The 41,686-nt window shown below is 72.0% G+C and carries 36 protein-coding genes and 1 pseudogene; 14 read left to right on the top strand and 23 right to left on the bottom strand.

The features are described 5' to 3' along the window. Positions 1 to 102: 102 nt before the first annotated feature. Positions 103 to 534: a hypothetical protein gene (locus AB0C46_RS38420; RefSeq protein WP_362833755.1), complete on the bottom strand. Its 432-nt coding sequence runs from the start codon at positions 532 to 534 to the stop codon at positions 103 to 105. An 11-nt stretch (positions 535 to 545) separates the two neighbouring features. Continuing rightward, positions 546 to 1,664 carry a serine hydrolase domain-containing protein gene (locus tag AB0C46_RS38415; protein ID WP_362833754.1) on the bottom strand — a complete coding sequence of 373 codons (1,119 nt, stop codon included), beginning with the start codon at positions 1,662 to 1,664 and terminating at the stop codon, positions 546 to 548. Between the two features lie 185 nt (positions 1,665 to 1,849). Here AB0C46_RS38415 and AB0C46_RS38410 point away from each other — a divergent pair, with 185 nt between their 5' ends. After that, positions 1,850 to 2,509, top strand: coding sequence for a TetR/AcrR family transcriptional regulator (locus AB0C46_RS38410; RefSeq protein WP_362833753.1), 660 nt, complete (start codon positions 1,850 to 1,852; stop codon positions 2,507 to 2,509). A 191-nt stretch (positions 2,510 to 2,700) separates the two neighbouring features. Beyond that, entirely contained in the window at positions 2,701 to 3,453 is a 753-nt protein-coding gene (locus AB0C46_RS38405) for a PE-PGRS family protein (RefSeq protein ID WP_362833752.1), read from the top strand. Between the two features lie 215 nt (positions 3,454 to 3,668). Here the strand turns inward: AB0C46_RS38405 and AB0C46_RS38400 are convergent, their stop codons facing one another. Beyond that, complete coding sequence (locus tag AB0C46_RS38400) at positions 3,669 to 3,959, bottom strand: zf-HC2 domain-containing protein (protein ID WP_362833751.1); 291 nt, start codon at positions 3,957 to 3,959, stop codon at positions 3,669 to 3,671. A gap of 49 nt (positions 3,960 to 4,008) precedes the next feature. Between AB0C46_RS38400 and AB0C46_RS38395 the strand changes: the two genes are divergently transcribed. Beyond that, positions 4,009 to 4,602 carry a sigma-70 family RNA polymerase sigma factor gene (locus AB0C46_RS38395; RefSeq protein ID WP_362833750.1) on the top strand — a complete coding sequence of 198 codons (594 nt, stop codon included), beginning with the start codon at positions 4,009 to 4,011 and terminating at the stop codon, positions 4,600 to 4,602. Between the two features lie 86 nt (positions 4,603 to 4,688). Here AB0C46_RS38395 and AB0C46_RS38390 read toward each other — a convergent pair whose 3' ends face one another. From AB0C46_RS38390 to AB0C46_RS38380, 3 genes are all read right to left on the bottom strand, one after another. Beyond that, positions 4,689 to 5,162, bottom strand: coding sequence for a copper chaperone PCu(A)C (locus AB0C46_RS38390; RefSeq protein ID WP_362833749.1), 474 nt, complete (start codon positions 5,160 to 5,162; stop codon positions 4,689 to 4,691). Next, entirely contained in the window at positions 5,159 to 7,459 is a 2,301-nt protein-coding gene (locus AB0C46_RS38385; protein WP_362833758.1) for a heavy metal translocating P-type ATPase, read from the bottom strand. Before AB0C46_RS38385 ends, AB0C46_RS38390 begins: the two co-directional genes overlap by 4 nt. Before the next feature lie 80 nt (positions 7,460 to 7,539). Beyond that, positions 7,540 to 7,821, bottom strand: coding sequence for a hypothetical protein (locus AB0C46_RS38380; protein WP_362833748.1), 282 nt, complete (start codon positions 7,819 to 7,821; stop codon positions 7,540 to 7,542). Positions 7,822 to 8,090: 269 nt separating this feature from the next. Between AB0C46_RS38380 and AB0C46_RS38375 the strand changes: the two genes are divergently transcribed. Both AB0C46_RS38375 and AB0C46_RS38370 read left to right on the top strand, forming a co-directional pair. Continuing rightward, entirely contained in the window at positions 8,091 to 9,359 is a 1,269-nt protein-coding gene (locus tag AB0C46_RS38375; protein ID WP_362833747.1) for a cytochrome P450, read from the top strand. Then, entirely contained in the window at positions 9,353 to 10,306 is a 954-nt protein-coding gene (locus AB0C46_RS38370) for an isocyanide synthase family protein (protein ID WP_362833746.1), read from the top strand. The genes AB0C46_RS38375 and AB0C46_RS38370 overlap by 7 nt, the downstream gene beginning before the upstream one ends. 17 nt (positions 10,307 to 10,323) lie before the next feature. Here AB0C46_RS38370 and AB0C46_RS38365 read toward each other — a convergent pair whose 3' ends face one another. The 4 genes from AB0C46_RS38365 to AB0C46_RS38350 all read right to left on the bottom strand — a co-directional run bounded on the left by AB0C46_RS38365 (position 10,324) and on the right by AB0C46_RS38350 (position 14,375). Next, complete coding sequence (locus AB0C46_RS38365; RefSeq protein WP_362833745.1) at positions 10,324 to 11,112, bottom strand: ABC transporter ATP-binding protein; 789 nt, start codon at positions 11,110 to 11,112, stop codon at positions 10,324 to 10,326. Continuing rightward, on the bottom strand, positions 11,109 to 12,185 hold the full coding sequence (locus AB0C46_RS38360; RefSeq protein ID WP_362833757.1) for an iron ABC transporter permease: 1,077 nt from the start codon (positions 12,183 to 12,185) through the stop codon (positions 11,109 to 11,111). Before AB0C46_RS38360 ends, AB0C46_RS38365 begins: the two co-directional genes overlap by 4 nt. Positions 12,186 to 12,193: 8 nt before the next feature. Continuing rightward, on the bottom strand, positions 12,194 to 13,267 hold the full coding sequence (locus tag AB0C46_RS38355) for an ABC transporter substrate-binding protein (protein WP_362833744.1): 1,074 nt from the start codon (positions 13,265 to 13,267) through the stop codon (positions 12,194 to 12,196). Positions 13,268 to 13,550: 283 nt separating this feature from the next. Beyond that, positions 13,551 to 14,375: a sugar nucleotide-binding protein gene (locus AB0C46_RS38350; protein WP_362833743.1), complete on the bottom strand. Its 825-nt coding sequence runs from the start codon at positions 14,373 to 14,375 to the stop codon at positions 13,551 to 13,553. A 416-nt stretch (positions 14,376 to 14,791) separates the two neighbouring features. On the opposite strand from AB0C46_RS38350, the gene AB0C46_RS38345 reads away from it, so the two are divergent. Next, positions 14,792 to 15,931: an MFS transporter gene (locus tag AB0C46_RS38345; protein WP_362833756.1), complete on the top strand. Its 1,140-nt coding sequence runs from the start codon at positions 14,792 to 14,794 to the stop codon at positions 15,929 to 15,931. Positions 15,932 to 16,219: 288 nt separating this feature from the next. Here the strand turns inward: AB0C46_RS38345 and AB0C46_RS38340 are convergent, their stop codons facing one another. Then, positions 16,220 to 17,485, bottom strand: coding sequence for an MFS transporter (locus AB0C46_RS38340; protein WP_362833742.1), 1,266 nt, complete (start codon positions 17,483 to 17,485; stop codon positions 16,220 to 16,222). A 102-nt stretch (positions 17,486 to 17,587) separates the two neighbouring features. Here AB0C46_RS38340 and AB0C46_RS38335 point away from each other — a divergent pair, with 102 nt between their 5' ends. Continuing rightward, positions 17,588 to 18,040, top strand: a complete 453-nt coding sequence (locus AB0C46_RS38335; RefSeq protein ID WP_362833741.1) for a helix-turn-helix domain-containing protein — start codon at positions 17,588 to 17,590, stop codon at positions 18,038 to 18,040. A 45-nt stretch (positions 18,041 to 18,085) separates the two neighbouring features. On the opposite strand, the pseudogene AB0C46_RS38330 reads toward AB0C46_RS38335, so the two are convergent. From AB0C46_RS38330 to AB0C46_RS38305, 6 genes and pseudogenes are all read right to left on the bottom strand, one after another. Then, positions 18,086 to 18,196 (bottom strand): annotated as a pseudogene (locus AB0C46_RS38330) (ketosteroid isomerase); the annotation flags it as partial. 261 nt (positions 18,197 to 18,457) lie between these two features. Then, positions 18,458 to 18,916 carry a cyclic nucleotide-binding domain-containing protein gene (locus AB0C46_RS38325; protein WP_362833740.1) on the bottom strand — a complete coding sequence of 153 codons (459 nt, stop codon included), beginning with the start codon at positions 18,914 to 18,916 and terminating at the stop codon, positions 18,458 to 18,460. 99 nt (positions 18,917 to 19,015) lie between these two features. Further along, entirely contained in the window at positions 19,016 to 21,907 is a 2,892-nt protein-coding gene (locus AB0C46_RS38320; protein WP_362833739.1) for an NHLP bacteriocin export ABC transporter permease/ATPase subunit, read from the bottom strand. Position 21,908: 1 nt separating this feature from the next. After that, on the bottom strand, positions 21,909 to 24,194 hold the full coding sequence (locus AB0C46_RS38315) for an NHLP family bacteriocin export ABC transporter peptidase/permease/ATPase subunit (protein ID WP_362833738.1): 2,286 nt from the start codon (positions 24,192 to 24,194) through the stop codon (positions 21,909 to 21,911). Continuing rightward, on the bottom strand, positions 24,191 to 24,997 hold the full coding sequence (locus AB0C46_RS38310; RefSeq protein ID WP_362833737.1) for an HlyD family efflux transporter periplasmic adaptor subunit: 807 nt from the start codon (positions 24,995 to 24,997) through the stop codon (positions 24,191 to 24,193). Before AB0C46_RS38310 ends, AB0C46_RS38315 begins: the two co-directional genes overlap by 4 nt. Positions 24,998 to 25,177: 180 nt before the next feature. Continuing rightward, positions 25,178 to 25,405, bottom strand: coding sequence for a type A2 lantipeptide (locus AB0C46_RS38305; protein ID WP_262037402.1), 228 nt, complete (start codon positions 25,403 to 25,405; stop codon positions 25,178 to 25,180). A gap of 756 nt (positions 25,406 to 26,161) precedes the next feature. On the opposite strand from AB0C46_RS38305, the gene AB0C46_RS38300 reads away from it, so the two are divergent. Then, a complete protein-coding gene (locus tag AB0C46_RS38300) occupies positions 26,162 to 27,193 on the top strand; it encodes a PHP domain-containing protein (protein ID WP_362833736.1) in 1,032 nt (343 codons plus the stop codon). A 62-nt stretch (positions 27,194 to 27,255) separates the two neighbouring features. Further along, complete coding sequence (locus AB0C46_RS38295) at positions 27,256 to 27,924, top strand: SUMF1/EgtB/PvdO family nonheme iron enzyme (RefSeq protein ID WP_362833735.1); 669 nt, start codon at positions 27,256 to 27,258, stop codon at positions 27,922 to 27,924. A 30-nt stretch (positions 27,925 to 27,954) separates the two neighbouring features. On the opposite strand, the gene AB0C46_RS38290 is transcribed toward AB0C46_RS38295, so the two are convergent. The 4 genes from AB0C46_RS38290 to tdh form a co-directional block, all read right to left on the bottom strand. Then, the gene (locus AB0C46_RS38290; protein WP_362833734.1) at positions 27,955 to 29,313 is read right to left on the bottom strand and encodes a chloride channel protein; all 1,359 of its coding nucleotides are present in this window, start codon (positions 29,311 to 29,313) and stop codon (positions 27,955 to 27,957) included. Between the two features lie 173 nt (positions 29,314 to 29,486). Then, a complete protein-coding gene (locus AB0C46_RS38285) occupies positions 29,487 to 30,395 on the bottom strand; it encodes a LysR family transcriptional regulator (RefSeq protein ID WP_362833733.1) in 909 nt (302 codons plus the stop codon). A 36-nt stretch (positions 30,396 to 30,431) separates the two neighbouring features. Continuing rightward, positions 30,432 to 31,625 carry a glycine C-acetyltransferase gene (locus tag AB0C46_RS38280; protein WP_362833732.1) on the bottom strand — a complete coding sequence of 398 codons (1,194 nt, stop codon included), beginning with the start codon at positions 31,623 to 31,625 and terminating at the stop codon, positions 30,432 to 30,434. A gap of 153 nt (positions 31,626 to 31,778) precedes the next feature. Then, positions 31,779 to 32,807 (bottom strand): L-threonine 3-dehydrogenase, encoded by a 1,029-nt coding sequence (gene tdh, locus AB0C46_RS38275; RefSeq protein WP_362833731.1) that lies wholly within the window; start codon positions 32,805 to 32,807, stop codon positions 31,779 to 31,781. Between the two features lie 487 nt (positions 32,808 to 33,294). Here tdh and AB0C46_RS38270 point away from each other — a divergent pair, with 487 nt between their 5' ends. Then, a complete protein-coding gene (locus AB0C46_RS38270; protein WP_362833730.1) occupies positions 33,295 to 34,848 on the top strand; it encodes a S1 family peptidase in 1,554 nt (517 codons plus the stop codon). A gap of 161 nt (positions 34,849 to 35,009) precedes the next feature. Then, positions 35,010 to 35,354, top strand: coding sequence for a hypothetical protein (locus AB0C46_RS38265; protein WP_362833729.1), 345 nt, complete (start codon positions 35,010 to 35,012; stop codon positions 35,352 to 35,354). Between the two features lie 309 nt (positions 35,355 to 35,663). Here AB0C46_RS38265 and AB0C46_RS38260 read toward each other — a convergent pair whose 3' ends face one another. After that, complete coding sequence (locus AB0C46_RS38260) at positions 35,664 to 36,443, bottom strand: VOC family protein (RefSeq protein WP_362833728.1); 780 nt, start codon at positions 36,441 to 36,443, stop codon at positions 35,664 to 35,666. A 152-nt stretch (positions 36,444 to 36,595) separates the two neighbouring features. On the opposite strand from AB0C46_RS38260, the gene AB0C46_RS38255 reads away from it, so the two are divergent. The 3 genes from AB0C46_RS38255 (at position 36,596) to AB0C46_RS38245 (ending at position 40,346) form a co-directional block, all read left to right on the top strand. Beyond that, complete coding sequence (locus AB0C46_RS38255) at positions 36,596 to 39,007, top strand: SpoIIE family protein phosphatase (protein WP_362833727.1); 2,412 nt, start codon at positions 36,596 to 36,598, stop codon at positions 39,005 to 39,007. Between the two features lie 124 nt (positions 39,008 to 39,131). Next, complete coding sequence (locus AB0C46_RS38250) at positions 39,132 to 39,323, top strand: hypothetical protein (protein WP_018091729.1); 192 nt, start codon at positions 39,132 to 39,134, stop codon at positions 39,321 to 39,323. Between the two features lie 516 nt (positions 39,324 to 39,839). Beyond that, positions 39,840 to 40,346 carry a DinB family protein gene (locus AB0C46_RS38245; RefSeq protein ID WP_362833726.1) on the top strand — a complete coding sequence of 169 codons (507 nt, stop codon included), beginning with the start codon at positions 39,840 to 39,842 and terminating at the stop codon, positions 40,344 to 40,346. Between the two features lie 282 nt (positions 40,347 to 40,628). Here the strand turns inward: AB0C46_RS38245 and AB0C46_RS38240 are convergent, their stop codons facing one another. Beyond that, positions 40,629 to 41,513, bottom strand: a complete 885-nt coding sequence (locus tag AB0C46_RS38240) for a GNAT family N-acetyltransferase (protein WP_362833725.1) — start codon at positions 41,511 to 41,513, stop codon at positions 40,629 to 40,631. Positions 41,514 to 41,686: the final 173 nt, after the last annotated feature.

The following is a 41,686-nucleotide window of genomic DNA, read 5'->3' as shown; positions in this document are numbered from 1 at the left end:
TCTTCAGTGGCTGGTCGCCGTGCTGGCCGTGTTCAAGGCCGGCGGGGTCTATCTGCCGGTGGAGCCGCACTTCCCGGCCGACCGCCGTGACTGCCGGCGTGGCTATGTCAGGTCGGTGAGGAGCGCGTCAAGTGCACCGGTCAGGGCCTCGGAATTGGCCGGGTCGAACCAGGTGGTGCGGATGCGTTCGTTGTTTCCCTTCGGGGTCTCGTGGTCGGCTGCGAGTTGGCGCAGGGAACGGGTCTCGTCGCTCAGCGCGCGACCGACGCCCTGGAAGAGGCCGCGAACGTAGCGGTCCGCGTCCTCGGAGGCGATGCCGTGGCCGGCGGCCCACGACGTGAGTGTCGCGAGGTACCAGTAGTGGGTGGTCAGCGTCCCCGTCAGCGCGGAGAAGACGTTGAAGGCGGCCTCGTCCGCTACGGGGAGGACCCCGCCCAGGCGCTCGAAGAGGGAGTGTCGGTCCGGGTCTGTGTCAGTGGAGTCCGTGGCGCGGGCGCTGCGGTGCCCGCGGCCCCGCCCCGAACCCTTTCGCATGAGCTGCCCGGTCAGCCGTACATGGCCACTCGGTGGAGAGCCGCAAGCGCGTCGTCGAGGGGATGGGGCTGCGGCCTGCCCGAGGAGTCGAGCCTGTTCCACCTCTGCAGGTTCACCGCGACGGACATCTGGCGCTTGCCGTCGGCACTGGTCATGGCCAGTGCTCCGGCACCCCAGACCGTGCCGCCATGGCCCCAGAAGGTGCCCTGACCGGGCGCCTCCATCGGGTGCAGGCCGAGGCCGTAGTCGATCGTCTTTCCCTCCTGGGAGACGACGGGGACGGTGCGTTGCATCTGCGCCAGCGACGACGGGCTGACGATCTCGCCGGCGAGCAGCATGCCGAAGAAGCGGTTGAGGTCCGTGACGGTCGATATCAGCGAGGCCGCCGGCCCCACGAATGACATGTCGTAGTCGCTGTAGTCGCGCGGCGGGTCGATCATGCCGAACCACGCCTCGTAGATCTGCGAGTGCGGCCCGTTGACGTGCGGTGCGGCGGGGAGTTCGGTGTCCCGGAGTCCGGCGCGCTCGATGACGTTCCGGGTGATGTACCGCTCAGCCGGAGTGCCGGTCACCTGTTCCAGGAGTGCGCCGAGGAGCAGGTAGTTGGTGTTGGAGTACACCCCCGGAGTGCCGCCCGGGGTGCCGACGGCAGGTGCGGTGACGCCCATCTCGATCAGTTCGGTGGAGTGAAACCGCGTGAACCGGTTGTCGTCCAGGCTCTGGGGCCCGGTGTCCGCGAAGGCGGGGAACGCCTTGAGGGAGGGGTAGGCATAGGGGAGGTACTCGGCGAGGCCGCTGGTGTGGTTGATCAACATCCGGACCGTGATCGCGTCACCGCGTGCTCCGGGAACCAGCCTCGGAAGGTACCGGCCGATCGGCGTGTCGAGACCGATCTGACCGCTCTCGACCTGCTGCAGAACCGCGGCGGCGGTGAAGGTCTTGGTGATGCTGCCGACGCGGTGCCGCATATCGGCGGTGACGGGGCGGCCGGTGGCGACATCAGCGACCCCGGCGGCGCCGCGCCAGACCTGCTCGCCGTCACGCACCTCCGCGAACAGGCCCGGCATCCCGGCGCGGTGGACGTTTTCCAGGGCGGTGTTCAGCTCCGCGCTGTCCAGCGGGTTCCTCATGGCATGCGTCCTTTCGTATGTCCCGGATGAGGGCCACGTCGGCCGCCTGACCCGGGTAACAGGAACGCGTGGCACGCCGGCCCGCCTGCTGCCGGGCCGCTCGGCACGCTCATGTCCTCATTATGCACGCGGTGCGTGCAACACCAAGTGCATAGGTTAGGATGCGTCGCGGCGAGAGGGGTGAGATGGCAGGCCGACGGCGCTGGTCAACCGAGGAGATCCTGGATGCGGCGGCGGAGTTGCTGCGCACGAGCGACGCCGAGTCGTTCAGCGTGCGCAAGCTCGCCGCCGTGCTGGGGACCGATTCCTCCAGCCTCTACCGGCACTTCCGCAGCAAGACCGAACTGCTGCGCGCGGTCGCCGACCGGATCCTCCTGGCCGCCATGGACGGCTACCGCCCCGAGGGCGACTGGAAGCAGCGCATCACGGCCCTGGCCCTGCGCATGCGAGCGGCCTTCGGTGAGCACCCCCAGCTCGCCTCGGTCTGGGGACGCTACGCGTCAAGCGGCACCGGTTCCCGGCTGGTCATGGAAGAGATACTGCAGGCTCTGCGGGCGTCGGGACTTCCCGACGAGGAGATCCCCGCGCGCTACCACCGGATCGCGGTCCTCATCTCCGCGTTGATCGCCTCCGAGGCCGGATTCAGCACCATCACCCCCGGAGAGTACGAACAGGGCATGGAGCTGTTCCGCGTCGCGGTACTCGGCGCCGACCCCGAACGCTTCCCGGCCCTGGCCCACTTCGCCCGCGACGTCCGCCCCCTTGGGGTGGACCGCCGCGCTGCGTTCGACGAGATCCTCGCCGCCCACCTCGCCCATATCGAGGCCGCGATCTGCCCGAGCTAGCCGACCGGCTCGGGAGGGTCGGCAGACGACCGCGCCTGTCCGGGGCCGCGTCGGCGGGCGCCGGCCAAGAGCCGCTGACCGCAGGGCAACTGGCCGCGGCCCCCGTCGAAGGCACCCCGGCAGCACGGGAAACAGCAGGTCGGGGCCCCTCTCGTTCCCCCGTGAAGCCGGGGTGCGACGATGGGCCTGTCATGGATGCGGGGCAGGTTCTCAGGGGGCTGCGTGCCGCGGTGTTCGCGGCGGTCTGTGTGCTGCTCGCTGCGCTGGGCCACGTGGTGATGTCGGATGCCGCGATACCGGGTTGGATGCTGCTCGCGGCCGGTGTCGGCACCGCGACCGGTGCCTGGTGCTGTGCGGGTCGTGAACGTGGGCCGCTGCTGGTGGGGTTGCTGACCGTCGGTACCCAGGCCGCCCTGCACACTCTCTTCTCGTTCGGCCAGGCGGTCGCCGGTTCCGGTGGCGGCGGACGTTCGCTCGCGCGCCAGTGGGCGGAGAGCTGGCTGTGCGGCGCTCAAGGGATGCCGTCCGCCGGCCGTGACCACGCCGAGCAGCTGCGGCTGATGCATCAGCAGATGGCGGCCATGCCCTCGACAGGGCACGGGTCCTCCATGCAGGGCATGGACCACATGGGAGAGATGGCCGCCCCCGCGCACCAGATGCCGGGGATGCACGGCAGCGCGACCGGCATGCTCGCGGCCCACCTGCTGGTCGCCCTGCTCAGCGCCGGGTGGCTGTGGGGTGGCGAGCGGGCCGCGTTCCGGCTCGTCCGGTGCGTGTCGGCCTGGCTGTTCGCGCCGTTGGTGCTGGTCCTGCGGATCGCGCTGCCCGAGACGCGGCCCGCCGCGCGCACCGCCCGGCAGGAGCCGCGGCAGGCGGTGCGGCAGTTGTTGCTGGCGCATACGAGGTCGTTGCGGGGTCCGCCGCAGGAGCCGGCTGTCGTCTGACAGCACGGTCGAATTCCCGAGCCGGTGGACGGACGGGCGCCGATGGCACGCGCCCGGGTCCCGGCTCCGACTTCACCGGTCCCCGCCGGAGCGCGGTGACCGGATCATGCGAAGGACTCCAGATGATGAATCCTGTCCGGATGCCGGTGGCACCGCTGCCCGCATCCGTTGCCGACGCACCGGTCGGCGGGGGCGGGCGCCCCAGGGCCGCCGCGTCAACCGGCTCGTTTGCCACCGGTATCCGCCGTGCCGGGAGAAACCGGGCCCGGCAGTACGGAAGCCGACCGCAGCCGGGCGAGCAGCGCATCGGCGGCCGCCCGGTCACCTTCGGGGTGCGCGGTGGCGCGGTCGAGGCCGGCCGTCAGGGCGTGTGCCTGCGCGTTCCACCGCCGGCAGTCCTGGCAGCCGGCGAGATGGTCGTCGAGCCGGCGGGCGGTGAGTCCGGGGGGCAGTTCCTCGCCGTCGAGGCGGGCGGAGAGTGCCGTACGGATGCGCGAGCAGAGCATGTGTCCATCCTCCCCGAAGCCGCGCTGTGCGGCGAGGGGCGGTCGCGGGATGCGGGATGACGAGGCGGTGACGGGCTGGGCGCTGGCCGCCCGTACCGGTGACGAGCGGGCCGTCGAGCAGTTCGTCCGGGCCACTCAGCTCGATGTGCGGCGCTATGTGACGCACCTGAGCGGTGACCCGCAGGCGGCCGACGACCTGGTGCAGGACACCTACGTCCGGGCGCTGCGCAGTCTGCCGCGGTTCGAGGGCCGGTCCTCGGCGCGGACCTGGCTGCTGACGATCGCCCGGCGGGTCGTGGCGGACCGGATCCGGTCCCACGCGACCCGGCCCCGGCTGGCCGCCACGGACGACTGGCAGACGGCCGCGGAACGGGTACAGCCGCGTGGGGTGCCCGGGTTCGACGAGGGCGTCGCGCTGGCCGAACTGCTGGCCGCGCTGGTGCCGGAGCGGCGCGAGGCGTTTGTGCTCACCCAGCTGCTGGGGCTGCCGTACGCGGCGGCGGCCGGGGTGATGGGCTGTCCCATCGGGACCGTGCGGTCCCGGGTGGCGCGCGCCAGGGAGACGCTGGTCACGCTGCTGACGGAAGCGGAGCGGACCGAGCCCGCCGACGGGCCGCGGGTCTACGCGGACGCCGTGGCCTGACGGACCGCTCGTACGCCGGCGGCGGGGCTCATGGGCGGGCGGGAGCCCGGGCCATGAGCCCCGCCGTGGCCCCGGCTCCGCCTGATTCACCTGCTGCCGGGGCGTATTGCCCGCGCCCGTACGGTCTGCGGTGGGCTGTGGCGGAAGTGCAGGGTGAAGGTGAGCCGGTCGCCGGGCGCGAGCCGCGGCGGCGGGCTGACCATGACGTCCAGGCCGGTCGGCGTCATCCTCAGGGCGGCGCCGGCCGGGACGGTGGCGGTGCGGACCATCTCCATGCGCCGGGCGTTGTTCCCGATGTCGACGGTGCGGCTGAGCATCGCGCGATGGCCGGCCGGGCCGGTCACGCCCGTCAGCACGTCATCCGCGCCACCGGAGTTGCGGATGGTGAAGAACGCGGCGGTGGCCTCGGATCCGCCGGCGATCAGCACCCGGCCCTCGGGGACGCTCAGCTTCGCGGGGGCCCCCGCGTTGCCGGTGGCGGTCCAGAGGGCAAGGACATTGAGCGTCACCAGACAGGTGAGCAGTGGTACGGCGACGGCCGAGACGGGCAGCCGTTTCATCGGGTCTCCCAACGTGCCTGCGCCCGGGGGCGGCGGGCGGACGGGCCGGCACCGCGCGGCCGCCAGGCGCGCAGCCGGAGGCTGTTGCCCACGACGAGCAGTGAGCTGGCGGACATGGCGGCGGCCGCCAGCATCGGATTGAGCAGGCCGACGGCGGCGAGCGGCACGGTGACGAGGTTGTAGCCGAAGGCCCAGGCGAGGTTGCCGCGAATGGTGCCCAGGGTGCGCCGGGCCAGGTGCACGGCGTCGGCGATGGCCTGGAGGTCCTCGCGTACCAGGGTCACATCGGCGGCGCCGATCGCGGCGTCGGTGCCGCTGCCCATGGCGATCCCGAGGTCGGCGAGCGCCAGGGCCGCCGCGTCATTGACGCCGTCGCCGACGACGGCGACCCGGCCGCCCTGTTCCTTGAGGGTGGTGACGAGTGCGGCCTTGTCCTCGGGGCGGGCCTCGGCATGGATCTCGGTGATGGCGAGATGGCCGGCCACCGCGCGGGCCGTGGCGGCACGGTCACCGGTGGCCAGCACCGGCCGCAGTCCCAGGCGGCGCAGATGGTCGACGGCGCGATAGCTGTCGGGGCGGAGCGCATCGCCGACCGCGAGGACGGCCTCCGGGGTGCCGTCGACGGTGACCAGGGCGGCGGTGTGGCCGGCCGCCTCCGCGGTGTGCACCGCGTCCGGCAGCGGAGCCGGCAGACCCGTGAGGTCGCCGGGCCGGGTGACCTCCACCCGACGCCCGTCCGCGGTGCCGCGTACGCCGTACCCCGGCGTGGCGCTGAAGTCCGCGACGGGCGGCAGCGGTTGACCCGGCTGCCGTTCCTCGGCGTGGGCGGTGACCGCGCGCGCCAGCGGATGTTCGGAGCCCTGCTCGACGGTGGCGGCCAGCCGCAGTGCCGCCGCGGCGTCGAGGCCGCCGGTGCGCGGGGTGAGGGCGGTGACGCTCATCCGGCCGGTGGTGAGCGTGCCGGTCTTGTCGAGCACGACGGTGTCGATCCGGCGCAGGCGCTCCAGCGCCTCCGGCCCCCGGACCAGGATGCCCAGCTGGGCGCCCCGGCCGGTGGCGGCCAGCAGCGCAGTCGGGGTGGCCAGCCCCAGCGCGCAGGGACAGGCGACGACGAGGACGGCCACCGCGGCGGTGATCGCGGCCTGCGGCTCGGCTCCGGCGCCGAGCCAGAAGCCCAGCACGCTGACCGAGACGGTCAGTACGGCGGGCACGAAGACGGCCGCCACCGCGTCGGCGAGCCGCTGGACCTTGGTCTTGCCGGTCTGGGCGTCCTCGACGAGCCGGGTGATCCGGGCGAGTTGGGTGTCGGCGCCCACCGCGTCGGCCCGTACCTCCAGCAGACCACCGGAGTTGACCGCGCCGCCGACGGCCGCCGTGCCCGGACCGACCTCGACCGGGCGGCTCTCTCCGCTGATCAGGGACAGGTCCAGGGCGGAGCTGCCCTCGACCACGGTGCCGTCGGTGGCGACCCGTTCGCCGGGCCGGACCAGGAAGTGGTCGCCGACCCGCAGCCGGCTCACCGGGATGCGCTGCTCACCGTCCGGGGTGCGTACGGCGACGTCCTTCGCGGCGAGTTCGGCCAGGGCGCGGAGTGCGGCGCCGGTGCCGTGCCGGGCCCTGGCCTCCATCCGCCGACCGGCCAGCACGAACAGCGGTACGCCGACGGCGGCTTCGAGGTAGAGGTGGGCGGCCCCGTCACCGGCGGTGGGCAGCAGGCTGAACGGCATCGTCATACCCGGCGCACCGGCCCCGCCGAAGAACAGCGCATAGGCGGACCAGGTGAAGGAGGCGGCGACGCCCAGGGAGACCAGGGTGTCCATGGTGGCCGCGCCGTGCCGCAGACCGCGGAGCGCACGGGCGTGGAAGGGGGCGGCGCCCCAGACCGCTACGGGTGCGGCGAGCACGAAGCACAGCCACTGCCAGTCGCGGAACTGCCAGCCGGGCACCATCGACAGGACCAGGACGGGGAGCGAGAGCAGAGCGGTCACCAGCAGCCGGTGCCGCTCGGCGCGGGCACCGTCGTCCTGGGAACCCTGGGAGCCCTGGGTGTCCGGGGCGCCCTGGGCATCCGGGCGGCCGGTGGACGACAGCCGGTCCTCCGGATCCGGTTCCGGGGCGGGTGCGGGGAGCTGTGCGGTGAACCCGGCCGCCTCGACGGTGGTGATGAGGTCGGTGACGGAGACCGCCGCGGGGTGGCTGACCGTGGCCCGGCCGGTGGCGAGGTTCACCGTGGCGGCGACGCCGTCCAGCCGGCCGAGCTTCTTCTCGACCCGGCCCACACAGGCGGCGCAGGTCATCCCGCCGATCGTGAGGGTGGTACTGCGGGCCGGTGCGGGGGCGAGGTCCGGCGACGGGGTACCGGGCCGGGGCTCCGGCGTCATCGTGGTGCTCCCACCGGCACCGGGCGGGGGGCCGCGGCACCCATGCCGTGCATCCCGCCCATGTCCCCGTCGTCGGCGGGCGTGGACTCTCCCGTACGGACGCCGCCGGCCGGGCGCAGCCCCGGGGCCACCGGCCCGGCGGCGGTCCCGGCCGCATACGACAGCAAGCCGAGCACCACCAGCAGCGCAAGGAAACCGATGACCGACCGCGCGGGCAGCAACCGTGGGACGGCCTGGCGAAGAGGAGGCCGACTGCGGTCGGCCGAAGAGCTGGACATCGCGTCATCGTGGCAGCTGACGGCGGCACCGAGCGGGCGATCGGGGGCTTGTGGGCACGTGAGGTTTGTCCCGTTCCGCCGCCGGAACTCACCGGCCGCCGGGCCCGACTAACTGGGTTTGAGCGGTGTCCCCCGCTCCCGCCGCGCCTCGCCCGGCCGCCCGCCCGGCCGAAATCACCTTCCCCGGCGGGAACTCGGCGCCCCCGTTGCCCGACCTCTCCAACGCCGCGCCAACCGGGCGCCGCGACCATGCCGTTGAGGAGGCCGACGTGTCCCCATCGTCCAAACCCGTCGAACTTTACGGGCCGGAGTACAAACGCAACCCCTATCCCCTGTACGCCGAGCTGCGGGAGCGCGGCCCGGTCCATCGGGTGCGCTTCCCCAGCGGGGTGTGCGCCTGGCTCGTCACCGGATACGAGGCCGCTCATCAGGCGCTCACCGACCCCCGGCTGGGCAAGCACCACTCGCGGGGCAACGCGGCCTGGCGGGCCCGCGCCTCGATCATGCCCGAGCCCCAGCACTCCCAGCTCCAGGTGCATCTGCTCCATCAGGACCCGCCACGGCACACCGCGCTGCGCCGGCTGATCACCGATGCCTTCGCACCGCAGCGCGTCGAGGCGCTGCGCCCCCGCTTCCAGGCGACCGCCGATGCCCTGCTCGACGGGCTCCCGGACAGCGGCGGCACCGACCTGGTCGAGGTCTTCGCCGCCCGTTTCCCCTTTCAGGTGCTCGCCGAAGTCATCGGACTTCCCGAGGAGTTCGCGGAACGCTTCGACCGGGACTGGGGGAAGGTCGTCCAGCCCGTGGGGCCCGAGGACCCGGGCCGGCCGGCGTACGAGGCGCGGCTGCGCGGGCTGCAGCAGTACATCGCCGATCTGGTCCGCCACAAGCACGCCGAGCGCGGCGAGGATCTGCTCTCCCGGCTGGTGGCCGCCCGCGATGCGGGCCGGCTCGGCCAGGAAGAGCTCGATTCGATGGTCTTCCAACTGCTGGTCGCGGGACAGGAACCGGTCACCAACCAGATCACCACGGCGCTGGTCACCCTGCTGCGCCATCCCGCCCCTCTCGCGGAGCTGGCCGCCCGTCCGGAGCTGCTGCCCCGCGCCGTCGACGAACTCCTGCGTCATGACAGCGCCTTCGAGCTGACGACCTGGCGGTTCTTCGCCGAGGACACCGAGCTGCACGGCACCCGGATCCCGGCCGGCGACTCCGTCATCGTCTCGCTGAGTGCGGCCAATCGCGACTCCCGGCAGTTCCCCGACGCGGACGCCCTGCACTTCGACCGCACCCCCAACCCCCATCTCGCCTTCGGCCACGGCATCCACTTCTGCCCCGGCGCCGCGCTCGCCCGTATCGAACTCCAGATCGCCCTGGGCACCTTGCTGAGACGGCTGCCGGACCTGCGGCTCGCCGTCCCGGAGGACGAGCTGGAGTGGACCCCGGCGGTACTGGCGCGCGGTGTCGGCCGGCTGCCGGTGACCTACGGCCGCTGCCCGTACACGGGTTCCGGTGTGAACGGGCCCGATGCCGCGTGCTGACCAGCCCGGCGCCACCGCGTCCGGTGGCGCCCTCCGACGACCTCGCCCGCTGTGCCGAGGTGCTCGCCGCGCTCCTGCCCTACCGGCGCACCCTGGACACCGGGCACGGGGACTCCCCCGGCGCCTTCCCCGCCCAACTGCGCCTGCTCGCCGCGCCGGTGGCGGCGGGCGAGCCGATCGTGTTCACCCTGCCGGGTTTCCCCTGCAAGTCGCCCAACCCTGCCAAGGTGCTCGGCCACCTTCCCGACGAGGGCGAACGGCTGGCACTGCGCTTCCTGGATGCGCTCTGCGCCCGGATCGCGGAGTGCCACCCGCCGGGGGCGCGGGTGGTCATCTGCTCGGACGGACATGTCTTCAGCGACCTCATCCAGGTGCCCGACCGTGACATCGACGCGTACGCCGACGCGCTGCGCGCACTGATCCATGACGAGGGCCTGACCCGGCTCGACGTCTTCGATCTGCGGGATGTCTACGGGCAGCGGCTGTCACACGACGCCAAACGGTCCCTGGTGCACGAGCGCTACGCCCCCGGTCTGGACACCCTGCGGTCCCTGACCCGCAGCGACGAGCCGACCCGGCGGCTGTACCAGGGCATCACCCGGTTCCTCTTCGAGGACGCCGTCGCCTTCGCGGGAACCCGGTCGGCGTTACAGCGCAGCTGCCGCCGGCGCGCCTACGGGGTGATGCAGCGCAGCCGCGCCTGGGGCGAGCTGATCGCCGCACACCATCCGGGGGCGTTCCGGCTCTCCATCCATCCACAGCCGCGGGGGTCGGCCAAGTTCGGCATCCGGCTGCTCGAAGCGCCCGATGCGTGGCTGACGCCCTGGCACTCCTGTGTGCTGGAACATGCCGACGGACGGCGGGAGTTGCTGCACCGGGTGGCTGCCGAGCGGCTCGGCCGGCTGGTGTATCGCCAGGGGCGGCCGAGCCACTTCGTGGCCGGGTGAGGGGTGCGGGGTGGGCGTCACCCGCCGTCGGCGGGCAGCGGCTCCCGGTGGTCGAAGGCGATCAACGGGTCCCCGGTGAGCGGATGTTCGGTCACCGCGGCGCGCACCCCGAACACCTCGGCCAACAGCTGCGGCGTCAGTACCGCACGGGGCGTTCCGGACGCCACCACCCGTCCGGCGTGCAGCACATGCAGCCGGTCGCACAGGGACGCCGCGGCGTTCAGATCGTGCAGCGAGATCAGCGTGGTACGGCGCTGGGCGCGCAGCAGCGCGAGCAGCTCCACCTGGTGGCGCACATCGAGGTGATTGGTGGGCTCGTCCAGCACCAGCACCTCCGGGTCCTGGGCGAACGCCCGTGCCAGGAGCGCCCGTTGACGTTCACCGCCCGACAGGGTGGAGAAGCGGCGGGCGCCCTGTCCGGCCATGCCGACGGCGGCCAGCGCGCGGGCGACGGTCTCCCGGTCGGTCCGGTCGTCGCCCGCGAAGGCCCGCTTGTAGGGCGTACGGCCCATGGTCACCACTTCGCGCACGGATAGCTCGAAGTCGCTGCCGCGCTCCTGGGGCAGCGCGGCGACCTGCTGTGCGGTCCGGCCCGGTGAGAGGGTGCGGAGGTCGGTCCCGGCCAGCAGTACCCGTCCGGCGGTGGGCCGCAGATGCCGGTAGACGGTGCGCAGCACGGTGGACTTGCCGCTGCCGTTGGGGCCGACCAGCCCGGCGATCTCGCCGGCCGCCGCCATCAGCTGCACTCCGGCGACGACATTCCGTCCCGCGTAGCCGACGTGCAGTTCCTCGATCTCGACGTTCACCGGTCCGCCTCCAACCGCCGGTCCAGGATGAACAGCAGGGCGGGCGCCCCGATCATCGCGGTGACGACACCGACCGGCAGTTCCTGGGTGTCCATGGCCGTCCGGCACACGACGTCCACCACCACCAGCAGCAGCGAACCGGTCAGCGCGGACAGCGGCAGCAGCCGTCGGTGGTCGCCGCCGAGGAGCAGCCGGCACAGATGCGGCACCATCAGGCCCACGAACCCGATGGCCCCGGAGACCGCGACCAGTACACCGGTCAGCAGACCCGCCACCACGAACAGCTCGCGGCGCAGCCGGGTGACGTCCACGCCCACCCCGGCCGCGGTCTCATCGCCCATGATCAGCGCGTTCATGGCGCGGGCCCGCGCCTGCAGGACCAGCAGGCCGGCCGCGACCGCGAGGGCCGGCAGCCACAGCACGCTCCAGGTGGCCCCGCTCAGGCTGCCCATCAGCCAGAACAGCACGCTGCGGGTCTGCTGTTCATCACCGGCCTGCAGTACCAGATAGCTGGTGAAGCCGGACAGGAACTGCCCGACACCCACACCGGCCAGCACCAGCCGCAGCGGCGAGAATCCCCCGCCGCGCCGGGCCATCCACCACACCAGCGCGAACGAGCCGAGCGCACCGGCGAACGCGGCCCCCGAGAGCCCCAGCCCCAGGCCGCCACCGGCGGTGACGCCCAGCACGATGGCGGTGACCGCGCCCAGCGACGCACCGTTGGAGATCCCCAGCAGATAGGGGTCCGCCAGAGGATTGCGCACCAGTGCCTGGGTCGCGGTCCCCACCAGGCCGAGTCCCGCCCCCACCAGCGCCGCCAACAGCGCCCGCGGCACGCGCAGTTGCCACACGATCAGGTCGTCGGTGCCCGGCCGGGGCGGCGCGCCGCCGAGCCGCCGGAACACCGCCGACCAGACATGTCCGGGCGCGATATCGGTGGCGCCCAGTGAGACCGCCGCGGTCAGGGCCACCACCAGGGCGACACCGAGGCCCACGGCGAGCAGCCCGGCGCGCGGGGTCCGTTGCCGGGCCCCGTCGGCCCGCTCCTCGCATCGGTGCGGATCGGCGACCAGCGCGGCCACTACCGCGCCGCCTTGAAGCGTGCGGGGTGGATCGTGTGCGCGATCTCCTCGACGGTGTCCGCGTTGCCGACCCCGGCGATCGTCGTACGCTCCGAGCCGATCCGCAGGAACTTCCCGTTCCGCACCGCCGCGAGCCCCTTGGTGGCGGGGAAGCTCTTCAGGAACGCCGCGGCCTCGTCGTACGCCTTGGCGTTGGCCGCCGCATCGCCCCGGTTGCGGATCCCGAGCTGGATCCAGTCCGGGTTCTTGGCGACCACGTCCTCCCAGGAGACCGGTTTGACGTCCCCGTCACAGTCCTCGAAGACATTGCGCGCCCCGGCCTGGCCGATCACGGCGTTGGCCACCTGCTTGCGGCAGAAGGCGACCGGCTGCTTGGTTCCCGCGTCATAGTCGAAGAAGAAGTATGTCGGCCGCTTGCCGGCCGGGATGTCGCCCACCGCCCGGCGTACCTTCCCGACCTTCGCCCGCATCCCCGCGACGAGGGCGTCCGCCCGCTCGGCGGTGCCGGTCACCGCACCCAGCCGTTTGATGTCCGCCTCCACACCGGAGAGATCGCGCTGCGGCTTGTCGGCCATCGGCGCACAGGCGGTCGACGCCAGGTAGAGGTGCTTGATACCCGCCGCCTTGAACTCCTCGGCGGTCGGCGCGTCACCGGCCCCGCCCATGGTCTTCATCGCCGCGAAGGTATCGATGTACACATCGGCGCCCGAGCCGAGCATCTTCTCCTTGGGGATCACGGACTTCGACAGCACCGGCACCTTCCGGGCCTTCGCGTCCAGTCCACCGGGCAACGCGCCCTTGCCGGGCGGGAATCCGGTCCCGATCACCCGGTCGCCCGCACCCAGCCGCAGCAGCATCTCCAGGGCGGCGGCATTGCTGGTGACGATCCGGCGCGGCGCGGCGGTGAAGGTGGTGCCGGCGCCCTGGCAGTCGGCGACCCGTACGGGAAAACCGGCCCCGCCCTGTCCCGCCGCGCCCTGGTCGGTGCCCGGCCCGTCGCCCGCTCCGCTGCCGCACGCGGTGGCGGCCAGCGCGACAACTACCGCGACACCGCACAACTTCCAAGGACGCATGGCGCTTCTCCCCTATGCCTCACCAGCCGGCGCACCGGCCGTGTCACCGGCCGCATCGGCGTCCGGCGGGCCGCAGGCGCGACCCGGCACAGGTAGTCGGCCGGATACCGGGCACGGTTCCAGCTCGGCCGCGTCCTTTTCGGCCGAGCTGGAACCGCCCCGGACGAACCCGGCAGCGCCCCCGGGTGCCAACGGGCAGCCGCCCTCTTCGCCGCCGCGGGAGCGAACTGAGTCGGAGCGAACTAAGTGACGCGTCACCACAAGTGTGCTGTCCGCTTTCGCCCTACCGGACTTGGAGGAACTCCCGGGCTCCACGCAGCCGGGTGCATACGTGCTCCTGCGTGGCGCTGCTGTCGAGGCGGACGTCGAGGGCCCCGGGCATCCGCGTGTCGGCTCGGCGCCCGGCAGGCAGCCGGGTTGCGTCGAGCCCGTCGCGTCGGGCGATGAGCACGCCGAGTTCGTGACGGCTGAGAGCGTCCGCTCCGGCGAGATGGCACATCCCGGCCCGGCCAGCCAGGGCGAGTTCCCGCAGAGCGGAGGCCAGGTCTTCGACATGCACCGGACAGCGGATGTCGTCGGTGAACAGCACGCCCTCGCGTGTGCCGGCAGCCAGGGCGTGCACCATGCGCTCATGCACGGAGCCGCCGTGCCCGATGATCAATGAGGTGCGTGCGACCGCAGCACCCGGCGCCAGGAGCCGCACAGCGGTCTCGGCGGCGGCCTTTGCCGCGCCATACGGGGTAACCGGATCGGGCAGGCAGGACTCGTCGTAAGGCGTCCGGGAACCGGAGAACACGGCGTCACTGGAGACGTGGACCAGCCGACAACCACGCTTCGTCGCAGCCATCGCCACACGGACCGAGCCGTCGGCGGTCACCGCCCAGTCGCTCTGTCCGCTCGTTGCGTTGATGACGGTGCAGGGGGCAACCGTGTCCAGTACCTCGTCGAGGTCCCCGGGGTCGCGAAGATCGAGCTGATACCACGAGGCTCCGGGAATGCGCCTGGGACGGGAGCAGTACGTCGCGGCCGTCTCCCAGCCCGCAGCCGCCGCCTGGCGCACAAGTTCCGTCCCCAGGAACCCGCTGCCGCCGATGATCAGGACCTTCATGGACCTACGGTAATGCCGCTGAGTTGACGCGGCGAGAGGGTCACCGTGCCCACATCGGTGTCCATGTCCCGTCGTCGCGGGGGCAGGCCAGGCGATGGCGCGGGCGAGCCCGCTGTCGTCGGGCAGCGGGCGGTGCATGGGCAGTTCGGTGCGCAGGATGTGCGCGAGGAGCAGGGCGTCGTGCCCAGCGAGCCCGGACGCAGTGCCGTGAGGCGAGAGGCGGCCTCATGAGGGCACTGGCCTATCGAGGCAGCCGCCGGGGCTGATGAATTCGGTTGCGGCCGGTCCGGTGAGCCCGGTGAGCTACCTCTATGGACGGTGCCACGGAGCAGGCGCAACGGGCGAGGACAGGAAGAGTCGGTAGGGTCACGACGCGACCGGCTCCCTGGCGCAGGTCGGCGGTGCTCGTGGCCCTGATGCTGGCTGCCTTCACCTTCAACACTGCGGAGAGCCTGCCGGTCGGCCTCCTGGAGCTCATCTCCGAGGGCTTACGGGTGTCGGTGTCGGCGACCGGTCTTCTGGTCACCGGTTACGGCGTGACGGTGGCCATCGCGTCGCTGCCGCTCGCCCACGCCACGCGGGCCGTGCCTCGACGTCATGTCCTCACGGGCCTGCTGGCCGCGCTCGTCGTGTCCAGTCTGGTCGCGGCCCTGGCGACCTCCTACGGCCTGCTCCTCGTAGCGCGGTTGCTGACCGCGCTGGCCCAGGCGCTGTTCTGGGCCGTGCTGGGGCCGGTCGCGGTGGGCCTGTTCGCGCCCGAGGTCCGCGGGCGGGTGGTCGGGGCGCTGTCCGTCGCCGGTTCGCTTGCCCTCGTGCTCGGTGTTCCCGCCGGGACCTGGCTGGGCCGGCAGAGCCACTGGCAGGTGCCAGTCGCCATGCTGGCGGCTCTGGGGCTCATCTCTCTGGTGACGATCGCCGCCCTGCTGCCGACCTCGCGTCCGACAGAAGGCCACACCTCCTACGGAACCAGTCCCGACGCCCGCCGGTTCGGGACCGTTCTGGCGGCCGGGACCCTGTCCGCCACCGGGGCATTCACGGGCTACACCTACATCGTGAAGTTCCTGGGCGACGTGAGCGGGTTCGCCCCGAGCACGGTCAGCGCCCTGTTGGTGACTTTCGGTGTTGCGTGTCTGGCCGGGGTGAGCATCACCGGTGCGCTGCTGGACCGCTTTCCGCACGCCGCGCTGACCACTGCCGTTGCCACGCAGGCGGTGGGAATGCTCGGGCTGTACGCAGCCGGCACCGATCCGGTGGCGGCGGTGGTGTTCCTGGTGCTGACGGGCGGTGCACTCGGGCCGGTGTTCATGACCACCCAGAACGCGATGCTGCATTGCGCACCGGGCCGCACGGACATCGCACTCGCCGCGAACTCCGGTGCGTACAACGCCGGCATCGCGGTGGGCGCCGCGCTCGGGGGACTGATCCTGCCGCTCGGCGACGTGCGGGGCACCTTCCTCGTCGGCGGGCTGCTGACCGTCGGAGCCTGCGCGGTACTGCTCGGCGGGCGGCTGCTGCCCGGGGGCCGCTGCATGCTCCTGCGGCCAACTCCCGGTTGACCGCCTGCGTCGACGAGACCGTCAACAGCCACGGAACACACTCAGTCGGTGGCCTTGCCACCTCTCGCTGTGAAGGCTGCGCGTTCCGCATCGAAGGCTGATGACGGCAGTTCTTCTCACCGACGGTTAAGCGCGCAGGTCAGAGCGTTGTGTCGAATGGCGTGACGAGGCGGCAGCCGCTACAACTCCAGCAACCGACGCCGGCTATCTCGCCACTCTCTGACGGGCTGCACAGCCCAGCCCTCTGACCTGCGGCGTTGCCCGTCACTCAACGTTCGGCGGGAACGCTCAGGCCTCGCTCTGAGAGGCCACCTCGGCGGCGGGGTCCGGGGTGCTGTGTCGAGTGCACGCCCACAGCACGAGGCCGAGGCAGCTGAACGCGGCACCCAGTGCGCATACGGCGCCCCAGCCGGCCAGCATGTAGAGGGAGGTTGCGGCGATGGCGCCGGTGGCGCTGCCGATCGAGTAGAAGACCATGTATCCGCCGATCAGCCGGCTGCCCGCGTCCGGGTGCAGCGCGTAGATCAGGGTCTGGTTGGTGACATGGACCGCCTGCACGGCGAGGTCGAGAAGGATCACCCCGACGGCCAGGGCCCAGAGCGAGCTGCGGGTGAAGGCCAAGGGCAGCCACGAGGCGGCGAGCAGTGCCAGGGCGATGCCGGTGGTCCGCCGGGAGAGCCCGCGGTCGTTCAGGCGGCCCGCCACGGTCGCGGCCAGGGCGCCGGCGACACCGATCAGCCCCAGCGCCCCGATCGCACTGTGGGGCAGGAAGTACGGGGCCTCGCTGAGCGGCAGCGCAACGCTGCTCCACAGGGTGCTGAAGGCGGCGAAGGTCAGCAGACCGAACAGGGCCCGGAGCCGCAGCAGTCGTTCCCGTGCGAACAGCGTGACCGTGGAGCGCAGGAGCTGTCCGTAGCGCAGGGTTGTCGGCGGAGCGTCACCGTGGCGCGGCAGCACTCGGTACAGAACCAGGGCGAGCAGCGCGGTGAGCGAGGCCGAGGCGAGGTAGACGGAGCGCCAGCCCGCGAGATCGGCCATGAGGCCGGATGCGGTGCGGGCGAGCAGGATTCCGATGACCACGCCGCTGGTTACCAGACCGACGACCCGTCCGCGCCCGGCGGGAGGGGCCAGTGATGCCGCGAAGGCCACCAGCGTCTGGGTGACGACCGCGAGAAGCCCCGTCGCAGCCATGCCCGCGAGCAGGATCGCCGCCGTGCGGGCGGCGGCTACCACGGCCAGCGCCACCACCAGGAGCAGCAACTGGGCCACGATGAGCCGTCTGCGGTCGGCCACGTCGCCCAGCGGCACGAGGAAGAAGAGTCCCAGCCCGTATCCGACATGCGTGAGGGTGACCACGCTGCCGACAAGTGCCGGGCTCATGGCGAGGTCGTGACCCATGGTCACCAGGAGCGGCTGGGAGAAGTAGACGTTGGCCACCGCGGCCCCGCAGGCGACGGCGAACAGTATGACGACGCCACGGGACAGGACGAACGCGGAACCTTCCCCGCTTCGGACCTCGGTCCGTCGTGTCACAGCCTCACCGTTGCCGGGCATCAGCACTCCTTCGCATATCTGGTTTCATCTTGCCACCAATGGCGACGGCGACGGTAGTGCCTTTGGTAGCATGTTGCAACCGTTGTGAGAGTGAGGGACGCCATGGTGACCAGGACGCGCTTCGACGACAGCGAATGTCCTGTCGCCCGGTCGGTGGACGCGATCGGCGACTGGTGGTCCCTGCTGATCGTGCGGGACGCCTTCGACGGAAGCCGGCGCTTCGGGGAGTTCCAGCGCAGCCTCGGCGTGGCCAAGAACATCCTCACCGCGCGTCTGCGCACCCTGGTCGCCGGCGGTGTCCTCGAATCCGCCCCAGCCTCGGACGGCAGCGCCTACCGCGAGTACGTACTGACCCCGAAGGGCAAGGCACTCTTCCCCGTCATCGTGGCACTGCGGCAGTGGGGCGAACAGAACTTCTTCGCCCCCGGCGAACCACACTCAGAGTTGGTCGACCGCCGAGAGGGACAACACGTTCGCGCACTGGAAGTGCTGTCTGCGGACGGGCGACGACTGAACCCCGACGACACCACCGTCCACAAGGTCTCCGCCCAGTGAACTGACACACCGCTTGTGTGCAAGGACGGCTCGGCGTTCGCCTCGTACAAGCCGCTCGACGTCCCCGGCCATCCGGGCGGCGAGGAACTCCTGGACGACGTGGCGGGTGGTGTCGGCCACGGAACTTGCGGTGGTGTCGCGGGACTTGACGGGCATGGTGCGCTCCTCGGGCCTGCGGTGCGGGGATTCCCGTCGGGTATCTCGTTGGCCTGCACCACGCTGCCGCAGCAGGGGAATGTGGTCGATTACGTCAGGGGTAATGGCCCGGGGGCTCCGTGCTCCCCCGGTCACCACCACCCGCCGCAACACGGACGGGAACCGGCCGGGAGCTGCTGCGTCTGACACACCTGCGGCGTGACGATCTCGCTCACCGCGTGGGGTCACCGCTCACCACCCACAGGAGGGCCGGGCGGGCTCTCAGTCGTCGGGGCCGATGCCCTGGGGCCCGTACAGATCGAGCAGGCGGGTGCGGGTGCCGTGCAGCCGGTCGGCCACCGTCCTGGCTACATAGCGGTACATCGCCCGGCCGAGGACGGGGTCGGACTCGCACAGGTCGCGGACCGCCCTGGCGTCGAACTCCACGGCCTCCACCGGGCCGACCGTCTCCGCTCCCAGGTGCCACAGATAGGGCGGGAACAGCCAGGACCAGCCGAGCAGTTCGTCACGGCCGAGGGTTTCGACGATCGCCGCCCGGCGCCCGGGGACGTGCTGGTCGAGGGCCACCTGTCCGCTGCGGATGATCCAGAACCGGTCCGCCCGCCGGCCCTCCTCGAAGAGCCGGGTGGCACGCGGCAGCGACACCTCGACGGCGACGTCGGTCAGCCGCCGGCGCCGGTCGGGCGGCAACTCATCGAACAGGTGGTTGATCGTGGCCATGCGTCCTCCGCTCGCTGCCTGCACGATATGCGGAGGTTTGCGAAGATCGCGGGACCGGCTCGACCCGCCGGCACCGGCGGGGCGGAACCCGGTCCCGTCTCAGGTCAGCTGACGTCGCACCAGATCGTGCAGCCGGCCGCCGGTGTCGGCGAGCAGTTCGGCCGGGGCACCCTGCTCGACGATCCGGCCCTCCGCCATCACGATCACACGGTCGGCGTCCATCACCGTGGACAGCCGGTGGGCGATCACCAGACGGCTGGCGCTGAGCTGGCGGGTGCTGTCGCTGACGATGCGCTGGGTCTCGTTGTCCAGGGCGCTGGTGGCCTCGTCGAAGAACAGGATCCGCGGGCGGCGGACCAGCGCCTGGGCGATCATCAGGCGCTGCCGCTGACCGCCGGAGATCGCGCCACCGCCGGAGATCATGGTGTGCAGGCCCATCGGCATCCGCTTGATGTCCTCGGCCAGGCCCGCCATCTCGGCGGCCGCCCAGGCCTCCTCCTGGGTGAAGGCCTCGGCGCCGCAGATGCAGTCCAGGATCGATCCGGTGAGCGGCTGCGCGTTCTGCAGGACGACACCGCACTGACGGCGCACCGCCGCCTGGTCGAGGGCGGCCAGGTCCTGGCCGTCATAGAGCACACTGCCCGAGGAGGGCTTGTCGAAGCCGATGAGGAGCCGCAGCAGGGTCGACTTGCCGCAGCCGCTCGGTCCGACGACGGCCACGAACTCGCCCGGCTGGACCCGCAGCGAGACATCGTCGAGGACGAGCGGGCCGTCGTCGGTGTAGCGGAACGAGAGCTTCTTGGCCTCGATACCGCCGGACAGGGTGCCGGGCTGGGCGCTGGCCCCGCGTACTTCCGGCTTCTCGTCCAGCACCGGTTTGATCTGCTCGAACATCGGCAGTGCGGCGGCGGCCGAGACGAACGCGCCGGTGATCTGGGTGACCGCGGTCAGCAGCATGGTCACCGAGGTGTTGAAGGTGAGGAACGAGCCGGCCGACATGGTGCCGCGGGCCGGGCCGGCCAGCAGTATGAAGAGGGTGAGCGAGCAGAACGGCAGATAGACGGCGTTGAGGACGGTGGTCAGATTCTTGATCCGGCCGGCCTTCTGCTGGAGTTCACGGGAGCGGGCGAACTCACGGGCCCAGGCCGCGTACGCAAAGCTCTCGGCCGCGGCGACCCGCAGCTTCGGCAGTCCCCGCAGGGTCTGGAACGCCTGGTTGTTGAGCTTGTTGCCGAGCTTGACCAGCCGTCGCTGCCAGCGCAGCTCCCACAGGCCCATGGCGAGGAACACCGCCCCGATGACGAGCAGCATGGCGACCGCCGCCAGCGCCAGCGGCACGCTGTAGCAGAGCAGCAGCACCAGATTCATCGCGCCGATCGTGGTGGACTGCACGGCCACCGGGCCGAGGCCGGACAGCACCCGCCGGATGCTGCTGATGCCCATCGCGGCGCTGGCCAGCTCTCCGGTGGAGCGTTCGGTGAAGAACTTCGTCGGCAGCCGCAGCAGCCGGTCCCACACGGCCGGCTGCAATGTGCTCTCGATGCGGCCCTCCATCCGCAGGACGGTGAGGTTCTGCAGCAGCATGAAGGCGGCGGAGACGATGCTGGTGATCATGACGGCCAGGGAGACCTGCACGATCAGGCTCTTGTCCGCGCTCGGTACGTACTCCCCGAGCACCTTGCCGGTCGCGATGGGGACGAGGGCGCCGAGGCCGACGGTCACCAGTCCGCTGAGGGCCAGATTGCGGACGTCCATACGGGTGCCGCGCAGGCTGAAGAGCATCAGCCGCCACAGGCTCATGGGCCGCTCCGGCAGCGGGCGGTAGAACATGACGGCGCGCGGTTCGAGTTCCTCGGCGTTGTCCTTGCCGAGGCGCATCCGCAGACCGGAGACCGGGTTGACCGCCTCGTAGCGGCCGCGGCGCCACAGCAGCGCCACCGGGGCGCCGGACTTGGCGCGATGGCCCACCAGGGGCCCGGTGTTGGTGCGCCACCAGCGGCCCTGGAGCCGGACCGCGCGGGTCCGGACCCGCGAGCTGACCGCGATCCGTTCGACCGGGGTGATCCGGTCGTTGACGGCGCCGCCCTTCGGTGGCTCGGTGAGCGTGATACCGGCCGCCTCCGCGACCGTGCGGCAGACCGCGAAGGTGGTGTCATCGCCGGCCCGGTCCGTGGTGGCGCTGCCCCGCCCGGCGCGGTCCTGCCGGCCGATGGACGCCAGCAGCGCCTGGTCGGCGCGCTCGCGGACGGTCTCGCCCGCCTTGATTCCGGCCGCCGTACGGTCCTCGTGGGCGCGCTCCAGCTGCTCGATCCAGCGGTCGACGGCGGACAGCAGCCGGTACTGCTGATTGACCATCTGCTGCCACAGCTCGGGGTCCACCAGCAGATCGCCGGCCGCCTCCGCGCTGTAGGAGGCGCCGTACTGCACACTGCCGGGCGGGACCGGCATCCACAGGATGTCGTCGTCGGCCACCGCGTCATCGCCGGGCCGGCCGTCGAGCGGCGCCTCGAAGAGCACGCCCAGGCTGCGGGCGGTGCCCAGCGCGAAGGCGTGCTCCAGCGGGGAGGGTGCCTCGCCCTGGACGTCGTACGCGGGGTCGTAGCCGTAGCCGCCCTGCATGCCGTACTGCGGATACGACCCGGTGTCGCCGTACTCCCCGTACTCGGGCCGGGGCAGTTCGCGCAGCGGGAGGCGGCGCAGCAGGCAGTCCTGGGAGGGCCGGCCGAGCAGGGTGTGCTGCGGACCCGCGACCGGGCCGAGCAGCAGCGTGCCCGCTTCGAGCCGGCCGAGGAAGTGCCAGTGCCCTTCCTGGGCGGCGTCGACGGCGAAGAGATCCAGCGAGCCGCCCGTGACGAGCCACAGCACATGCGGGCCCTCCAGGGGCACGCTGCGCAGCCCGGTGCAGTCGACCGGTGTGCCGAGGCTGCCCAGCGCATGGGTCACGGCGTCGGTGTCGCCCGGTCCCACGACCGCGGGCGGGGGTACGGACACGTCAGTGCTCCTTGACCAGCTCGGCGTACGGGCCCCCGGCGGCGACCAGGTCCTCGTGCCGGCCGCGTTCGACGACCACCCCGTGGTCGAGGACGACGATCTCGTCGCTGTCGCGGACCGTGCTCAGCCGGTGGGCGATGACGACGCAGGCGCAGCCGCGCCGCCGCAGGTTGTCCATGATGATCTGCTCGGTGCGGGCGTCCAGCGCGCTGGTGACCTCGTCGAGGACCAGGATGCTGGGGCGCCGGACCAGTGCGCGGGCGATCTCCAGCCGCTGCCGCTGCCCGCCGGAGAAGTTACGGCCGTCCTGCTCGACGCGGCTGTGGATGCCGTCGGGGCGCGGGGCGATCACCTCGTCGTAGAGCGCGGCGTCCTGGAGGGCGGTGATCACCGCGTCGTCCGGGATCGACGGGTCCCACAGCGCCACGTTGTCCCGGACCGTGCCCTCGAAGAGGAAGATGTCCTGGTCGACGAAGGACACGGAGGCGGCCAGCGCACTGCGGGAGAGGTCCTCCAGCCGCTGTCCGTCGATGCGGATGGTGCCTTCCCAGGGGCTGTAGAGGCCGGAGATCAGCCGGGAGACGGTGGACTTGCCGCTGCCGGAGCCGCCGACCAGGGCGACCTGCCGGCCGGGGCCGACGGCCAGGGAGAAGCCGGTCAGCAGCGGTTTGTCCAGCGGGCTGTAGCCGAAAGTGATGTCCTCCAGCGTCACATGGCCCTTGAGGCGGCGAGTGTCGGCGTCCGGTTCGGGGCGCGAGTAGAGGGTGTCGACGGGGAAGCTCTCGACGTCCTTGAGGCGGGCCACATCGGCGGCGAAGTCCTGGATCCGGCCCGCCACCCCGTTGAGCCGGGTGATGGGCGCGGTGAAGCGGGTCACCAGCGCCTGGAAGGCGACCAGCAGACCGATGGAGATATGGCCCTCGACCGCCCGCAGTCCGCCGATCCACAGGATGAGTGCGCTGTTGAGCGTGGCCAGGGTGGGGGCGACGACGGCCAGCGCGGCGCTCGGCACTCCGAGGCGCTGCTGCACCTCCAGCGTGGTGGCGTGCTGGCCGGCCCAGCGGCGGAAGTAGCCGTTCTCGCCGCCGGTGGCCTTCATCGTCTCGATGAGCTGGAGGCCGGTGTAGGAGGTGTTGGTCAGCCGCGCGGTGTCGGCGCGCAGCTTCTGGGTGTGGGTGGCCCGCAGCCGGATCACGATCCGCATGGCGACGACGTTGAGCAGCGCAATGCCCACGCCGATGACGGTCAGTTGGGGGTCGTAGGTCCACAGCAGGAAGGCGTAGAGGACGACGACGATCCCGTCCACGCCTGCGGCGGCGAGGTCACGTGCCAGGGTCTCGGCCACCGCGTCGTTGGACTGCAGCCGCTGGACCAGGTCGGCCGGGCTGCGCTGGGCGAAGAAGGTGACCGGGAGTCTGAGCAGATGGCGCAGGAAGCGGGCGCTGGTGAGAGTGGAGGAGATGATCCGGCCGCGCAGCAGATTGGCCTGTTGCAGACCGGTCAGTACGGCGGTCAGCGCGACCATCGCGGCCATCGACGCGAAGAGCGGGCCCAGCAGCGAGGTCTGGTTGCCGATCAGGAACATGTCGATGTACGTACGGCTCAGCGCGGGCACCGCCGCACCGACCGCGACCAGCAGCAGGCTGGCGAGCAGCGCGGCCAGCAGGGTGCCGGTCGTGCCGCGCATCCGGGCGGGTACGGCGCCGAGGACGCCGGGCTTGCGGCCGCCCTTGTGGAAGGATTCGCCGGGTTCGAGGACCAGGGCGACACCGGTGAAGCTGGTGTCGAAGTCCTCCGTCGCCACGAAGCGGCGGCCCTTGTCGGGGTCGTTGATGTGCACGCCGCGGCGGCCCATGCGACGGCCCGTGCCGTCGTAGACGACGTAGTGGTTGAACTCCCAGAACAGGATGGCGGGCGCCTGCACCTCGGCGAGCGCGGCCGGTTCCATCTGCATGCCCTTGGCCTGGAGCCCGTAGCTGCGGGCGGCCTTGAGCAGATTGCTGGCGCGCGAGCCGTCGCGGGAGACACCGCAGGCGATCCGCAGCTCTTCGAGCGGTACATGCCGTCCGTAGTGAGCGAGCACCATGGCCAGCGAGGCGGCGCCGCATTCCACGGCCTCCATCTGGAGGACGGTGGGGGTGCGGACGGTCTTCGTCTTCTTGGGCTTCGGGGCGGGCGCGGCCCGGCGGGTGCGGCGGGCGCCGGGCGCGGGTTCCGCGCGGCGGCGGCCGCGGACCGGCGGCGGCAACTGCTGCTGCGGGGCGGCGGAGTCGTGCGGGGCGGTCACGGCAGCAGCCAATCGATCGGGTGCTGCGCGGCCAGGTGGACGGCGCCGCTGGCCGGCGTCATGGAGTCGACGGCGTACGGCGGGCCGTCGGAGGTCGACCAGGCGTAGCCGGATCTGCTGTGCGGGACGGCGTCGAGCTGTACCAGGACCGCGACGGGCTGGCCGTGCTGCGAGAACTCCTCGCCGAGCTGGCTGCTGCCCAGGAAGGTGCTGATCCGCTGGCGGGACTGTGCCGTCCTGCCGACCGCCTTGACCCGCCCGCGCAGTACGCCGTACTGCTGGGCCGGCACGGACTGGACGGTGAGGTCGACGGACGCGCCGACGGGGACGGTGGCACCGCTCTCGGCCGGTACGTACAGCGTCGCCGTCAGGGGGTCACCGGCACGGGCGATGCGTTCCACGGAGGCCACATCCGCGCCGGTCGTGACGACGGAGCCGATCGTGGCGACCATCGTGGTCAGCCGGCCGGCGGCGAGCGTACGGACGACGGTGGTGCCCTGTGCGGTACGGACCCTCAGGACGGGGGTGTGGGCGGCGACCCGCTTGCCCTCTTCCGCGAGGACGGCGGTGACCTGGCCCGCGACGGGGCTCTGCAGGACGTAGCTGCCCTGGCCGTGCGTGAGGATGCCGGGCGCGTTGAGGGTGGACGACACGGTGCCGGTCACCGCCCATACGGAGGCGGCGATCACGAAGAGGACCGTGACGGTCAGTACGAGCCAGCCCTGGGGCCGGGCGAACCGCACCGGAAGATCGATTTCCTCGGGCGACTGCAGTTTGGAAAGGGCCTGTTGGCGGAACTGCACGACACTCTTCCCTCAACTGCAAACGGTCTGGTGCGGACGGGTGGCGGCCGGGTGCCCCGGGGCCCGGACGAAGCCGGGCGGATCCGGGGCACTCGGCCGGCAGGTCGGCAAGGAGGGGGCGCCGACCTGCCGTTGTCACCGTTCAAAGCCGGCTGTGCCGCTCAGCGGCACAGAAGGGGCTCAGAGACCGGCGACCAGGCCCGTGGCGGTGCCGACGACGCCCGCGGTGTTGGTGCCGGCGACACCGTCAACCAGGCCGGTGGCGGTGCCCACGGCGCCCGAGACCGGGGCGATGGAGTCAACGGTGCTGGTGGCGGTGCCGACCACGCCGCCGACGAGGCCACCGGACACGTTGTCCAGGTCGCTGTCGGAGATTTCCTGCGTCTGAACCTGGGGGGTGGAGTTCATGATGATTCCCTTCGGATGAATATCTCGAAAAAACCGCGTCCGAACCGTCCGGTGGGGGGCCCGGCCGCGGCAGCGGCAGTCGGGTTCCCGAAATCGGGAACCGGGGGGTGACTCCCGCAGTGCGAAGGATCAAAGCATGCAGGTGCGTTGCGCTGCTAATCGGGTAGCCGCCGATCCGGGCGCCATCCCCGCTTCGAAATACCTGACGTGCACGCATGTCCATGACTTGGTGGCAGCTTCTTCACATCTCCTTCGGTTTCTTTTCCGGGAGCTCGGCAATCGCTCGTTCGGCGAACTGGACATTCCGTCACCAAAGCGCTGAGGCGCAGGTCAGCGTAGGGATGCGCCGCGGGAGAGCGTGTGCCGACTGCACATTCGGTGTGCAGATTCTTTGAAGACCGCCAATTTTTACGGCACCTCGGCGCAGCGCGGGCAGCCCACTCCGACGCGCGCTTCCGACGGAGCCGCGCCGAATGTTGCAAGGGCATTAAAGGTGCCCGATTCGCCCGGAGTTCATGGTCGCTATTTGGGGTGTTGAACGTATGGAATGGACTCATCGGCGCTATCCGTATGCCATTTCCATGGAAACGGATCGAGTGGCCGGAGAACGGACATAACCGTATAACGGAGCGCCGTCGGACCCGTCGGTAATGGGCGATTACCGCCGGAAACACCGGCACCCCGGTGGCAGCCGCTCAGCCGCTGGGGCACCGTGAGAGGACGCTGCGGGGCCGGCGCCCCGGAAAGGAGCCGTACGTGGAGCCCGTCGAGGCGCTGGAGCGGATCGCCTTTCTGCTGGAGCGGCAGGGGGCGGTGAGCTACCGCGTCCAGGCGTTCCGTACGGCCGCGACGGTGATCGCCGAGCTGCCCGCCGACGAGCTGCGCACCCGCACCCGGAGCGGTTCGCTGGGGCGCCTCAAAGGGCTGGGGCCCAAGACCACCCGGGTGATCGAGGAGGCGCTCGCGGGCGCGCGGCCGGAGTATCTGACACACCTTGAGGGGGAGGCGGGCGGCCCGCTGGTCGACGGGGAGCAGGGGCAGCGGCTGCGTCAGGCGCTGCGCGGCGACTGCCATCTGCACTCGGACTGGTCGGACGGCGGCAGCCCGGTCGAGGCGATGGCACGGACCGCCCGCGACCTCGGACACGCCTGGTGCGCGCTGACCGACCACTCCCCCAGGCTCACCGTCGCCCGCGGGCTGACCGCCGAGCGGCTGCGGCGGCAGTTGTCGCTGGTGGCGGAGGTGAACGAACGGCTGGCGCCGTTCCGGCTGCTGACCGGGATCGAGTGCGACATCCTCGACGACGGCTCGCTCGACCAGGAGCCGGAGCTGCTGGAGCAGCTCGATGTGGTGGTCGCCTCGGTGCACTCCAAGCTGCGGATGGACAAGGCGCCGATGACCCGGCGGCTGCTGGCGGCGGTCCGCAATCCGCTGGTGGACGTGCTCGGGCACTGCACCGGGCGGCAGATCACCGGGAAACCGCGCCCGGAATCGCAGTTCGACGCCGGAGAGGTGTTCGCGGCCTGCGCCGAGCACCACACCGCGGTGGAGATCAACTGCCGGCCCGACCGCTTCGATCCCCCGCGCCGGCTGCTCCGCCAGGCGCTGGAAACCGGGACCCTCTTCTCCATCGACAGCGACGCCCATGCACCGGGCCAGCTGGACTGGCAGATCTACGGCTGCGCCCGTGCCGAGGAGTGCGGCGTACCGCCGGAGCGGGTCATCAACACCTGGACGGAGCGCCAGTTGGCCACCTGGACCCGGACGGGCCGGACCCCGCGCCGCTGACCGCGCCCGGCGCCGCTCTCCCACGCTCCGCGGAAGGGCGGCGTTGGTAGCCTCACCTCCTCATGGACACACGCACAGCAGACGAGATGGTTGCCGTCCCGCCGGGGCGGGTGACGCTGTCGGACCGGCGGACACAGCGCAGTTGGCCGGTCGAGCTAGCGCCCTTCCGGCTCGCGCCGTTCCCGCTCACCCAGGCGCGGTACGCACAGGTCACCGGCGAGCGGCCGAGCAGCGCGCAGGGCGACCGGCTCCCCGTCGAGGGCGTCTCGTGGTGGGACGCGGTCCGGTTCTGCAACGCCCGGTCCGCACAGGAGGGGTTGGCACCCGCGTATCGCCTGCACCCCGGCGTCGAGCGGGTCGAGTGGGACACCTCCGCCGACGGGTACCGGCTGCCGACCGAGGCCGAGTGGGAGCACGCATGCCGTGCCGGTACGGCGGAGGCGCGCTACGGGCGGCTCGACGAGATCGCCTGGCATCGCGGCAACTCGCACGAGCGGATGCACGAGGTGGGCGGCAGACAGCCCAACGCGTGGGGCCTGTACGACATGCTGGGCAATGTGTGGGAGTGGTGCTGGGACCTCTACGACGCGGAGGTCTACGGCAGCTACCGGGTGCTGCGCGGCGGCGGGTGGTTCGACGAGCGCTGGAGCTGCCGGGCCTCGGTGCGGCGCCGCAGCCACCCGACGTTCCGGATCGACGACGTGGGGTTCCGCCTCGCGCGTTCCCTCTGACGGGGCCGGCAGCGGGGGTCCACCTCGCTGTCACGCGGTGTGGGGTGCCGCCGCCGGCGCGTCCGGTGCGGTGGCCGGAGTGAGGCGCAGCGCCACGACGTAGGCGACCACCACGGCAACGATCACGAGCGGCATCACGGTCAGTCCGCTCTTCCCCAGCAGCAGCGTGGCCAGCAGCACCGAGGTCATCGGGAGCCGGAGCATGGCCACGCACATCGCGCCGACGCCCATCGCGAAGGCCGCGGTGAGCGACAGACCGGGCAGGTGGGACAGCACGACACCGCCCGCCGCGCCGAGGAACAGTGCGGGGAAGATGGGGCCGCCCCGGAAGGCGCTGAGCGATGCGCAGTACGCCAGGCCCTTGCACAGGATGAGGAGCAGCAGCGCACCCACCGTGTAGCCGGCGCTGTCCCGGAACAGTGACCCCAGCGCCGACTGGCCCGAATAGAGCATTTCGGAGGCGGGTTTGCCGGTGGCCGCGGCGAACGCCACCGCCAGGGCGCCCACCACGAGGCCCATCACCATCGTGGCCGGTACCCGGTGCCGGACGACATGCCCCTTGAGGAACCGCGCGAAGCGCCGTACCCCGGTCGCGGCGAACCCGGCGGCCAGCCCGATGACCAGCGCCCAGCCGAACTCCGGAATCGTGGGTCCGGCGGCCCTGGGGATGTCGTGCAGCGCGAGCGAGTAGGTACCGAGCCCGGTCCAGTCCCCCAGCCCGGTGAAGATCAGCGCCCCCAGTCCGGACGCCAGCAGACCGGGCACCAGCACGATCCCCAGCATCGGACCGCCCAGCCCCGACACCTCCATCAGCAGGAACGCGCCCAGCAGCGGAGAGCCGAGCAGGGCGCTGACCGCCGCGAAGCTGCCGGCCGCACCCACCGTGGCGGCCGCCTGGGCCGGCATGCCCGGGTTCAGCAGCCGTACGGCGCCCGCGGCCAGACCGCCGCCGAGGGCGATCAGCGGTGCCTCGGGGCCCAGCACCACGCCGAAGCTGAGAGAGGCCAGGGCTGCGAGGAAGACACCGGGCAGCGCGGAGAGCGGGGGCGCGCCGCTCAGCGTCAGCCCGTCGGCCGGCTCATGGCCACCACCGCCGGGCAGATAACGGACGGTCAGCCCGACGAGGAGACCGGCCACCACAAGCATCGGCACCGGCCACCAGATCGGCGTCCCGGCGAAGCCCAGCGCCCGCGGCAGGTCCTGGTAGATCAGCGGTTCCAGCTCGTGGACCAGCGCGAGAAAGCCGAACGCGACGGCGCAGACCGGGAAGCCGATCGCCGCGGCCACCAGCAGGAGCTTCAGATATCCGCGGGTGCGCACCAGCGCGTAGGAGTCCTGCGGCGCGGTGGTCGGCGTTCCGCCCACCGGGCCGGCCGGGCCGACCGACATGCGCCTCGCCTCCTCGGAACCGGGGATGCCCCGGCGCCCGCCCCGGGCCGCCGCCGTGCCGAGCCTGCCATGGCCGGTCCGGGTCGGCACCTCGGGCGCGGCCGGACAGGGAGGGGTGGCGGCGCGGTGTGTCCGGCCCTCCGTCGCCGTGGGGCGCGCGGGGGTTGCCGCCCTCACCCCTGAGAGGCCGCCGCCTCCCGGAGCGCGGCGAGCACCGGGCGGAAGAGCGGGTGCTCCTCGGCGCCCCGGCGTACCGCGGCGAAGACCCGGCGGGTGGGGGCCACATCGTCGACAGGGCGGACCACCACCCCGGTGAGGTCCACATCCCGCAGCGCCGAGCGGGGGACGAGCGCCACGCCCGCCGCGGCCGAGGCGAGCGCGACGACGGCGCGGAAGTCGTCCGAAGAGTGCTCCAGACGCGGCTGGAATCCGGCATACTCGCAGGCCAGGACCACCACGTCATGGCAGGGGTTGCCGGGGTAGGGGCCGATCCACGGGTCGCCCGCGAGATCGGCCAGGGCCACCTGGGCGGCATCGGCGAGGCGGTGGCCGGGCGGCAGGACCGCGTCGAAGGGCTCCGCGTAGAGCGGGACCCGGGTCAGCCGTGGGTCGTCGGCGCCCGGTGCGCCCCGGTATTCGACGGCCACCGCGACATCGACCTGCCGGTCGAGGACCATGAGCAGGCTCGCGTCACCCTCGGCGTCCTGGACATGGACCCGGATGCCGGGGGCGGTGCGGGCGAGTGCGGTGAGCGCGGGGGCGACGACCAGGCCGATGCCGGTGGCGAAGGCCGCGACGGTCACCGTGCCCGCCTCGCCCGAGCCATAGGCGGCGAGCTCGGACTCGGCGCGCTCCAGCTGTGCCAGGACGGCGTTGGCGTGGGTGAGCAGGATGTCGCCCGCGGCGGTCAGCCGTACGCCGCGGGCGCTGCGCTCCACCAGACGGTGGCCGGTCTCCTGTTCCAGGGCGGCCAGCTGCTGGGAGACCGCCGAGGGCGTGAGGTAGAGCGCGGCGGCCGCGGCGGTGACCGTGCGGTGGTCGGCCACCGCACGGAGGATGTGCAGCCGTCGTGCTTCGATCATGCTTCCAGTTTCGCAGGAGCGGCCCGGGGGGCGATGTCAGCCCGTGAGCGCGGCCCTCGCACCGACGAACGCGTCGACCGCGCGGTTGACGTCCTCGGTGGAGTGGGCGGCGGACAGCTGTACGCGGATCCGCGCCTGGCCCTGCGGGACCACCGGGTAGGAGAAGCCGATGACGTACACGCCGCGCTCCAGGAGCAGCTCCGCCATCCGGGCCGCCTCGGCCGCGTCACCGATCATGACGGGGGCGATGGCATGGTCCCCGGGGAGGATGTCGAAGCCCTCCTCGGTCATCCGCGAGCGGAACAGCGCGGTGTTGGCGTGCAGCCGCTCGCGCAGGTCACCGGCCGACTCCAGCAGGTCGATCACCTTCAGCGAGGCAGCCGCGATCACCGGGGCGAGCGAGTTGGAGAAGAGGTACGGGCGCGAGCGCTGGCGCAGCAGCGCGACGATCTCGGCTCGGGCCGCGACATAGCCGCCGGAGGCGCCGCCGAGGGCCTTGCCGAGGGTGCCGGTGATGATGTCGACCCGGTCCATCACCCCGTGCAGCTCGGGGGTGCCGCGGCCCCCGGCGCCGACGAAGCCGACCGCGTGCGAGTCGTCGACCATCACCATGGCGCCGTAGCGGTCGGCCAGGTCACAGATCTCACGCAGCGGCGCCACATAGCCATCCATGGAGAACACACCGTCGGTGACGATGAGCTTGCGTCCGGCGGTCCCCGCCTCCTTCAACTGGCGTTCCAGATCGGCCAGATCGCGGTTGGCGTAGCGGAAGCGGCGGGCCTTGCACAGGCGGATGCCGTCGATGATGGAGGCGTGGTTGAGGGCGTCGGAGATCACCGCGTCGTCCGGGCCGAGCAGGGTCTCGAAGACACCGCCGTTGGCGTCGAAGCAGGAGGAGTAGAGGATGGTGTCCTCCTGGCCCAGGAAGCCGGAGATCCGCTGCTCCAGCTCCTTGTGGACCTCCTGGGTGCCGCAGATGAAGCGGACCGAGGCGAGGCCGTAGCCCCAGCGGTCGAGCGCTTCGTGGGCGGCCGCGATGACCTCGGGGTGGTCGGCGAGGCCGAGGTAGTTGTTGGCGCAGAAGTTGAGGACCTCGCCGGGGGTGCCTCCGGCGGTGACCCCGACGGTGGCGGACTGCGGGGTGCCGATGACGCGCTCGGGCTTGTGCAGACCGGCGGCGCGGATCTCTTCGAGGGTGCCGCGCAGTTCGTTGCGGACGGAATCGAGCATGAGGGGCTCCTTAGGGGTGCGGTGGGCGAGTGAGCCGAAGGGGCGCGCCGGTGTGGAGAGGCCGAGCACACGCAGGCCCGACGGAGGAGGGCTGAGCATGGCCGGTCTCCCGACACCTGCTTCTGCGCCCCGGGGGCGAACCGAGCCGGAAATTCAGGCAGTCCAGTCGAGGATGATCTTGCCGCTGCGGCCGCTGGCGGCGTCGTCGAAGGCGGCGTCGAAGTCCTGGTAGGCGTAGCGGCCGGTGATCACGGGCGAGAGGTCGAGACCGCCTTCGAGCAGCACGGACATCGAGTACCAGGTCTCGAACATCTCCCGGCCGTAGATGCCCTTGATCGTGATCATGGAAGTGACGATCCGGGACCAGTCGACGGGGAACTGCTGGGACGGCAGACCGAGCATGGCGATCCGGCCGCCGTGCGTCATGTTGGCGATCATGTCGCACATCGCCTCGGGCCGCCCGGACATCTCCAGGCCGATGTCGAAGCCCTCGCGCAGGCCCAGCTCACGCTGGCCGTCGGCGATGGTCGCCCCGGCGACATTGAGGGCGAGACTGACGCCGACCTTGCGGGCCAGGGCGAGGCGCTCCTCGCTGACGTCCGTGATCATGACATTGCGGGCTCCGGCGTGCCGGGCGACGGCCGCGGCCATGATGCCGATCGGCCCCGCGCCGGTGATCAGCACGTCCTCGCCGACCAGCGGGAACGACAGCGCGGTGTGCACGGCGTTGCCGAACGGGTCGAAGACGGCGGCGATATCGAGGTCCACGGGGACGCGGTGCACCCAGACATTGGTGGCGGGCAGCGCGACGTACTCGGCGAAGGCGCCGTCCCGGCCGACGCCGAGGCCGACGGTGGCGCGGCACAGATGGCGGCGGCCGGCCAGACAGTTGCGGCACTTGCCGCAGACCAGGTGGCCCTCACCGCTGACCAGGTCGCCGGCCTTGATCTCGGCCACATCGCGGCCGGTCTCCACCACCTCACCGACGAATTCATGGCCGACCGTCAGCGGGGTGGTCACGGACCCCTGGGCCCAGCCGTCCCACGCCCGGATGTGCAGGTCCGTGCCGCAGATGCCGGTGCGCAGCACCTTGATCAGCACATCCCCGGGGCCGATGGCCGGCTCCGGCACGTCCATGAGCCAGAGTCCCGGCTCCGTCTTCTGCTTGACCAGTGCCTTCATCGCAGCGGCTCCCGTACGTGAGTGACCTGCCGGGGGCCCTCCCCGGCCGCCCGATCTTCATCAGGAAATCTTCCGTACCTCGGCCGCGCGGTCCATCGAGGATTTCTTAAGCGCGGTCACAGCTGCCCTTTACGCCCCCTCGGCACCGGGCTTTTGGCCCCCGCGCCCCGGGACGTGAGGCTGGTCATGCCGCGCCGGAGACCGCGCCCGGCCGGGCCGCCGGACACGCGGTACGGAGAAGGCGCCGACGGTCTCCCGCGCCCCCGGGCTCCGGCGGCACCCGGGCTCCGGCGGGCTCGGGAGTGTAAACGTTCGCCCCCGCAAGCGTCGGAATTCATCACAGCTTGAGTGGCCGTGAGACCGGGGTGCTCGGCGCTACGTAGGACTGGGTGTGCACCACACACGGGTGCTGACGCGACGCACCGCGGTCGCCCGTGTGCCCCGTTCCTGTGCGTCCCTGGAGGTCAGTGAATTGAGCCACCGACATGTGAACAAGCGCCTGCGGACCGGCGCGCTCGCCACCGCCGGTGTGGCCGCCGTAGCGGCTGCAGCGATCCTGCTGCCCAACGCCAACGCGAGCACGGACCAGCCGGCGGCCCCGAAGACGCTCAGCGCCCACTCCGCCACGCAGCTGGCGGCGTCCCTGAAGGCGGACCTCGGGGACCAGGGCGCGGGCTGGTACCTCGACAGCTCGAAGGGCCACCTCGTCATGAACGTCCTGTCGGAGGACGACGCCGCGAGCGTCACGGCCAAGGGTGCCGTCGCCAAGGTCGTCCACAACAGCTTGACCGCGCTGAAGTCCGGTGCGAAGACCCTGCGCGACAACGCCTCGGTGCCCGGCACGGCCTGGTCGATCGACCCGAAGACCAACAAGATCGTGGTGGTCGCCGACAGAACCGTCACCGGCGCAAAGATGGCCACCCTCACCAAGACCACGAACGGTATGGGCGAGGGCATGGTGACCGTCAAGCGGTCGCAGGGTGAGTTCAAGCGGTACACCGGCGAGGACGCGGGAGGCGCGGCCGGCAGCGCCGCGGGGGGTGCCGGAGACGCTGCGGGCGGCGCGGGAGACGCCGCAGGTGGTGCCGGAGACGCCGCAGGTGGCGCGGGAGACGCCGCAGGTGGTGCCGGAGACGCCGCAGGTGGTGCCGGAGACGCCGCAGGTGGCGCGGGAGACGACGGTGGTGCCGGAGGTGGCGGGCAGGCCGCCGGGCCGATCGGCGGCAGTGCCATCTTCGGCGGCAACGCACGCTGCTCACTGGGCTTCAACGTCACCGTCAAGGGCGCACCGGCCTTCCTGACGGCCGGTCACTGCGGCAACGACTCCAAGACCTGGACGGCGGACCAGGGCGGCAGCCAGCCGCTGGGCACGGTGTCCGACTCCCAGTTCCCGAAGACCGACTTCGCGCTGGTCACCTATGACGATGCGGCCGCGAAGCCGCAGAGCGCGGTCGACCTGCAGAACGGCAGCACCCAGGAGATCACCAAGGCCGCGGAGGCCGCCGTCGGCATGAAGGTGCAGCGCTCGGGCAGCACCACCGGCCTCAGCGACGGCACCGTCACCGGTCTTGACGCGACGGTGAACTACGGCAACGGCGACATCGTCAACGGCCTCATACAGACGGATGTCTGCGCGGAGCCCGGTGACAGCGGCGGCGCGATGTTCTCCGAGGACTCGGCGGTCGGGCTGACCTCCGGCGGCAGCGGCGACTGCACCGCGGGCGGCGAGACCTTCTTCCAGCCGGTCACCGACGCGCTCAAGGCCACGGGTGCGGAGATCGGCGCCGGGGGCGGCGATGCGGGCGGCGGTGCCGGCGGCGGTGACAACGGCGCGGCAGGCGGCAACGGCGCGGCCGGCGGCAACGCCGGTGCGGGAAACGCCGGTGCCGGCAACGCGGGGGCCGCAAACGCCGGAGCGGGCAACGCCGGTGCGGGAGCGGGGGACCCGGGTGCGGGCGCCCAGGACCCCGGTACCGGCGCGGAGGACCCGGGAGCGGGTGCCCAGGACCCCGGCGCGGGCGGCGGTGACGCGCTGAACTGACGGCCGGGGAACCCCAGCTGAGCGACCGGCCCCGCCCCCTTCACGGCGAAGGAGAGCGGGGCCGGTGAGCGCTAGGGGCCCGGAGTGTGGCGGAACCATAGCGACCGCCCGCGGGGCGGTGTCAGAATACCGGCCCTACTCCGCCCCTTCCTCAGGGCGTCATGGCGTCGAACGCACTCGATTCCAGCGGGTTCACGGTCGAGAAGACCTCCTTCACCCCTCCCCCGCCGCCGGGCGCGGACCCCTCGTCGGACGCCCCCGGTCCGGGGACGGTCGGCCAACGGAGCTGTTCCTACCCGGGCGTGGTGTTCTTCGCGGGGCGCTCGGAGGACTTCGAGTCGCTGCTCGGCGGCATCAACGAGTCCGGCAACTCGGATCCGCCCACGCTCCTCGGCGGCGACGATGTGGCCCGGCTGGCCGCCGACGCGGACCGGGTTTCGACGCCGTCAAGCTGTACATCAACGCGGTCAAGCAACTGCGCGAGGACGCCGCGCAGATGCCGTTGACACCCCCGCCGTATGGCATGCGATCAGCGGTGTCCACGGGGACGAGGCGCTCGACGGGGAGAGCGGCGTCATCAGCTTCGGCGGCGATGTGGACCGCCAGGTCCCGTTGGACAAACTGCTGTCCGTGCAGCACATCGACGGCGCGGGCAAGCCCACCCAGGCGGGCTTCTGCGGCCGGGTCGGCGGGCAGAAACAGTCGTCGTGGTGTCAGCCGCTGGAGGCGGGGAAGGGCCGGTGACGGAGGGCGCCGCAGCGAAGCGGGGCCGACGCGGGCCGGGACCGCGGGCCGGACGGGAACGGCCGTCGGCGTCAGGTCGCGGTGACGGTGAACAGGCCGCCGTCGGGGTCGCGGATGACGGCCTGGCAGCCCTCGCCGTCCGCGGTCGGGGTCACGGGGGTGACGGTTCCGCCGGCGGTCACCGCAGTGGCCGTCACCTTCTCGATGTCGCGCACCGGGAAGTGGACGTGCCAGCGGGGACGCACCCGAGGGTCCGGGGCGGACTCGACGCCGCCGCCGCGCAGGGTGGCGACGGTGTGCGTACCGTCGCGGACGATCACCTGGTCGTGTTCGTAGGTCACATCGCAGCCATCCGGCTCCCCGGAGGCCCAGCCGAAGACCTCGGCGTAGAAGATGGCGGCGGCGAAGGCGTCCCGGGTGCGCAGTTCGAGACAGGCGGGCGCATTGCCCTGTCCGACCGACCAGGCCAGGGTCTGGCCCTCCCAGAAGCCGAAGGTGGCGCCGTCGGGGTCGGCGGCGAGGGCGGCCCGTCCGGGGCCGAGCTTGAGCGGGCCGACGGCGACGGTCGCCCCGCGCTCGCGGATCCGGCCCGCGGTGTCGTCGGCGTTCTCCACCGCGAAATAGGAGGTCCAGGCCACGGCGACCTGGAAGCTCTGGGCGAGGGCCCCGATGCCGGCGACCGGCTGCCCGCCGGCCAGCGCGATACAGAATTCCTCTCCGAGGCTTGCCGGGCGGAACCGCCAGCCCAGGACCGCGGAGTAGAAATCCTGCGCGGCCTCCAGATCGCGGGCCATCAGGCTGACCCAGCAGGGAGCGCCGCGTACCGCGGTGACGGGGCCATGGGCCGACATGACATCTGCCTCCTGTTGCTCAGCGCCCCTTCCCACTCTGCCAGCGACGGGGCGGGGCCGCACCAAGGGCGCCTCCCCCCGGCAGCAGCGCAGTTGTGCCGGTCTTGATCAGGCTCGATGCTGTAGATACTGAACCGGGCTGGGTTGATGCCATGAACGCATGGAACGCGGCGGAGAGCGCCGACTTCCGTGGTCCCCTCGATGTCACCAGGGCGGCCACAGCGGTGCTGGACGCCCAGGACCTGATCATCGGCTGGAGCCCGGCGGCCCAGCGGCTCCTCGGATATCTGCCGGAGGAGATCGTCGGGCAGCCCCTGGAGACACTGGTTCCGCCCGGCGTCAAGGGGTCCGGACAGGTACCGGACGAGGCGCTCAGCGGCGACCGGGAGCTCACAGTGCGGCACCGGAACGGCCGGCTGGTGCGGATGGCGGCCATGATCTGCCCGCTCTCCAAGGTGTCCGAAGGCTCCGGTCCACAGCCTGCCCGTGTCCTGGTGGCGGCCGAACTGGAGGCCCACCGGATGTGGGAGTCCCGCCAGGCGATGCTGCACGGTCTGGCCACCCAGTCCCCGGTGGGCCTGGGCATCTATGACACCGATCTGCGGCTGACCTGGGCGAACAGCGCGTATATCCGGGAGGTCGGACTGCCGCTGCGGGAGTTCCTCGGTGCCCGCGCCGATGAGCTGTATCCGGGCGGCGAGTTCATGACCGAGGGGTATCCGCGCACCCTCGACGCGGTGATGCACCATGTCGTCGACACCGGCGAACCGTTCCTCGATCTGCACTTCGTCGGCCAGCAGCCCGCCGACCCGGGGCACGATCACGTCTGGTCCTGCTCCTATTACCGGCTGCAGGACACCCACGGACAGGTGCTCGGGGTGTGTGAGGACTCCTTCGACATCACCGGCCGCTACCAGGCGCAGCGCCGGCTGAACCTCCTGGTGGAGGCCGGCGCCCGGATCGGCACCACCCTCGATATGACCGTCACCGCCCGGGAGATCACCGAGGTGGCGGCGCCGGAGTTCGCGACCGCGGTCACCGTCGACCTGATGCAGTCCGTACTGAACGGCGACGAGCCGGAACCGGCCGGCGGCGCACTGCCCACTCTGGTGCGGGTCGCCACCCGCTCCGCCCACGACGGGCCGGACGGGCCCCCGCACAGCCCGCACCGTGTCGAGTACCCGCCCGGCTCGCTCCAGTACCGCAGCATGTCCTCCGGCGGGATGGTGCGCGACGAGAACACCATCGTCGTGCCGCTGCGGGCCGGCGGCACCCCGTTGGGACTGGTCACCTTCCGCCGCGGCGCCCCGATGACGCCCTTCGACAAGGGGGAGATCGAACTCGCCGACGAGCTGGTCACCCGGACAGCGGTGTGTCTGGACAACGCCCGCCGCTTCGCCCGGGAGCACACCGCCGCGCTGACCCTCCAGCGCAATCTGCTGCCCCAGCATCTGGCGTCCCCGTCCGCCGTCGATCTGGCCTACCGCTATCTGCCCAGCGATGACCGGGCCGGGGTCGGCGGTGACTGGTTCGACGTCATCGGGCTCTCGGGCGCCCGGGTCGGTCTGGTCGTCGGCGACGTGGTGGGCCATGGCCTGCAGGCGGCGGCGACCATGGGGCGGCTGCGGACGACGGTCCGCGCCCTGGCCCGGCTGGACCTGGCCCCCGACGAGCTGCTGAGCCGGCTGGACGACCTGGTGGAACAGACCGCCGAGGAGCAGGCGGCCACGGTCGGCACGGACATCGGCACGGACGATGTGGCCACCGGTGTGACCTGCCTCTATGCGGTCTACGATCCGGTGTCACGGCGGTGCACCATGGCGCGGGCCGGGCATCTGCCGCCGGCCGTCGTCGATCCGGAGGGCAGGGTGTCCTTCCCGGATCTTCCGGCGGGCCCGCCGCTGGGCCTGGGAGGCCTGCCGTTCGAATCCCTGGAGATCGAGCTGCCGGTCGGCAGTCTGGTGGCCCTGTTCACGAACGGGCTGGTCGAGGCCCGTCACCACGATGTGGACGAGGGGCTGGACACCCTGGGCCGGGTGCTGGGCGCGCACCGGCGTCCGCTGGACGAGCTGTGTGATCATGCGCTGGCCGAGCTGCTGCCGGACGGCCCGGCCGCCGATGACTCGGCGCTGCTGCTGGTGCGCACCCGCGAGCTGGCTGCCGGGCAGGTGGCGGCCTGGGAGCTGCCCGCGGAGCCGGCCGCGGTGGGCAAGGCCCGCGAGCTGGCCACCGGGCAGCTGCGGGAGTGGGGCCTTACGGAGGTGTCCTACGCGACCGAACTCGCGGTCAGCGAGCTGGTCACCAATGCCGTACGGCATGCCTCGGGGCCGCTGCATCTGCGGCTGCTGCGCGACCGGACCCTGCTGACCGAGGTGTCGGACACCGGCCACACCTCGCCCCACCTGCGGCACAGTGCCAGCGACGACGAGGGCGGACGGGGGCTGTTCATCGTTGCGCAGCTGGTGCAGCGCTGGGGGACGCGCTACACGCCGTACGGCAAGACGATCTGGACGGAGCAGGCGTTTCCGCCGCACTATTCCGGGGCTCCGCGGCCGGCCCGCTGACCGGCCGGCGGGCGCTGCGGCCGGAGACGGCCCGGCGCATATCGTGCGGGCGTTCGGAGGGGGTCCCATGATGGAACCAAGCGAGGTCCCGGCGACTCGGCGGGCGCGGACAGAGGAGGACCCTGTGACGAGCAATGGCAGGGAACAGGCGGCCGAGCGGCGGCCGACTCAGCTGTACACCGGTAGCGAGCGGCCCTATGACCCGGAGGATCTGGTGAAGGCGTCCGGGCGCGAACCCACCCCCGCGAGCCTGGAGTGGGCCCGGCGTCTGATCGCTGAGGAAGGACCCGGCGCCATCGAGCGGTATCTGCCGTGAGTGCCGCCGGCTGAGCAGCGGGCGGAGAGCCCGGAGGGCGGCCTGCTCCGCGGAACGGTGTGCCACGGCGGAACGGTGTGCCACGGCGCACCGTTCCGCGGACCGCCCGTCCGTGCGCCTTTGTGCATGCCGCCGACCGTTCGCGCCGTAACAGGACGCCCGGCGCACGGAGTTGAGCGCGGATCCGGTGCAGCCGTCCAAGAGGACCTGGTGCCAGGGGGCCGGAATGCTGTGCCGGGCGGGCCCTGGCGCGGGCACCGCCGTCCGCCCACCGCGACCGCGGACAAACCCCTTGCGGCGGCCCGCAGCACTCGGGAAGATCACCTCGACCGCCGCCTTCCCGGCACGCTCCGGAGCGCTCAGTGAGTTCGTCTCCCTCCAGGGGCCACGCGCTCTCCTCCGGACCTTGCCCGGTAGGCGGCTCCCACCACCAGGACGCCTCAGGACGCCGCTCAGCGCCCCGACATCACACCGGCCGAGACCTGCCCGGGGACTCGCCGCGGAAAGGAACCCTCCGTGACCACCGAACGCATCTCCCCGCCCGTCCGCGGCGGCGAGCGGGAGAGCCTGCGCTCCTCTCTCGACTTCCACCGGGCCACGCTCGCCATGAAGACCGACGGCCTCTCCGACGAGGACCTCAGGCGACGGTCGAGCCCGCCTTCCGCGCTCTCCCTGCTCGGCCTCGTGCGGCATATGGCCGAGGTGGAACGCACCTGGTTCCGCCGGGTGATCAACGGCGAGGACATCCCGCTCGTCTGGTCGGCCGAGGGCGACTTCCAGGCGGCGTACGACGCGAGCACGGCCACCCGCGAGGAGGCGTTCGACGCCTGGCGGACCGAGGTGGCGCACGCCCGGCGCATCGAGCAGGAGGCCGCCTCGCTCGACGTCACCGGCTACCAGCCCCGCTGGGGCGAACATGTCTCCTTGCGCGCGGTGATGCTGCACCTGATCCATGAGTACGCCCGCCACAACGGCCATGCGGACATCCTCCGCGAGGCCATCGACGGCACGGTCGGCGCCTGAGGGGACCGGACCCGGTCAGGGGGCGTCGGCACGGGTGTCGAGTTGCCGCCGGAGCATGTGCGGTCGACGGCGCACGTCTTCGGGCTGCCGCTGTTCCAGGAGCAAGCGGACTCCCTTCCCGACGGCAGAGCTCGAACGGGAATGGGGTGCTGGTTCCACGGTGCCGAGCTGATGTGGCCGCCACGGCGCCGCGCCACCACCAGCGCCGCCATCAGGCGATCCCGCGCGGGTCGGCCGTCGCGGTACGGGAACAGGACCGGCACCGCGTAACGACCCGCCCCCTCAGCCGAGTTCCAGACTGGTGACGCCGAAAGTGCGCTCCTGCTCCGCCGGTGGCACCGGGCCGGTGTACATCCGCACGGTGTGTGACTGCGGGGTCAGGCCGCGGGAGGTGACCAGGGTGTGGGCGGCGTGCCGGGGGCCGGGGACGTCGAGGGAGACCTCGTCGGCCGGGCTGACGGACGCTGTGAGGGCGTCGAAGAGCGCTTCGGCGGCCGCGGTGGTGTCGGCGAAGAGCGGGCCGATGCGGTGACCGGTGCGGGCCGGGCGGAGCACGCCGTAGCCCGCGATCGCGCCGTCGTGCAGATACGCGAGGGCGGTGTGGCCGGGGGCCGTCAGCCAGCGGGTGACGAACGCGCGGCGGTCGGCGGGGAAGCAGCGCCGGTCGTAGTCGGCGACGGCGTCGAGATGCGCACGGGTGACGGGGACGACACCCGGCGTGGGGGCCCCGGGGCCGAGGGGGCGTCCGGCGTAGCGGATGGTCTCGTGGGCGGGGGCGAACCCGGCGCGCCGGTACGTGGCCTGCTGTGCGGGGACCGCGTCGAGACCCACGGTCCGGGCACCGGCGTGCGGGAAGGCGGCACGCCAGGTGGCGAGGCCCAGGCCCTGCCGGCGGTGGTCGGGGTGGACGAGGTAGTAGCCCAGGAACGCATAGGCGTCCGAGTAGTTGACGACCGAGACCGCGGAGACGGTCCGTCCGGCGCGGCGTCCGATGAAGAAACCGGCGGGGTCGGTGGGGTGGAAGCAGGCGGTGTCGCCGCGTCCGGGGTTCCACTCTTCGTCGGCGGCCCATTGGGCCACCTGGTGCCATTCGTCCAACGAGGCGGTGCTGACGGCGAGTTCGCCGGTGACGGGCTGCGGATCCGGAGCGTTGCCGAGGGAGGGCATACCGGGTGTTCGTCCCTTCTGGTGGGGTCAGGAGGCGAGTGAACGGGAAGGTGCGGAGCCGGTGACGGGGTGTGGGCGGGGCGGGGGGGGCGGGGGGGGGGGGGGGGGGCGGGGGGCCCCCCCCCCCCGCCCCCCCCCCCCGGCGGGGGAGGGGGCCAGGGGGGGCGCCCGCG

The sequence above is a fragment of the Streptomyces sp. NPDC048637 genome, assembly GCF_040650675.1.
Classification (GTDB): Bacteria; Actinomycetota; Actinomycetes; order Streptomycetales; family Streptomycetaceae; genus Streptomyces.
Note: the sequence above shows the minus strand (reverse complement) of the source record. Positions and strands in the feature narration are given on the sequence as shown.

Bases quoted from the DNA above. Each gene is read 5' to 3' on its own strand.
- AB0C46_RS38420 (WP_362833755.1), bottom strand. From the start codon at position 534: ATGCGAAAGGGTTCGGGGCGGGGCCGCGGGCACCGCAGCGCCCGCGCC.
- AB0C46_RS38415 (WP_362833754.1), bottom strand. From the start codon at position 1,664: ATGAGGAACCCGCTGGACAGCGCGGAGCTGAACACCGCCCTGGAAAAC.
- AB0C46_RS38410 (WP_362833753.1), top strand. From the start codon at position 1,850: ATGGCAGGCCGACGGCGCTGGTCAACCGAGGAGATCCTGGATGCGGCG.
- AB0C46_RS38405 (WP_362833752.1), top strand. From the start codon at position 2,701: ATGGATGCGGGGCAGGTTCTCAGGGGGCTGCGTGCCGCGGTGTTCGCG.
- AB0C46_RS38400 (WP_362833751.1), bottom strand. From the start codon at position 3,959: ATGCTCTGCTCGCGCATCCGTACGGCACTCTCCGCCCGCCTCGACGGC.
- AB0C46_RS38395 (WP_362833750.1), top strand. From the start codon at position 4,009: ATGCGGGATGACGAGGCGGTGACGGGCTGGGCGCTGGCCGCCCGTACC.
- AB0C46_RS38390 (WP_362833749.1), bottom strand. From the start codon at position 5,162: ATGAAACGGCTGCCCGTCTCGGCCGTCGCCGTACCACTGCTCACCTGT.
- AB0C46_RS38385 (WP_362833758.1), bottom strand. From the start codon at position 7,459: ATGACCTGCGCCGCCTGTGTGGGCCGGGTCGAGAAGAAGCTCGGCCGG.
- AB0C46_RS38380 (WP_362833748.1), bottom strand. From the start codon at position 7,821: ATGTCCAGCTCTTCGGCCGACCGCAGTCGGCCTCCTCTTCGCCAGGCC.
- AB0C46_RS38355 (WP_362833744.1), bottom strand. From the start codon at position 13,267: ATGCGTCCTTGGAAGTTGTGCGGTGTCGCGGTAGTTGTCGCGCTGGCC.
- AB0C46_RS38350 (WP_362833743.1), bottom strand. From the start codon at position 14,375: ATGAAGGTCCTGATCATCGGCGGCAGCGGGTTCCTGGGGACGGAACTT.
- AB0C46_RS38345 (WP_362833756.1), top strand. From the start codon at position 14,792: ATGCTGGCTGCCTTCACCTTCAACACTGCGGAGAGCCTGCCGGTCGGC.
- AB0C46_RS38340 (WP_362833742.1), bottom strand. From the start codon at position 17,485: ATGCCCGGCAACGGTGAGGCTGTGACACGACGGACCGAGGTCCGAAGC.
- AB0C46_RS38335 (WP_362833741.1), top strand. From the start codon at position 17,588: ATGGTGACCAGGACGCGCTTCGACGACAGCGAATGTCCTGTCGCCCGG.
- AB0C46_RS38325 (WP_362833740.1), bottom strand. From the start codon at position 18,916: ATGGCCACGATCAACCACCTGTTCGATGAGTTGCCGCCCGACCGGCGC.
- AB0C46_RS38305 (WP_262037402.1), bottom strand. From the start codon at position 25,405: ATGAACTCCACCCCCCAGGTTCAGACGCAGGAAATCTCCGACAGCGAC.
- AB0C46_RS38295 (WP_362833735.1), top strand. From the start codon at position 27,256: ATGGACACACGCACAGCAGACGAGATGGTTGCCGTCCCGCCGGGGCGG.
- AB0C46_RS38290 (WP_362833734.1), bottom strand. From the start codon at position 29,313: ATGTCGGTCGGCCCGGCCGGCCCGGTGGGCGGAACGCCGACCACCGCG.
- AB0C46_RS38285 (WP_362833733.1), bottom strand. From the start codon at position 30,395: ATGATCGAAGCACGACGGCTGCACATCCTCCGTGCGGTGGCCGACCAC.
- AB0C46_RS38280 (WP_362833732.1), bottom strand. From the start codon at position 31,625: ATGCTCGATTCCGTCCGCAACGAACTGCGCGGCACCCTCGAAGAGATC.
- tdh (WP_362833731.1), bottom strand. From the start codon at position 32,807: ATGAAGGCACTGGTCAAGCAGAAGACGGAGCCGGGACTCTGGCTCATG.
- AB0C46_RS38265 (WP_362833729.1), top strand. From the start codon at position 35,010: ATGGCGTCGAACGCACTCGATTCCAGCGGGTTCACGGTCGAGAAGACC.
- AB0C46_RS38260 (WP_362833728.1), bottom strand. From the start codon at position 36,443: ATGTCGGCCCATGGCCCCGTCACCGCGGTACGCGGCGCTCCCTGCTGG.
- AB0C46_RS38255 (WP_362833727.1), top strand. From the start codon at position 36,596: ATGAACGCATGGAACGCGGCGGAGAGCGCCGACTTCCGTGGTCCCCTC.
- AB0C46_RS38240 (WP_362833725.1), bottom strand. From the start codon at position 41,513: ATGCCCTCCCTCGGCAACGCTCCGGATCCGCAGCCCGTCACCGGCGAA.